The following is a 56738-nucleotide window of genomic DNA, read 5'->3' as shown; positions in this document are numbered from 1 at the left end:
CCTGGTCTCGGACGTCCAGGACGAGATGCTCGGCTACGGGCCGCTTGAGCCGCTGCTGGCCGACCCCACCATCTCCGACATCCTCGTCAACACCGCGCGCCACGTCTACGTGGAGCGGCGCGGCAAGCTCGAGCTGACCGACGTGACCTTCCTCGACGACGCCCACCTGCTGCGCGTGATCGACAAGATGGTGTCGCGCATGGGTCGCCGCATCGACGAATCGAGCCCGATGGTCGACGCGCGCCTGCCGGACGGCTCGCGCATCAACGCCATCATCCCGCCCTCGGCCATCGACGGCCCCCTGCTCTCGATTCGCCGGTTCTCTGTGAACCCGTTGCAGATCAAGGACCTGATCGGCCTGAGCACGCTGACCGACGAGATGGCCCAGCTGCTCGACGCCATGGTGCGCGCCAAGCTCAACATCCTGATCTCGGGCGGCACCGGCAGCGGCAAGACCACGCTGCTGAACATCCTCTCGGGCTTCATTCCGGCCGACGAGCGCGTCGTGACGATCGAGGACGCGGCGGAACTGCAGCTGCGCCAGCAGCATGTGCTGCGCCTGGAGACGCGTCCGGCCAATATCGAGGGCCGGGGCGAGATCACCCAGCGTGCGCTGGTCAAGAACGCGCTGCGGATGCGGCCGGACCGGATCATCCTGGGCGAAGTGCGCGGCGCCGAGGCGCTGGACATGCTCCACGCGATGAACACCGGCCACGAGGGCTCGCTGGCCACCATCCACGCCAACACGCCGCGCGATGCACTGACGCGGCTCGAGAACATGATCAGCATGGCCGGCCTGGCGCTGCCCACGCGCACCATGCGCCAGCAGGTCACCTCGGCGCTGTCGGTGGTGGTGCAGGTCTCGCGCCTCACCGACGGGCGCCGCAAGCTCGTCAGCGTGCAGGAGATCACCGGCATGGAGGGCGAGGTCGTCAACATGCAGGAGATCTTCACCTTCCGCCGCCAGGGCGTGGAGCGCGACGGCCGCATCCGCGGGCACTTCTGCGCCACGGGCGTGCGGCCAAAGTTCTGCGAGCGGCTCCAGGCCTTCGGCATCCATCTGCCGGAGTCGCTGTTCGACCCCGCCGTGCAGCACGAAGTCTAGGAGCGCGCCATGAATCCGATGATGATCGCCTTCGCGCTGTCGGTGTTCCTGGCCATCGTGCTGGGCGGGGTCGGCGCCTACCTGTGGTGGAACACCTATCACAGCCAGCACGCGCGGCGCTTCAGCCATCGCGTGGAGGCGGCGCTGCTCAACAGCGCCGGCCACGGGCAGGACGCCGGCATCCTCAAGCAGCGCGTGATGAGCCAGTCGCCGGCCCTGGCCCGGCTGCTGCGGCGCCTGCCGCGCATGCAGGCGCTGGATCACCTCATGCTGCAATCGGGCATGAATATGTCCGTGGGACGCTTCCTGGCCCTCACGCTGGCCGCGCCCAGCCTCGCCGGCATGGTGCTGACGACGCTGAACGCGCCGTGGTATGCCGTGCTGCTGATGGCCGGCGCGGCCAGCACGCTGCCGCTGCTGTTCGTGCTGCACAAGCGGGGCAAGCGGCTCGCGACGCTGGAAGCGCAGTTGCCCGAGGCCGCCGACCTGATCAGCCGCGCGCTGCGCGCCGGCCACTCGCTGCCCAGCGCGCTGGACATGGCCGGCAACGAGCTGCCGGCGCCCATCGGCACGGAACTGGGCCTGGTGTTCGGCGAGATCAACTACGGCATTCCACTGCACGACGCGCTGGCCGGCCTGACCGACCGGGTGCCGATCGAGGACCTGCGCTACCTGGTCATCGCGGTGCTGATCCAGCGCGAGTCCGGCGGCAACCTGGCCGAGATCCTCGACAACGTGGCCAGCCTGATCCGCAAGCGGCTGCAACTGCTGGACAAGGTGCGCGTGCTGTCGGCCGAAGGCCGGCTCGGCGGCTGGATCCTGACGCTGCTGCCGGTGGTGGTCGGCGGCATCGTGTTCCAGATCAATCCCGAGATGATGGCCACGCTGTGGACCGACCCGACCGGCATCCAGATGCTCTGGTACGCCGTCGCCATGACCTGCGTGGGCATCTTGTGGATGCGCCAGATCGTGCGGATCCACGTGTAGGGCAGGCATTCAGGCACCCCAATTACCGAGGCGGGAAGATTCCCGGACAACCATGCCAACCACAACGATCCTGCTGTTGGGCGTCACCTTCGCCATCGTCTTCGGCGCGGCCTGGGTCGCGATGATCGTGATGCGCCCGAACCCCGTGGCCCGCCGGCTCGGCCAGATCGAGCGCGAGGCGCCCGGCGGCGCGCCGATCCCCGACGGCCGCCGCGAATGGATGCGCCGGATGGAGCGGCTGGCCCGGCCGCTGGCGCAGCTCTCGCTGCCGAAGGAGGGCTGGGAGAACTCCGCGCTGCGCACGCGCTTCATCCATGCCGGATGGCGCTCGGCCGAGGCGATTCCGCTCTACTTCGGCATCAAGACCGTGCTCGCGTTCGGCCTGCCGATGGCGCTCTGGGTAGCGCTGGTCGGCGAGGTGGAAGCCGCGCGGCAGCAGGAATTCATGACGGGACTGTTCGCGATGGCGGTGGCGGGCTTCTACCTGCCCAACTTCGCGCTGCGCTGGAAGGTGGGCCGCCGCCAGCGCGACATCTTCGAGGCCTTCCCGGACAGCCTGGACCTGATCATGGTCTGCGTGGAAGCCGGCCTGAGCCTGGATGCCGCGATCCTGCGCGTGGTGGCGGAGATGCGCACCGCCCGCCCCGCCATGGCCGAGGAATACGAATTGCTGACGCTGGAGCTGCGCGCCGGCCTGCCGCGCGACAAGGCGCTGCGCAACCTGTCGGCACGTACCGGCGTGGAGGATGTGAGCATGCTGGTGGCGATGCTGATCCAGGCGGACCGCTTCGGCACCAGCGTGGCGGATTCGCTGCGCGTGCATTCGGACATGCTGCGCACCAAGCGCCACTCGCTGGCCGAGGAACGCGCGGCCAAGATCGGCACCAAGATCCTGTTCCCGCTGATCTTCTGCATCTTCCCGTCGCTGTTCGTGGTGCTGCTCGGGCCGGCCGCCATCCAGGTGGTCACCGCCCTGCGCAGCGTGACCAACAACTGACCCCGCCGGAGCCCGCCATGCGTCGACCCGCCCTTCGTCCCCCTCGCCCCCTTCCCCCCCGGCACCGCCAGCCGGGCGGCCCGCGCCACGCCGGCGCCGCCGCCGTGGAATTCGCGCTGATCTTTCCGCTGCTGCTGTTCATCGTGTTCGGCGTGATCGAGTTCGGCACCGCGCTTTATGACAAGTCCGTGGTCACCAACGCCAGCCGCGAGGCGGCCCGCGCCGGCGTGGTGCTGAAGTCCCCGGCGATGACCAACACCCAGATCAAGCAGGTGGCGCTCAACTACTGCACCAACAAGCTGGTCACCTATGGCGCCGCCGCCACCTGCACCTTCCCGCTGACCGTCTCGCCGTGCGCGTCGACCGGGACCGCGCTGACCGTGCAGGTGTCGTACACGTTCAACGGCCTGCTGCTCGGCCCGCTGATCCGGCCCTTCACCGGGCCGCTGACGATCAACGCGCTCACCACCATGCTATGCGAGTAGCCCAAATCTAGAGACAGGAGGTGTGCCATGCGCCAGGAAACCCTGCGGCAGGACCCGCCAGCCCGACTGACCCGTCGGCACCGCCAGCGCGGCGCCATCGGCATCATGATGCCGTTCATGCTGATCTCGGTGCTGTCAGTGGGCGCGCTGGCGGTGGATGTCGCCCATCTGGCCATCGTACGCAACGAGTTGCAGAACGCCGCCGATGCCGCCGCGCTGGCCGGGGCGGCCGGGCTGTTCCCGGCCAATCCCAAGCCCGCCTGGACCGCGGGCGTCACCAAGGGCACGAACGCCATCAGCCTGAACAAGGCCGCCGGCGTCACGCTGACCAGCGGCACGGTGCAGGCCGGCTACTGGAACCTGACCGGCACGCCGGCCGGGCTCCAGCCGCAGGACATCACGCCGACGTCCAATGACGTGCCCGCAGTGCAGGTGACCATCAGCCGGGGGGCGGGCAGCAACGGCGGGCCCGTGCCGACCCTGCTGGCGCAGGTCTTCGATGGCGCCGCGGCAAGCACCACCGCCACCGCGGTGGCGGTGATCGCAGCGCCGGGCATCATCGGCAACGGCGGGCTGTTCCCGGTGGCCCTGAGCCAGTGCCTGTACAACAACTTCTGGGACAGCGCCACCAACCAGCCCAAGCTCGATCCGGCGACCAAGAAGCCCTACCTGTTCCGCATCGGGTCCGCCTACCACTACGGGCCGTGCGAATCGGGCCAGTGGACTACGTTCAAGTCCACCGACAACAGCGCCACCGCCACGCGCGACCTGCTCCAGAGCGGCAACCCGTCGCCGGTGGCCATCGGCGACAAGATCTGGATGCAGGACGGTACCAAGACCTCGAACTACAACTATGTGGGGGTCAACCAGGACTACCTGCTGCCGGTCACCTCGTCGCTCAACCCGGGCTCGCTCGGCCCGATCACCGCATTCGCGGCGTTCCATATCACCGCCTCGGTGGGCGGCAGCGGCAAGTACATCGAGGGCTACTTCATCCCCAACTTCAAGGTCACGAACAGCGGCGGCGGCGTCGGGCCGTACTACGGCGGCTACGTCCCCCCGCGCCTGGCCCACTAGCCAGGAAAGGAGCCAGTGGCACGGCCGGGCCTCCGGGCACGGCCAGCCCCTCGCGCTGCCCCCCATGAGCAGCGCCGAGGCCCCCCTGGCTCCTCTTTTGCAGCCTGGTCTTGACCAGGCTGTCTTTTTTTTGAAGAATCGATCGCACACCAACATGGCGAGTCCGGGAGCCCCCATGAAGTTGCGCATCCTCAGCGACATCCACCTGGAGCACAACCAGACCGACGCGATCCCCGCGTGCGCGGCGGACCTCGTGATCCTGGCCGGCGACATCGCCAACGGCCGCGACGGCATCGACTGGGCCGCCCGCACCTTCGATGTGCCGGTGGTCTACGTGCCTGGCAACCATGAGTACTACGAGAACAACTTCGACACCGTGGACCGCCTGATGGCCGAAGCGGCGGAGGCGGCGCCCAACGTGGCGCTGCTCAACGGCGCCGTGGCCGAGTACGCCGATGGCGACGGCCGCCCGGTGCGCGTGATCGGCACCACCTGGTGGACCGACTACTGCCTCTACGGCACCGACCGCATCGACGACGCCATGCAGGCCTGCGCCCGCGTGGTGGTGGACCACCGGCTGATCGAAACCACCGACGAGGCCGGCCAGCATCGCCCCTACACCCCCGCCGACGCCCTGGCCCGCCACCGCGCCGCCACCGCCTGGCTGACGGACACCCTGGCCGAACCCTTCGACGGCAAGACCGTGGTCGTCACCCACCACGGCCCCGACCTCGGCAGCCTGGACCCCCGCTACGCCCACGACATCGTCTCCGCCGGCTTCCTCTCCCGCCGCCCCGACCTCGTGGCCCAAGCCGACCTCTGGATCCACGGCCACACCCACACCAGCTTCGACTACTGGATCGACCAGTCCCGCGTAGTCTGCAACCCGCGCGGGTATATATCGAGACGAACGGGCAACCCGGAGAACCCGGTGTTTGATTGGGGGCGGGTGGTGGAGATCTAGACCCCCGCCCCCTCCGCCCCCAAACAAAAACCCCCGCGAGCTTGCGCCCGCGGGGGTTTTTGTCAGACGTTGACGAAGCCCGAAGGCCTCGTCTGGTCCGGCGTGATTTACATCATGCCGTCCATGCCGCCCATGCCGCCCATGCCGCCCGGCATGGCCGGAGCCGACTCTTCCTTCGGCGATTCAGCCACGGCGCAGTCCGTGGTCAGCATCAGCGAAGCAACCGAAGCGGCGTTTTGCAGCGCGGTGCGGGTCACCTTGGTCGGGTCCAGCACGCCCATTTGCACCAGGTCGCCGTACTCGCCCGAGGCAGCGTTGTAACCGTAGTTACCGTTGCCTTCGATCACCTTGGCCACCACGACCGAAGCCTCTTCACCAGCGTTCAGCACGATCTGGCGCAGCGGTTCTTCCATGGCGCGCAGCACGATCTTGATACCGGCGTTCTGGTCGGCGTTCTCGCCTTGCAGACCCGAGATCGCAGCGCGGGCGCGCAGCAGGGCCACACCACCGCCGGGGACGATGCCTTCTTCCACGGCAGCGCGGGTGGCGTGCAGCGCGTCTTCCACGCGTGCCTTCTTTTCCTTCATTTCGACTTCGGTGGCAGCGCCAACCTTGATCACGGCAACACCGCCGGCCAGCTTGGCCACGCGCTCTTGCAGCTTTTCACGGTCGTAGTCCGAAGTGGCTTCTTCGATCTGGGCGCGGATCTGCTTCACACGGCCTTCGATGGCCGAGCCGTCGCCGGCGCCGTCGATGATGATCGTGTTTTCCTTGCCGATCTCGATGCGCTTGGCTTGGCCCAGGTCGTTCAGGGTCGCCTTTTCCAGCGTCAGGCCGATTTCCTCGGCGATCACGGTACCGCCGGTCAGGATGGCGATGTCTTCCAGCATGGCCTTGCGGCGGTCGCCGAAGCCCGGGGCCTTCACGGCAGCGGTCTTCAGGATGCCACGGATGTTGTTCACCACCAGCGTTGCCAGGGCTTCGCCCTCGACGTCTTCGGCGATGATCAGCAGCGGACGGCCAGCCTTGGCCACTTGCTCCAGCACCGGCAGCAGGTCACGGATGTTCGACACCTTCTTGTCGAACAGCAGGACGAACGGGCTGTCCAGGGCAACAACCTGCTTTTCCGGGTTGTTGATGAAGTACGGCGACAGGTAGCCGCGGTCGAACTGCATGCCTTCCACGACTTCCAGCTCGTCGGCCAGCGACTTGCCGTCTTCCACGGTGATCACGCCTTCCTTGCCAACCTTGTCCATGGCTTCGGCAATGCGCTCGCCGATCGAGGCGTCGCTGTTGGCCGAGATCGCGCCAACCTGGGCGATTTCCTTGCTGGTGGTGGTGGGCTTGGACAGCTTCTTCAGCTCTTCCACGGCAGCGCCGACAGCCTTGTCGATGCCGCGCTTCAGGTCCATCGGGTTCATGCCGGCGGCAACGAACTTCATGCCTTCGCGGACGATCGACTGGGCCAGCACGGTAGCGGTGGTGGTACCGTCACCGGCGTTGTCGCTGGTCTTGGAAGCCACTTCCTTGACCATCTGCGCGCCCATGTTCTGGAGCTTGTCCTTCAGTTCGATTTCCTTGGCCACGGACACGCCGTCCTTGGTCACGGTCGGGCCGCCGAAGCTGCGCTCCAGCACCACGTTGCGACCCTTCGGGCCCAGGGTCACCTTCACTGCGTTGGCGAGAATGTTCACGCCTTCGACCATCTTGGCACGGGCGGCGTCGCCGAACACTACGTCTTTTGCTGCCATGTTCTGTTTCTCCTGATCTGTACGAGTGACGCGTGGATTACTTGTTGACCACGGCCATGATGTCTTCTTCGCGCATGACCAGCAGTTCCTGGCCATCCACCTTCACGCCTTGGCCGGCATACTTGCCGAACAGCACGCGGTCACCCACCTTGACGTCGAGGGCAATGTTGTTGCCCTTGTCATCCTTCTTGCCGGGGCCGATGGCGAGGACTTCGCCTTGATCGGGCTTCTCGGCAGCATTGTCGGGAATCACGATGCCGGATGCGGTCTTGGTTTCATTGTCCAGACGCTTCACGATCACACGGTCGTGCAGAGGACGCAGGTTCATACGGACTCCTAGGTACAAAAAGTGAGTTTTGATTCACAAATGGCCGTCTGAAGGCGACGGCCAACGGTTTTCGGGTACCGCAAGGGCTCTGTTAGCACTCACCCCCGGGGAGTGCTAATTATAGGGACGAGGGTTGTCGTTTTCAAGACAGGGGCTGAATACGGGGTTTCCCTACACAAGGGTTTACCCTATGACTTATGATCCGCCGCAACCGTGGAGTCTATATCTTGGCGAATCCAATTCCGAAGTCGATACCGATGCCGAACGACCCGGACCTCGTGCCGGGCATGCCTTACCGCCACTACAAGGGCGGCGCCTACCGTGTGACCGGCCTGGGCCGCTTCGAGGCCGACCTGGCGCCCGTGGTGGTCTACGAGTCCATGCGCGACCGCTCGATCCTGTGGGTGCGCACGGCGGAAGTCTTCACCGAGCCGGTGCGGACCGACGCGGGCGAGATGCCCCGCTTCGCGCCGGACTGGCCGGCCGCGCTGGCCCGCCTGGACTTCCTGCCGCGCCAGACCGTGCTCCAGGCGCTGGCGCTCTATGAGGCGCCCTATCGCCGCTACCACGACCGCACCCATGTGCTCGAGATGTTCGAGGTGGCGCACGCCCGGGGCCTCGCGCTGAACCCGGCGCAGGCGCTGGCGGTGCTGTTTCATGACGCCGTGTACGTGCCCGGCTGCGAGCACAACGAGGCCGCCTCGGCGGCGTTGATCGAAACCATGGTGGATGAGGTGGACGACGACGTGCTGCGCCAGGCCATGCAGATCGTGCTGGACACCCGCGCGCACACGCCGACGGCGCCCGACGCGGCCACGGTGCTCGATCTGGACCTGTACCGGCTGGCGGCCCCCGCCGAGGCGTTCGACGCCTATACGCAAGCCGTGTTCGAGGAGAACCGCGCGCTGCTGGCCCGGCGCACCGGGCTGGCCGGCGCGGCGCTGCACGCGGCCTTCATGGCACGCCGCGTGGGCTTCCTCACTACGCTGGCGCAGCGCGAGCGGCTGTTCCTGACGCCCGCCTTTGCCGATGCCGAGCAAGCCGCGCGCAACAACATCGCCCGGATCGCGGCCGCCCGGCCCCCGGCTTAGTCGAGTCCGCTGCTGTCGAGGTAGCCCAGCGCCTCGCGCACCGCGCGGCGCGCCTTGAGCACATAGCCGACCCGGCGGTCGCGAATGACGAGGACGAGCACCTCGGCCTGCACCATCTCGCTGAAGTGATGGGCCGCGCGATGGAGGGTGAGCCCGGCAAGCTGGGCGAGCTGGTCGGCCGGCAGGCCGTCATCGCCGGCCTCGAGCAAGGCGCGGCAGATGGCCGCGCGCGCGGGCACGGCGAGCAGCGCAAACGTCAGCGCGCTTTCCTGAGTGGCCATGTCCAACCCCGTGTCGTGATGGTTGCGTTCGTTTGTACCGTGCTGACGCGGCAAACGCAAGTCTGCGGTCCGGGTGTTGCGCTGACCCCTCATCCGGCAGGCCGTGCCGGTCACCACGCGTATCGCACGCCCACACGCACCGCGTATTGGTAGTAATCCTGCTGGCCCCATGCGCCGGACACGCTGGTCCAGCCCGACCACGACTTGTTCAGCGCCAGGTTCATGCCCACCTTGGCTTCGAAGCGGTTGCGCGGGTACATCGAACCCAGTTGCACCTGGTTGAAGGCGATGTGGCTCTCGGTGTCCGAGTACCACCAGTTGAGCGTGACATAGGGTTGCAGCTTGCGACCGTCTTCGCGCACGAACGTGCGGTGCGTTCGCACGCCCAGCCGCGTCAGGATGCCGCTCGCACTGGCGCCACGCACGCGGGTGCCGTTCGGCTCGTCGATGTCGCTCTCGTTGTAGTCGACGTAGATCAACTGCGCCTGCGGTTCGACGACCCAGCCGCCGCGCAGCGGCATGGCATAGCCGACCTCGCCAGACACCGCCAGCCCGTTCGCGCTGTACTTCACCGTGGGCAACTGGTCGCCTTCCACGCGGTTGCTGAACCAGCCGTACTGGAACCATGCGTCGGCATAGGCGCCGTGCTTCTTCTCGTCGTCCTGGTACCAGGTGCCGTAGATCCCGAGGCTCCAGCCCTCGACCTTGCCTTTCGCGTGTGCACTGTTGGCTTGCGCCTCGGCATCGCTGCTGGCGTAGCCGTAGCTGCCCATCACGCCCGCATGCAGGCGGCTCGCCACGCCGCCCGCCTGCCACGTCGCCAACTCCGCGCCGCCTTGCAGCAGGAACGAATCGGTGCTGGTCTTGAACACGCCATCCTTGCTACGCCCGCCTTCCCACTTGCCCACCATGCGCAGCCAGCCCGCACCCGGCTTGCCTTGCCCCACGAGGCCCACCCCCTCCGCATACTGCGGCTCGCCGCGACGATCATGCAGGCTATGCACGAACATCTGGCCCGACAGGCGTTGATTGGCAAGATACGCGCCCACCTCTGGCCGATACAGCGGACGTACCGGCCTGGGCACATCGGGCACAGGGTCCGGCGCCGGGCTCGGAGCGGGGCCCGGCGCGGGGTCGGGCGGCGGCGGAGGCGGGTCCTGCTCGGAGCGCAGGTACCAGGCTTGCGGCGCGGTGCCGTCGATGCTGCCCCGGAACAACCGGTATTCATAAGGGCCGGCCACCGCGCGGCCGTCGATCGAGAACGCACCGGCCTGCGTCGTGCCGCCGTTGATCGTATCGACGAGCTGGATGCCGCTCGCGCTCGTGACCAGCCCCGGCCCCCCCGCATTCGTCACCCGTAGCCTGGACGTGCCGGAGGCGGTCCCGCCGTCGATCACCAGCTTGTCCGATGGCGAGCCATCGCCACCCAGATAGGTGTTGAGCCCGATGACGCCGTCGCCGCTGTACTGGCCGACGGTCAGCGTCTTGAACACCCCGCCCACCGGTGCGGAGAACAGGATCTGGCTTGGGTCGTTGTTGAGCGTCGTGAGCCGCGAGTCGCCGGTGAGGTTCCACGTGCTGTCCCGCAGGACGAGATTCGACGTACTGCCTGCCTCGGTCAGCGCCGCACCGGTCAGCGTGGAGCCGGCGTCAGCATTCAGGTTCAGCGTGCCGCCACCCGTGACGTTGAACAACGCCCCGCTGCCATGCAATGATGACGTTGTCATCGACACGTTCATCGTCCCCCCGTTCATGGCAATGCCAGCGCCCTGCTGGGAGACGAGGGTCGAACCCGCAGCGGTCAGCGTGCCCGCGCCGCCGGCCGCTTCGTATTGCACCGCGTTGGCGCCGGCGCCACTGGCCGTGACCGTGCTGTCGACCAACGACAGCACACTGTCGCCACGCACACGAACGCCATGCGACCCCGTACCGCTTGTGTTGACGGTGACCCCGGTCGCCGCGAGTGAGGCGCCGCCCACGGACGCGCCTGGAATGATCGCCGCATCCGGATCATTCACGGCACCCACCTGGTCAGGTTCGCCCGAGCCCACCGTGCTGAGGCCCACGGCGTCATTGCCCGTCGTTGTCACGGAACCACCGTTCATGACAAGTCGCGCGGCGTTCCTCGCCGTAGCGCCTTCGCTGCCCACGCCACGCGTGGTCACGGCGACGTTGCCCGCGGTCAGCGTGGTCTGCGTGATGGCAACCAGCCCGATGGCGCCATCACCCGACGTCTCCACCGAACCGCCCGTCATCGTTACGGATGCCGGCGTGCCCGTTCCCGCGCCCGCAGCACGTGCTCCATAGGCGGTGGCGCCAGACGTGCTGATCCGCACGCCATCGGCCACGACCACGCCACCTGCCCCGCCCGCACTGTCGCCGTAGGCCACCAGACCGTCACCGTCAGCGCCCGTCGTCGTCACCGTGCCGCCGCTTACCTGGACACGCCCTGCGGTCAACGCCACGACACCCGCACTGCCAGGGCCCCGCGCTGTCACGCTCGTATTGGTCAATGTGGTCACGCCGCCGGCAATCGCGTTGGCGGCCCGCGCCTGGTTTCCATCGGCTTCAATCGACAGGTCGCGGGCGTTGATCGTCGATTGCACGTCTTGCGCGACAAGCCCCCGCGAAAACCCGCCGGCCGCCAGGACGAAGCCGCCCACCAAGTCGAGCTTCGCGCCAGTATCAGCCACCACCGCGGTGCGCAGCCCGCCCGTGGCAATGACCTCGATGGTCCCTCCCGTGTTGTCGAACGTTCCGGCTGCGCCGCCGCGCACCCATAACCCGGTACCTGCCACGCGTATCAACCCTGCGTTGGTGCCTGCCAGCGTATTGGCGCTGAAGACGACCCCATTCAGGCCAGAAACCTGGCCCGTGGCGCCCTGCGTGAACGTCCCGCCCTGCACGAAGATGACCGTGTCCTGCCCCCCTTGCAACAGTCCGTTGTTGGTCACCGTGCCGGGCGCGCCCATGTGGATGGCACGGTCTCCGCTGGAGATCGTGGCGCCGGCGTGATTGATCACCGTCGCCCCGCTATTCGCGTACAAGCCGCCGAATGGTCCGGCCCCCGTCGTTGCCGAGGTGCTCACCGTGCCGTAATTCTCGAAGCGTGAGCCACCCGGAGTGAGAGCGTCAAGGGAGATCCCGTCATTGGTTCCCGTGATCGTGCCGCGATTGACGAGATTCCAGTTCCGCGTGTTATTCGCATTCAGGCCATCATCCGTGGCTACCGCGATAACGGTACCGGCGGGCGCCTCAAAGTTCGTCGCCGCAGGATCGAGCGTCTGCAAACGGACCGTGGAGGTCGAGGATGGAACGGTGACGACTTGCGCATGAAGCAGTGAATATGGCGCCACCAGCGTTGCCGCAGCGAGCTTCGCTTTGAAGGTTTTCATATGCGCCCTCTCTAGAAACATCCTTGTCAGAGTCTGCGTGGACTGCGCCATCACGCGGCATCGACGTGAAAGTACAACCATCCTAGGCGCTGAAAGAGGTACGTCAAATGATGATGTTTTACATCGCCACAACACATCCTCGGGGGATGTGCGAGTGACTGCGCGCGACAATTCAGGCCCGTCAGATTCGGGGCGGAACACTACTGTCAGAGGAGGATGGAGGCGCGGCGTCGCCGCTGGCACGTAACAGCGGTGTCGCTGTCGGTGATGGCCCCTCTCCCACTTGCAGGATGCATGGCAGGAGAGGGGCGGGAGGTGAGGAACGGTATCTGGCCGACGCGGCCAGCGTGCCTCAGACCACGAACGGCAACTGGCGCTGGCGCTTGCCAGTGAGGCGGAACAGCGCGTTGGCCACTGCCGGCGCGATGGCCGGCACGCCCGGTTCCCCGAGGCCGGTCGGGTTGTCCTGCGAGGGGACGAAGAACACGTCCACCTGCGGGGCGTCCGGCATGCGGGGCGGCGGGTAGTCGGGGAAGTTGCTGTTCTTCACCGCGCCGTTCTCGATCTCGATGGCAAACCCGGGCCGGGTCATCGACAGCCCGAACACGCAGCCGCCCTGGATCTGCGCCTCGGCCGAGAGCGGATTGACCACGCGGTTCGCGTGCACGCCGGCGGTCACACGGTGCACGCGCGGCTCACCCTTGACTACCGACACGTCCACCACATAGGCCACCACCGAGCCGAACGACTCATGCACGGCCACACCCCAGGCATGCCCCTTCGGCAGCTTCTTCTTGCCGTAGCCGGACTTGTCCACCGCCAGTTGCAGCGCGGCGCGGTGCCGGGCGTGCTTTTGCGGGTCCAGCCGGGCCAGGCGCCACGCCACCGGGTCCTGCCTGGCGGCGGTAGCCATCTCGTCGGCCAGCGTTTCCTTGACGAAGCCCGTGTGCGTGTTGCCCACCGAGCGCCACCAGAGCACCGGCACGTCCACCTTCGGATGATGCACGGCCAGTTGCAGCGGCACGTCGTAGTCGTTCTCGACGATGCCCTCGGTCATCGTCACGTCCACGCCGTTCTTGACCATCATCGACTCGAACGGCGTGCCGCTGACGATCGACTGGCCGACGATGGTGTGCTGCCAGCCCACCACGGCGCCCTTGGCGTCCACGCCGATGCGCGCGCGGTGCACGTGCAGCGGCCGGTAGTAGCCGCCCTTGATGTCGTCCTCGCGGCTCCACATCACCTTGAGCGGCTCGGTGTGGCCGTTGCCGACCCACGTGCGCAGCACGTTGGCGGCTTCCACCAGATAGTCCGAGGTCGGCACCGCGCGCCGGCCGAAACCGCCGCCGGCCATCATCGTGTTCAGCGTGACCTTCTCCGGCGCCAGCCCCAGCGTGCGGGCGATGGCGGCCTGGTCGACGGTCTGGAACTGCGAGCCCACCCACACCTTCACCGCCGTGGCCTTGTTGCCGGCAACCTCGGCCTGCATGGTGCAGTTGAGCGGCTCCATCGGCGCGTGGGCCAGGTACGGCAGGCGGTATTCGGCGTCGATGACCTTCGCCGCGCCCTTGAGCGAGGCGTCGATGCCGTCCAGCGGCCTGGCCACCGTGCCCGGCTGCGTGGCCAGCTTGCTGTACTGGTCGAACAGCGCGGCGGTGCTCACCGTCGAGCCGGTGTCTTCCCAGACGATCTCCAGCGCCTCGCGCGCGGTCTTGGCGGGCCAGTAGCCATCGGCCACCACGGCCACGCCGGTGCCGCCACGGTCCACGGGCACCAGCATCACATCGACCACGCCCTTGATCTTGCGCGCGCGGTCGGCGTTGAACGTCTTGACCTTGCCGCCAAAGCGCGGCGGGCGGGCCACCACGGCCACGACCATGTCCTTGAGCCGGGTGTCGATGCCGAACACGGCGTCGCCGTGCAGCTTGGCCGCCGAATCCAGGCGCGGCGTGGGCTTGCCGACGATGCGGAACTGCGCCGGGTCCTTGAGCGTGACCTGCGCCGGCACGGGCAGGCCCATGGCGGCGTTGGCCAGCTCGCCATACGTCGCGCGATGGCTGCCGGAGGTGACCACGCCCAGCGACGTGCTGCAGCTCGCCGGGTCCACCTTCCACTGCTGGGCCGCCGCCGAGATCAGCATCGCCCGGGCGCGCGCGCCCAGTTCACGATACTGCTGGAACGAGTGGTTCAGGGCCGTGGAGCCACCGGTGATCTGGATGCCGAAGGCCGGGTCCTTGTACGCGTCGCCGGCCGGGGCCAGCACCGCGCGCACGTTCTTCCAGTCCACATCCAGTTCCTCGGCCAGCGCCATCGGCAGGGCCGTGTGCACGCCCTGGCCGAACTCGAGCCGGTTCACGGCCACCGTCACGGTGTTGTCCGGGCCGATGATCAGGAACGCCTGCGGCGCGGACGGCGCCTTGGGGGCGCCTTCCTGGGCCTGCGCAACCGCGCTGAGCCCGCCGATGCCGATCGCCAGCCCGCCGCCAGCCAGCCCGCCCAGCTTCAGGAAGCTGCGCCGCGAGAGCGGGGCGATGCCTTCTGCCGGCGCGGACGCCTCGTTCACCGGCGCGCCGCTGCCGCCGGCCAGTGCTTCAATGCCACGAATTCGCATGATGATTCCCCGCTCAGGCGATGGCCCGGGCGGCATCCTTGATGGCCGCGCGAATCCGTTGATAGGTGCCACAGCGGCAGATGTTGCCAGCCATGGCCTGGTCGATGTCGGCGTCGGTGGGGCGCGGCTTGCTGCGCAGCAGGCCCACGGCGCTCATCACCTGCCCGTTCTGGCAGTAGCCGCACTGGGCCACGTCGTGGCGCAGCCAGGCGTCGAGCACGGCGCGGCCGATCTTGTCGTCCGGCATCGATTCGATGGTGCCGACCTTGCTGCCGGCCACGGCCGAGATCGGCATCACGCAGCTACGCGTGGCCTGGCCGTTGATGTGGACCGTGCAGGCGCCGCAGGCGGCCATGCCGCAGCCGAACTTGGTGCCGGTCATGCCGAGGTTGTCGCGCAGGGCCCAGAGCAGTGGCGTGGACGGATCGGCGTCCACGTCCACGGTCTTGCCGTTGAGGGTGAGGGTAGTCATTGCGGGGAACTCCTTGGGTGCGTTGCCCTTAGTCTTCTTGCATCGCACCGCCGGGCTCGTTGGCAAGCAACGTGGCACGGGATCCCTGGCCACCCGGCGGCGCCCACGGAGGATAGAACAAATTCGAGAAACGTGCGCCGCCCTACGCACACGGGTGGGCGTGCACCGGGATGGGGCGAAACGAAAGTTTCTGGGCCCTGCTAATTACGTAGCGCCCCTTCTATTTAGTCGCGGACAAATAGAGATGCAGCGCGTTGAGGTCGGTGTCGTTCATCTTGGCGAACGAGGAGAACGGCATGACCCGGCTGACGTCGGTGCCGTCCGGCCGCTTGCCGGTGCGCATCATGGCGACGAACTGGTCCGGCTGGGGGTAGCGCTTCATCACGCCGTTCGGGCGCAGGTCGGCGGCCGGCGGCCAGTCGGGCGGCGCGCCGGGGATATGGCCGCCGCGCAGGTCGCCGCCATGGCAGCCCATGCAGGCATTGGCCATGTACTGGCCATAGGCCGGCGTCACCGCGGCGGCAATCGCCGGCGCGGGCGGCAGGTCATGGTTGATCTTCTCGGCGGCGTCCCGGATCACGCCCGCGCCGTACAGCCCCTGCGCGAACCACGGGAAGCGCACTTCGGCCGGCTGCCCGTTGGCCGGCGGCAGGCTGCGCACGTAGGCCACCAGCGCGCCGAAGTCCTCGTTTGAAAGCCGGTTGTAATCCTCGCTCGGCATGATCAGCAGCGGCCGGCCCGTTGGCGCCACGCCGTGGCGGATGGCGCGGTCCCAGTCCTCCGGGCGGTATTTGGCGACGTCGGGGTTGGCCTGGGTGATGTCCGGCGCCCGCACGCGCAGGCCGTTGGGCTCGTCGAAGACCTGCTTGCCGGCGCCCTTGGCGCCGTGGCAGTCCATGCAGCCGCGCGATTCGTAGAGATATTTGCCATCGGCGATGGCGGCGGTGTCGGTGGGAATCGTCACCGGGGTCACGTTGACCTTCACGGTCCGCGCGAGCTTGCGTCCGCCCCACCAATAGGTACTGCCCACGGCCACCACCACCACGACAACGAAGGTAATCGACGCCGAACTGGCGATGCGGAAGAATCGCGCAATATCCATGGGTTCCCCTCTCCGTGGCGGAGGCACGGCCGCCGCGCGGCCCGCCCCGGCCTGATTGCAGCCGGATCGGGGCGCGGATTCTGTGCGCGATGATACAGACGCCGACCGCCCGCGGCATCGGGTCTTCCCCACCCCCTACCAAAAAATGCGCCCGAGCGCCAGCCCCAACAACGCCCCGCCATGCCCCGTATCTCGGGGCTCGTCCGCCCCGCAGAACGACTACATTGCGCCATACGCTGGGCAGGGGTGCGACCGTTGCACCGGCACCCGCCGTACCCCGGACCGCCTCCTGATGCACAGGGGCAGCCATCGACAACACAAGACATGACGCCAGAGACGGCCGCGAACCCCCTCCAACCCCCGCCCCCGGCGGCTGCCCCCTGGCGGCGGCGGCTGCAGGGCGCGCTGCTGGCACTGTGCACGCTCGCCGGGGTGGCGGCCATCTGGGCCGGCCACGAACTGCTGGTCTCGGCCGCGCTGGTGGCGATCTTCCCGGCCTGCATCGCCTTCATGAGCGCGCAGAATCGCAAGAGCCGCGCCAACCTGCGCAGCAGCGAGCAGCGCTTCCGGCAGGCGCTGGAGCATTCGGCCATCGGCATGGCGCTGGTCGGGCTGGACGGGCGCTGGCAACTGGTGAACCGGGCCATGTGCGAGCTGCTCGGGTACACGCCCGAGGAGTTCCGGGAGATTCCGTTCCAGCGGATGACCCACCCGGACGACCTGGACGCCGACCTGCGCCAGCTGGAACGCCTGACCGCCGGCGAGATCGACGCCTATCGCATGGAAAAGCGCTACCGCCACAAGGACGGCCGCTACCGCTGGGCGCTGCTGGCCGTGTCGATGGTGCGCAACCAGCAGACCGGCCAGCCGGACCATTACATCGCCCAGATCGAGGATATCCACAGCCGCAAGCTGGACCACGAGCGCATGGAACAACTGGCACGCCGCATGGAACTGGCCGTGGAAGCCGGCGGCGTGGGCATCTGGGAGTGGGATTTCACCAACGCCACCATCACGTGGGACGCCCGCATGCACGCGCTGCACGGCACCTCGGTGGAGCTGGGCGCGCCCACGCTGGCGCAGTGGATCGCCATGCTGCACCCCGAGGACGTGAGCCGGGTCAGCACCGAGATGCGCCAGGCGATTCGCGGCGTGCATCGCTTCGATACCGAATACCGCGTGGTCTGCCCCACCGGCGAGGTGCGCCACGTGCGCGCCATGGCCATGGTCTCGCACCACGACGATGAGGACGACGACGATGGCGGCGGCGGCGCCAGCGCAGGCACCCCCACGCGCCGCGGCATGACGCGCGCCCTGGTCGGCACGAACTGGGACATCACCGAGCAGCGCCGTCTGAACCGCGCGCTGTTCGAGGAAAAGGAGCGGCTGCACATCACCCTGCGCTCGATCGGCGACGCGGTGATCTGCACGGACCGCGTGATGCGCGTGACCTTCATGAACCCGATCGCCGAGCAGCTCACCGGCTGGAGCATGGACGCCGCGATGGGCCAGCCGCTCGAGCAGGTCTTCCGCATCGTCGATGAAATCACCGGGGTGACCATCCCCAGCCCGGTGGAGCAGTGCCTGCAAACCCTGCGCCCGGCCTACCTCCAGGAAGGCGCGGTGCTGCAAAGCCTGACCGGCGAGCGCCACGACGTGCAGGACTCCGCCGCGCCGGTGCTGACCAATGACGGCGGCGTGCTCGGCGCCGTGCTGGTGTTCCAGGACATCACGACCTCCCGGGCGCTGCAGCGCGAACTGGCCCACTCGGCCACCCACGACGCCCTGACCGGCCTGCCCAACCGCGCCTGGTTCGAAAAGCGCCTGCGCGAGTCCTGCGAGGCCGCCCGGCTGCACGGCCACCGCGCCGCGCTGTGCTTTATCGATCTGGACCGCTTCAAGATCGTCAACGACACCGCCGGCCACGGCGCCGGCGACGTGCTGCTGCGCGAACTGGGCTACGTGATCCGCCACCACGTGCGCCCGGACGACCTGCTCGCCCGGCTGGGCGGCGACGAATTCGCGCTGCTGCTCAAGGACTGCTCGGTGGACCAAGCCGAGCACGTGTGCCAGAAGGTCATCGACGCCGTGCGCGAGCGCCGCTTCCCGTGGGAAGGCCGCGTCTACGACGTGGGCGCGAGCATCGGCATCGCCGCCATCGACGCGGACACCCCGCCGGTAGGCGAGCTGATGAGCCGCGCCGACGTGGCCTGCTACGCCGCCAAGGCTGCCGGCCGCAACCGGGTCTCGGTCTACCGGCGCGATGAAAGCGACGCGCGGCGCCATCACCGCGAGCTGGAAGTGGCCGCCGGCATCCATTCGGCCCTCGACGCCAACCGCTTCCGCCTCTACGCCCAGGAGATCCGCTCGCTGCGCGAGGGCGAGCAGGGCCGGCACGTCGAGATCCTGGTCCGCATGGTCGATGAGCAAGGCGCGCTGATCATGCCCGGCGCGTTCATCCCGGCCGCCGAACGCTACGACCTGATGGGTCACATCGACCGCTGGGTGATCCGCAACGTGCTGCACCAGTACGGGCGGCGGCTGGCGGCGGTGCCGGGGCTGTCGGTGTCGATCAACCTGTCGGCCAACTCGCTGGGCGAGCCCTTCCTGCTGCCCTTCCTGCACGACGCCCTGCGCGACTCCGTGCTCCCCGCCAACCGCATCCGGCTGGAGATCACCGAGACCGCGCTGATCAACAACATGACCGCCGCCAGCCGGCTGGTGGCCGAGATGCGCAGCACCGGCTGCACCGTGGCGCTGGACGACTTCGGCGCCGGCCTTTCGTCGTTTTCCTATCTGAAGCAGTTCCCGGTGGACTACCTCAAGATCGACGGCAGCTTTATCCGCAACCTCACCGGCAGCGTGGTGGACCGCGAGATCGTCAGTTCGATCAACGACATCGGCCACCGGCTGGGCGTGCAGACCGTGGCCGAGTCCGTGGAGGACGAGGAAACGCTGGGCACGCTGCGCGCGATCGGCGTGGACTACGCCCAGGGCTATGTGATCGGCCGGCCGGTGCCGGTGGAGCAGTTGCTCGAGGCGTGGGAGCACGAGGCGGACGCGGCCTGACCTGTTAACGGCGACACCGCAAACCACGCCCAGGCGCACATCGACACCACCGTTTCTCCCTCTCCCCTCAGCGGGAGAGGGCCGGGGAGAGGGGTGGTCTAGCAAGCGACCACACACAGCGGGGCCCTCGGTGTGCTCCAGCGCGCAGGCTTCGGCCAGCGCCGGCCCTCTCCCCCAACCCCTCTCCCGCAAGCGGGCGAGGGGAGCAAAACATCACATGGCCGTTCGGATTCCCGAACGGCCTTCCCACCCATCCGTCCGGATTCCCGAACGCCGCGCCGCCAGCGCGCGTAAATTCCCTTTCTATTCATCGACTTACCCCCTCCCCCAGGCGCCGCCGCGCTGGCACGCCTCGTGCACACCTAGGCGCCGCTGTCAGGGCGCGACGCCTACGTGCCCGACCCCAAGGAGGATGTACTGACGATGACAATGAAGCGACTGCCCACACTGATCTTCATCGCGATGCTGCTCGGCGTTCTGGCCGGCACCGCTGCCCACCACCTGGCGCCCGACGCCGCCACCGCGAAATCGATCGCGGACCACTTCGCCATCCTCACCGACATCTTCATGCGGATGATCAAGATGATCATCGGCCCGCTGGTGTTCGCCACGCTGGTCGCCGGCATCGCCGGCATGGGCGACGGCAAGGCCGTCGGCCGCATCGGCCTGAAGGCGATGGCCTGGTTCCTGGGCGCCTCGATCACCTCGCTGCTGCTGGGTCTGGTGATGGCCAACCTGCTGGCGCCGGGCCACGGCATGAACCTGCCGCTGCCAGCCGCGGACGCCGCCTCGAACCTGAAGACCGGGGCGCTGAACCTGCGCGAGTTCATCGCGCACATGTTCCCCAAGAGCTTCGTGGAGGCCATGGCCACCAACGAGATCCTGCAGATCGTGGTGTTCTCGCTGTTCTTCGGCTTCGCGCTCGGCACGCTCAAGGACGGCATCGGCAAGCCGGTGCTGCAGGGCGTGGACGGCCTCGGCCACGTCATGCTGAAGGTCACCAACTACGTGATGGCGTTCGCGCCGGCTGGCGTGTTCGGCGCCGTGGCCGCCGTGATCACGGCGCAGGGCCTGGGCGTGTTGACCGTCTACGCCAAGCTGCTGGGCAGCCTGTACCTGTCGCTGGCCCTGCTCTGGGTGGCGCTGATCGCCGGCGGCTACTACTTCCTGGGAAGTGACATCTTCCGCCTGATCCGCCAGCTCCGTGCGCCGCTGATGATCGGCTTCGCCACGGCCAGCAGCGAATCGGCCTACCCGAAGGTGATCGAGCAGCTCACGCGCTTCGGCGTGAAGCCGCGCATCACCGGCTTCGTACTGCCGCTCGGCTACTCGTTCAACCTGGACGGCTCCATCATGTACACCTCGTTCGCCGCGCTGTTCGTGGCGCAGGTGTACGGCATCCAGCTCTCGCTCACGCAGCAGATCACCATGCTGCTGGTGCTGCTGGTGACCAGCAAGGGCATCGCGGGCGTGCCGCGCGCCTCGCTGGTGGTGGTGGCCGCCGTGCTGCCGATGTTCGGCCTGCCTGAGGCCGGCATCCTGCTCGTGTTGGGGATCGATCACATCCTGGACATGGGCCGTACCGTCACCAATGTGCTGGGCAATGCCATTGCCACGACCGTCGTCGCCAAAAGCGAAGGCGCGATCGGCGCGCCGGATCTCTCCGACGAGGACGACACCTCGGCGGACAGCAACACCGGCCTGACACCCGCTCAGGCGCTGGCCAGCAAGTAAGCCGGCCAGGCGTGCCAGGGCCCGGTTGCCGATCAGGCGGCCGGGCCTTTTTGCGTTTACCGGGACGTCTGACCTGTCCGATTTGGCCGGCACTTGCATGGGGTGTGGTAAAACGTGGGCCTCGCCGCGGATCCGGCCCGCACCGCGCCAGCAGCATGCGGCGTCGGCGTCACCCGACGGCTGTGCATCCGCCTCACAGAATTCCTCATGACCGGCCCCCTGTCCTCCGCCGAAACCGGCCTCGCTCCTGGCGGGGGCGGCGGCACCTCGCCCTGGCGCCGCGCCGCGCCGATCGTCGCCCTGCTGGCCCTGGCCGCGCTGGTGACGGCCGCGGGCTGGCTCGGCTATCGCTTTACCTATGACACCGCGCTGAACCGCCAGGCCGAACGTGGCCAGGTGCAGATGCGCCTGTACGCCCAGGCGCTGGAGAGCGAACTGGCCCGTTTCGACTACGTGCCGAGCCTGCTCTCGCTCGATGCCCGCATCGAGGGGCTGCTGCGCCAGCCGGGCAACCCCGAGCGCGTGGCCGCCGCCAACGCCTACCTCGCCGCGCTGAACGGCCGGGCAGGCACCCGCGTGGTCTATATCCTCGACGCGCGCGGCAAAGTCCTCGCGACCAGCAATTTCCAGCGTCCCGACAGCTATCTCGGCGAAGACCTGAGCTTCCGCCCCTACTTCCGCAGCGCCATCGAAGGCCAGCTCGGCCGCTTCTACGGCGTGGGCACCACGCGCAGCGAGTCTGGCTACTACCTCTCCGCCCCGCTGGGCGACCGTGACAAGCCGGTGGGCGTGGCGGTGGTCAAGATCGGCCTGGAGCCGCTCGAGAACCGCTGGCAGGGCAACGACAGCCAGATGCTGCTGAGCGACGAGAACGGCGTGGTGATCCTCGCTTCGGACCCGTCCTGGAAGCTGGCCGCCACGCGGCCGCTGGCGCCGGCCCAGCGCGAGAAGCTGGACCGCTCGCTCCAGTACAACCGCGCCCCGCTGCCCCCGCTGGCGCTGACCACGGTGCGCGAACTCGGCCCCGGCCCCAGCGAGGGCGGCGACGCCCTGGTACGGCTGCGCCAGGGCCCGCCGATGCTGGCCCAGCACCTGGCCCTGCCCGGCACCGACTGGAACCTGACCCTGCTGACCAATACCTCGCAGGCCCGCGTGGCCGCGCTCAACAGCGCGGCGCTGGCCGGCGTGCTGGCGGCGTTCGTGCTGCTGCTCGGGGCGGCCTGGAACGTGCGGCGGCGCATCGTCAGCGAGCGGCTGGCGGCGCGCACGGCGCTGGAGGCGGCCAACAGCGAACTCGAACGCAAGGTGGCCGAACGCACCGCCGACCTCTTCGCCGCGAACCAGCAACTGCATGCCGAAGTGGCCGAACGCACCCGCACCGAGACCTTCCTGCGCCAGGCGCAGGACGGGTTGATGCAGGCCGGCAAGCTCGCGGCGGTGGGCCAGATGTCGGCCGGCATCGCCCATGAACTGAACCAGCCGCTCGCGGCGCTGCGCACGCTCTCGGGCAACACCGGCAAGTTCCTCGAACGCGGCGACCACGCCACGGCGCAGGAAAACCTCGGCAAGATCATCGGGCTGGTGGACCGCATGGGGCGCATCACGGGCGCGCTGAAGTCCTTCGCGCGCAACCCGTCGGTGGGCCAGCGCGGCACGGCCCGCCTGGCCGAGGCAGTGGACAACGCGCTGTTCCTGCTGGAGACGCGCATCGCGGCGGTGGCGCCGGTCATCGAGCGCGACATCGACCCCCATCTGATGGTGGCCTGCGACCCGAACCGGCTCGAGCAGGTGCTCGTCAACCTCGTCGGCAATGCACTCGATGCAATGACCGCGATGGGCGGCCGCGCCGCGCCCCGGCTCTCGCTGCACGCCTACCAGAGCGGCGGGCTGGTGCACCTGACCGTGCGCGACAGCGGCCCGGGGCTGTCCGAGGCGGCCTTCGCGCGGCTGTTCGAGCCATTCTTCACGACCAAGCCGGCTGGCGAAGGGCTGGGGCTCGGCCTGACGCTGTCCGCCGGCATCCTGAACGAGAACGGCGGCACGCTGACCGCGATCAACCATCCCGAAGGCGGCGCCTGCTTTACGCTCGCCCTGCCCGAGGCTGGGCCGGAGGCGCGGCATGTCGGCTGAGGTGCAGCAGCCGGACGCCATGACGGCTGGCATGACGACGATGACGGTGATGATCGTCGAGGACGACCCGGACGTGCGGCTCGGCTGCGAGCAGGCGCTGCGGCTCGAAGGCATGGCCACGCGCGGCGTGCCCAGCGCCGAGGCCGCGCTGCGCGAGGTGCAGGCCGGCTACGCCGGCATCGTCGTCAGCGACATCCACCTGCCCGGCGCCGACGGCATGGCGCTGCTGCGCGAGCTGATGACGCGCGACGCCGCGCTGCCGGTCATCATGATCACCGGTCACGGCGACGTGTCGCTGGCCGTGCAGGCGATGAAACAAGGCGCGTACGACTTCCTCGAGAAGCCGTTCTCGCCCGAGCGGCTGGTGGCCACGTGCCGCCGCGCGCTCGACAAGCGCCGGCTGGCGCTGGAAGTGGCCGAGCTGCGCGCGCGGCTGGCCGGGCGCGAGACGCTGTCCGCCCGGCTGATCGGCGACTCCCCGGCCATCGGCCGGCTGCGCCAGATGATTGCCGACCTGGCCGACACCGCCGCCAACGTGCTGATCCACGGCGAGACCGGCACCGGCAAGGAGCTGGTGGCGCGCTGCCTGCACGAAGCCAGCGGCCGGCGGGCGCGCCATTTCGTGCCGATCAACTGCGGCGGCCTGCCCGAACAGCTGTTCGAATCGGAGATCTTCGGCCACGAGGCCGGCTCGTTCACGGGCGCCGCGCGGCGCCGCATCGGCAAGATCGAGCATGCCGACGGCGGCACGCTATTCCTCGACGAGATCGAGAGCATGCCGATGCCGATGCAGATCAAGCTGCTGCGCGTGCTGCAGGAGCGCGTGGTGGAGCGGCTGGGCTCCAACCTGCCGGTGCCGGTGAACGCACGCGTGGTGGCGGCGACCAAGGCGGACCTGCGCGCGCTGGCGGATGCCGGCCAGTTCCGCGCCGACCTGTACTACCGGCTGAACGTGGTGACGCTGGCCCTGCCGCCGCTGCGCGAGCGGCGCGAGGACGTGCCGCAGCTATTCGAGCATTTCGTCGCCCAGGCCGCGCTGCGCTTCGAGCGCGAGGCCGTGCCGGCCACGGCGGCCGAGCTGGCCCGGCTGGTGGCCTACCCCTGGCCCGGCAATGTGCGCGAGCTGCGCAACCTGGCCGAACGCCACGTGCTCGGCCTGGGCTGCGACCCCGCCCAGGGTGGCGCCGCGCCGCACGCGCTGCCGCTCCCCCAGGCCGTGGAGCAGTTCGAGCGCGCGCTGATCGCCGATGCGCTGCGCCGCCACGATGGCAACCTGAGCCGCGCCGGCGAGGCGCTGGGCGTGGCCAAGACCACGCTGTTCGACAAGGTGAGGAAGTACGGGCTGAACTGACCGTCACGCCGTCGACGGCAATGTATCGAATGTACGAGCGGGGGAACTGCCGCGCCTGGCACCTGTCCCTTGAGAGGTGCGCTGGGACTGGCACGCGGGCAAAAATGCCGGCGAGAATGCGAACCGGCAGCGTTGGTGCCGTCCACCGAAGCTGCCCGATGTACGTTAAACAACAAAAGTGTGACGCCAACCACGGGTTTCCCTGTGGCGGCACAGCGCGATGAAGCCATACTATTGGCATGGCGGAACCCTACCGACAGGCGGCACAGACTGCCAGGTTCCAACCGCGCGCGCGGGCACCTGAGCCCACGCACGCGTAAAAGCAACAAAGACCGGCCGGGGAGCGGGTCGCAAATGTCAGGGTCAGTAAATCCGGCAGCCCGGATCAAAACGGCGTGGCGCGTCCGAGGGTGCCACGCGGCGAGCAACTGGCGCCGTGCTGCCGATCGACACTACGGGTGATTGGATGAAACTGGATCCGGAACTGGCTGAAAAGCCCTACTACAGCACGCGGACCGCGGCAAAACTTCTCAACGTCTCGTTGGGCACCGTCCAGAAAATGGTCGAACGCGGCGAATTGGGCGCGTGGAAGACCAACGGCGGCCATCGGCGCATTCACAAGGAAACCGTCCATCGCCTGCTGGCGAGCCGCGCCACGCCTGACATGGCCGCCGAGCACGACCTCGACCTTGTGGTGTTTCACCCGAACCACCAGGAAGCGCAGCGCATCAGCGCCCAGCTGGGCAAGTGGTCGCTGCCGCTCAAGAGCCAGGTGCTCGAGGACGTGGTCGACACGGTCATCACCTCGGTCGACGCCCGGCCGCGGGTGGTGCTCTACTACGTGGAGGAGCTGAACGACGCCGAGTCGGCGACCATCGAGAAGCTCCAGAATTTCTTCGCGCGGCAACGCGTGATCTTCGCCGTGATCACCAACCGCCAGGCCTATGACGGCGTGGCCGATGCACTCCAGCAATGGGGCATCATGGTGTTCCTGAAGACGCCGTCGCTGGAAGAGATCAAGGGCTTCCTGCGCGCGCAGCTGATGATGGGGCGCGTGGGCGCCTGAGCGCAGGCTGGCTCCCCTCCTCCTTCCGGGAGAGGGGAGCAAGACCACGCGTCCGGTATTAAGTAAGAGCCCCGTACACTCCCGCTCCCCTTCCCCTCAGGCCGCCACGGCTTCCTGGCAGGACGCCATCATCCAGCCGTACAGGTCGCGCGGGTCCGGCGGCAGCGCCACGAGCGCGATCGGCCGTCCCACCCCATGCGCGCGCGCCGCAGCCTGGAGCCAGCGCAGCACGGCGTAGTCCTCCAGCGCGAATCCCACCGAATCGAAGATCGTCACATCGTCCGCCGACACCCGGCCCGGCCCGGCGCCTGACAGCACTTCCCACAACTCATGCACCGGCGCCTCGGGCCATTGCTGGATCTCGCCCTCGATGCGCGACTGCGGGGCGTATTCCACCACGATGCGCGCGGCGTGCAGAATGTCCGCGTGCAGCTCGGTCTTGCCCGGGCAGTCGCCGCCCACGGCGTTCAGGTGCATGCCGGGGCGGATCATGTCCGGCGTGAGGATGGTGGCGTGGGTCTTGTCGGCCGTCACCGTGGTCACGATGTCGGCCCCCGCCAGCGCGGCCGAGATCGACCCCACCGGCACGATCGACAGGCCCGCCACGCCTGCAAGGTTGTGCACCAGCCGCGCAGTGGCCGCCGGGTCGATGTCGTAGGCGCGGATCTCGCGCACGCCGAGCATCGCGTGGAAGGCCAGCGACTGGAATTCGGCCTGCGCGCCGTTGCCGACCAGCGCCATCGTGCGGGCACCGGGCCGGGCCATGGCGCGCGCCGCCAGCGCCGAGGTGGCGGCCGTGCGCAGCGCCGTGGCCAGCGTCAGGTCGGCCAGCAGCAGCGGGAAGCCCGTGCGCACATCGGCCAGCATGCCGCAGGCCATCACCGTCGGCAGCGCCTGCTGCGCGTTGCCGGGATGCCCGTTGACATACTTGAAGGCGAACTGGGCGCCGTCGCTGACCGGCATCAGCTCGATCACGCCCACCGGCGAATGGCTGGCCAGCCGCGCCGATTTCTCGAAGGCCGGCCAGCGCAGAAAGTCTTGGCGGACGTGCTCGGCGACCTCGCCGATGGCCCGGGCGACGCCGATGCGGCGCACCAGCGTGGCGGCGTCGGCGGCATCCAGGAAGGTTGTCATTTTGGCCGTCATGGCGGTCTCCTGGTCATGCGGCCACGGCGCGGCGCGCGGGCGTGCTGGTGCGATCCAGGCGCAGCGTCATGCAGTAAGCCCCGCCGCCGGAGAGCATGTACGGCGACAGGTCTACCTCGTGCAGCCGGTAGCCGCGCCGGCCCAGTTCGCCGCGCAGATGCGGCGTGGTGCGGGTCATCACCACGTGGTCGTCCAGATTGACGGCGTTGACGCTGAAGTGGCGCAGATCGTCCTCGGTGGCCTCGATGCGCAGCGCCGCCGGCACGCGCGCGTGCAGGGTGCGCAGCGCCGCCGCCGAGAACGCCGGCGGGTAATAGAGCACCTCGCCGCCGGCCAGCGGACAGAAGCAGACGTCGAGGTGATAGCTCTGCTCGGTGGCCAGTTCCAGCGCCACCACCTCCTGTCCAAACTGCGCGCCGACGGCATCGGCGGCCTCGCGCGAGGAGCGCGGACCGAAGCCGGCCCAGAAATGGCCGCGCTGCGCGTCCCAGATGCAGTCGCCCGCCCCTTCCTGATAGCAGCCCTCGGGCAGCGTGATCACGCTGTCGAGCAGACCGCGCGCGCGCAGCGCGTCGAAGATTGCCGCGAACGGCGCTTCTTCGCCCCGGCGCTGCGGGTAGCGGAAGCGCGCCAGCACGGCCTTGCCGTCGAGCACGACCGCCGCGTTGGCCGGGAACACCATGTCGGGCTGGCCCGGCGCCCCTTCGGCCACCTCGACGGCAAACCCGGCGGCGGTCAGCGCGGCGTGGAGCGCGTCGAACGACGCCCGGGCCTGGCGATGCATGCCGCGCGGGTCGCGCGCCCAGGCCGCCGGGTCCATCCACGGGTTGATGCTGTAGGACACGTCATAGAACGTGGGGGCGATGAGGAGGATGGTCGGGCGGTCGGTCACGGGGGCTCCTTTGTCTGTTGTGGCTGCCGTGCGTGCATTGTGGTGCCCGCCCGCGCCAACAAATAGCCAGCAAGATGGACAAAATGCGCGCACGATTCGACAATTCGCCAGCATAAGGCGACAAATCGCCAGAGGAGCCCCCGATGGACGCCACTGACCGACAACTGTTGAGCCTGTTGCGCGACAACGCCCGCACGCCCGTGACGGCGCTGGCCAAGGCGCTGCGCGTCTCGCGCGCGACGGTGCAGAACCGGATCGACAAACTGGAGAAGGAAGGGCTGATCGTCGGCTACACGGTGCGACTCAAGGCCGAGGCCGAGCCACACCGCATCCGCGCCTGGATGACGGTGGCCGTCGAGGGCAATCGCGCCCGGCAGGTGCTGCAGGCCCTGCGCGGGGAGCCCAATGTGCAGACCCTGCATACGACCAACGGCCGCTGGGACATCATCGCCGAACTGCGCGCGGACACGCTGGAGCAGTTCGACCGCACGCTGGACCGGATCCGGCTGATCGAGGGGATCTCGGCCACCGAAACCAGCATCCTGCTGACCAGCTACAAGCTCTGACCGACCCCGCGCACCGCGCGCACTGCCCCGCGCAGCCGCTCGCGGCGGGTTTCCTCGTGCATCACATGGCCGCTCGGGGCCAGCAGGTCGCGTAGCGAGACGATGCCGACGATGCGCATCGTCGCCACGCTCTCCACCACCGGCAGGCGCGCCACGCTCAGTTCGGCCATGCGGCCGGCGGCGGCGCGGCCAGTCAGCGCGGGCAGCAGCGCGGCGGGCGCGGCATCGCCCTGCCCCGCCACCAGATCCCCGCAACGCAGCCCCGCATCGTCCCCGGCATGGGCCGCGACGATGGCCGTGCGATGGAGCATGCCGACCAGCCGGCCCGCGCGCACCACCGGGTAGGCGCGATGGGCGGCGTGGTCACCGAAGTAGCGCGGCAGGGCGTCGGCCACGGGTAGTTCGGCGTCGATGGTCACTACGTCGCGCGTCATCAGTTCGTCCACGTGGGCGCGTTCGAGCGGGTCCACGCCGTACTCCCGATAGATATGGAGCCCGCGCCGGGCGATCTTCTCGGTCATGATCGACCGCTTCATGGTCAGCACCGAGAAACCGTAGGCCACCGCCGTGGTCAGCAGCAGCGGCAGCAGCGCCTCGCTGTCGTGCGTGAGGCCGAAGGCGAAGACGATGGCGGTCAGCGGTGCGCCCAGCACGCTGCCGAGCACGCCGGCCATGCAGACCAGCGCCCAGAGCGCCGGGGAGCCGCCCGGCAACACCGGCGCCAGCACCACGCCCAGCCCGGCGCCGAGCATCAGCAGCGGCGCCAGCACGCCGCCCGAGGTACCCGAGCCCAGCGCGGCAATCCAGATCACGGCCTTGACGGCCAGCAGCGCCACGGCCACCTCCAGCGCGAGGCGGTTGTTGAGCAGGTCGCCGATCACGTCGTAGCCCACGCCCAGCGCGCGCGGCTCGAAATAGCCGCCAATGCCCACCACCAGCCCGCCGATGGCCGGCCACCACATCCAGTGCAGGCGCAGCTTGCCGAACGCGTCTTCGGTGCGATAGAGCGCCAGCGTCAGCCCCGCGCCGAGCACGCCACACAGCAGCCCGGCCAGCACGCACGAACCCAGCGCCAGTGTGCTGGCCGGCGCGGTCTGGAGCGGGAACAGCGGGCCGGCCTCGAACACGAACGGCCGCAGGAAGCCCGCCACGGCGCAGGCCAGCGCCACCGGCAGCAGGCTGCGCGGGCGCAGCTCGAACAGCAGCAGTTCGATGGCCAGCAGCACGGCGGCCACCGGCGTGCCGAAGATCGCCGTCATGCCGGCGCAGGCGCCCGCCACCAGCAGCGTCTTGCGCTCGGCGGCGGTCAGGTGCAGGTACTGGGCCAGCAGCGAGGCGATGGAGCCGCCGGTCATGATGATCGGCCCCTCGGCCCCGAACGGCCCGCCGCTGCCAATCACGATGCCGGACGACAGCGGCTTGAGCACGGCCACCTTCGGCGACATGCGGCTCTTGCCGAACAGCACCGCCTCGATGGCCTCGGGGATGCCGTGGCCGCGGATCTTGTCGCTGCCGTAGCGTGCCATCAGGCCGACGATCAGCCCGCCGATGGCCGGCACGACGATTACCCAGGGGCCCAGCGCGTGGCTGGCCGGCGAGCGCTCCGCGAAGGAGATCGTCTGGAAGAAGAACAGGTTGGTGAAGAAGCGGATCAGATTGACCAGCACGAAGGCGGCGCCGGTGCTGATCGCGCCGATGGCCAGCGCGATGCCGGCCAGCATGGGCAGGCGGCCGTTGGCGGCGTAGTCGCGTTTCTCGAACGGGACGGGGTCGGAATGTGATGAGGGAGGCATAAGGGGGGGGGGGGGGCGGGGGCAGGGGGGCGCAGTCCGGAGGCCGGCGCAATATATCATGCGATGATATATTTGCGGACCCCCGCATTCTGAGCGCCCCTGCTCCCCGATATCGATGCCCGCCGCATTCGACACTTCCCAACCCGTTGCCAAGGCACGTGCCTGGCTGCGCACTTTCGTGCCGATGCCGATCGCCGCGAGCCTTGGCGAGCGCCTGAAAAGCTGCCTTGGCGCGCTGATCGGCCTGTTCCTGACCGAGTGGATCTGCCGCCGCTTCCTGCAGGGCTTCAACCCGTGGTTCATCGCGCCGATGGGCGCGTCGGCCGTGCTGCTGTTCGCCGTGCCGTCCAGCCCGCTGGCCCAGCCGTGGTCGATCATCGGCGGCAATCTGGTCGCCGCCACCGTGGGCGTGGCCTGCGCGCGCTGGATTCCGGACCCTGGGCTGGCGGCCGGCGTGGCCGTGGCGGGCGCCATCGCCCTGATGTTCCAGCTCCGCTGCGTGCACCCGCCCAGCGGTGCCGTCGCCGTCACAGCGGTGCTGGGCGGCCCGGCTGTGCAGGCGCTGGGCTTCGGCTTCGTGGTGATGCCGGTGGCCATCAATTCGATGCTGCTGCTGCTGGCCGCCCTCGCCTTCAACAACTTCGCCCGGCGGCGCTATCCGCATCGGCCGCCCGAGGCCGCCACGCAGCATCACACCCGCGACGTGCCGCCAAGCCAGCGCGTGGGCGTGACGCGCGCCGACCTGGACGCCGTGCTGGCCGCGCGCGGCGAGTTCCTGGACATCGAGGAAGACGATCTCGAGGCCATCATCGTGGAGGCCGAGCTGCGCGCCTATCGGCGCCGCTTTGGCGATGTGGCGTGCGGGGACATCATGTCGCGGGACGTGGTGGCCGTGCGCCCCGGCCAGGCCGCCGCGGACGCCGCCGCGCTGCTGGCGCGCCATCACATCAAGGCGCTGCCCGTGGTGGACGGCCGGCGCCGCCTGCTCGGCATCCTCACCCAGACCGACTTTTTCCGCGCCCAGCGCATGCACTCGCGCCGCGTGAACGGCACCGTGCGCGACCTGATGACCCGCGCCGTGGTCACCGCGCGCCCCGACCAGCCCATCGTAGACCTGGGCCGCGCCTTCTCCGACGGCGGGCTGCACCATGTGCCGGTGATCGACGACAACCGCTGCGTGGTCGGCATGGTCACCCAGACGGACCTCGTGGCGGCCCTGCTGCGCCGGGGCGTGACGGAGCCGTGATGGCGGCTTGAGGCGCCGGCCCTCTCCCCCGGCCCCTCTCCCAAAGGGAGAGGGGAGCCAACCACCGGCATCTCAAGCGCTATCTGGGGTCTCCCCTCGCCCGCTTGCGGGAGAGGGGCCGGGGGAGAGGGCCAGCCTCTCCACGAAGTCTCCGCCCCACATCCCGCCTCCCATTACACTCATCCAGGCCAGCGCCCCCGGCGGCGCTGTCATCGATTTCCGCTATGCTTACGGCGTTTCCGTCACACGGCCGCCCCTGGAGATCTGCCCGATGAGTTCCGGACAATTGATTGAAAAGCTCGCCGCCGTCTTCGCGCTGCTCGTGTTGATCGGCGGTTCGCTGCTGGTACTCGCCCCGTTCGCCACCGCGCTGCTGTGGGGCGCGATCCTCGCGTACGCCTCCTGGTACCCCTATACCGTACTCACGCGCTGGCTCGGCAACCGCCGCGGCATCGCCGCCCTGATCTGCGTGCTGATTTCCACGGTCATCGTGCTCGGCCCGTTCGTCTATGCCGGCGCCAGCCTCTCCGGCCATCTGGACGATCTCCAGGCGCTGGTCGAACGCTATACCCAGCACGGCATTCCCCAACTGCCCGAATGGCTCAGCAGCCTGCCCTTCGTCGGCAACCAGCTCGCCAACGCGTGGCAGGAGGTCATCACCGCCGACTCCGAGATGGTGGCCAACCTGCGCAAGCTGATCGCGCCGGTCGGCCATGTGCTGCTGGGCGCGGGCCTGTCGATTGGCGCCGGGCTGGGCCAGCTGGCGCTCTCCATCGTCCTGGCGTTCTTCTTCTATACCGGCGGCGAACTGGCCGTGCAGTGGCTGCGCGGCGGCATGCGCCGCGTGGCGGGCGAGCGCGCCGACCACCTGCTGGCGCTGGCCGGCAGCACGGTCAAGGGCGTGGTCTACGGCGTCCTCGGCACCGCCTTCATCCAGGCCGTGCTGGCCGCCATCGGCTTCTGGATTGCCGGCGTGCCCGGCGCCGCCATCCTCGGCTTCATCACCTTCTTCCTCTCCGTGGTGCCGATGGGCCCGCCGCTGATCTGGATTCCGGCCGCGCTGTGGCTCTACCACTCGGGCCACACCGGCTGGGCGATCTTCATGGTGATCTGGGGCGGCGCCGTGGTCGGCATGGCGGACAACGTGGTCAAGCCGTTGCTGATCAGCAAGGGCACCGGCCTGCCGCTGATCTGGATCATGATGGGCGTGCTGGGCGGAGCGCTGGCCTTCGGCTTCCTCGGCGTGTTCATCGGCCCGACCGTGCTGGCCGTGGCCTACGCGCTGCTGCGCGACTGGACCATCGGCACGCAGGAACGGCCGCCGATGACCGCCGTCACGGCCACGCCGCCCAAGACCCTCACTCCGGACGCATGACGCCGGCGCCGCACGCTCCTCCCGACACCCCGCAGGACCTGCCCCCGGATCTGCACCGGCTGGTGGCCTGCGAATACTGCGACGCGCTCTACGAACGCACCGCGCTGGCCCCCGGCGAGCGCGCCGCCTGCCTGCGCTGCGGCGGCCCGCTCTACCGCGAAAGCTCGCGCGCCTACCGCCGCCTGCTGCCGCTGGTGGTGACGGCGCTGATCCTGTTCCTGATCTCCAACGCCTTCCCCATCGTCGAGATGGACCTCAAGGGCGTGCGCACCCAGACCACGCTGATCGGCGCCGTGCAGGCGCTGTTCGCGGACCAGATGGCGCCGGTGGCGCTGCTGGTCTTCGCCACTACCATCCTGTTCCCGCTCTCCGAGATGCTGATGATGGGCTACCTGCTGGTGCCGATGTCGCGCCGGCAGATGCCGCCCGGGTTCGACCGCATCGTGCGCGGCATCCGCCAGACCCGGCCCTGGGGCATGATCGAGGTGTTCATGATCGGCGTGCTGGTCACGCTGGTGAAGCTGTCCACCATGGCGCAGGTGCTGCCCGGCGTGGCGCTGTGGTCGTTCGGCGCGCTGGTGATCGTGCTGGCGGCGATGCTGTCGTTCGATCCGCGCGACCTGTGGCACTACCTCGAGCCGCCCGGCGCGGACGAGGTGCCGCCCCGTGACCGGAGCCCAGCGCCATGAAGACGTTCAGGCTACCCGACAACGACGACGACGCACCGCTGCCCCAGGTGCCCACGGCCACCTCGCGCGGGCTGGTGTCCTGCCACGCCTGCGACCTGGTCAGCCCGCGTACGCTGGAAGGCCAGCCCTGCCCACGCTGCGGCGCCACGCTGCACCATCGCAAGCCGGCCAGCCTGGCGCGCACCTGGGCGTTCTTGCTGGCCGCCTATATTCTCTATATTCCCGCCAACCTGCTGCCGGTGATGGTCACGCAGTCGATCCTCGGCACCCAGCGCGACACGATCCTCTCGGGCGTGATCTACCTCTGGGTGTCCGGCTCGCACCTGCTGGCCGGCGTGGTGCTGATCGCCAGCATCGTCGTGCCGCTGCTGAAGATGATGATCCTGACGCTGCTGCTGGTCTCGGTGCACCTGCGCACGTCGTGGCGCATCCGCCAGCAGACCAGGCTGTACTGGCTGGTGGAAATCATCGGCCGCTGGTCGATGCTCGATATCTTCGTGGTGGCGCTGCTCGCCTCGCTGGTGCGCGCCGGCGCGCTCGCCACGATCATCCCGGGCGGCGGCGCGATGGCCTTCGGCGCCGTGGTCGTCCTGACCATGATGGCGTCGCTGAGCTTCGATCCGCGCCTGCTGTGGGACTCACTCGAATTGCCGGAATCCACCAACGATGCCCGACACTGACAACGCCGCTCCACCCCTTCCGCCCCCGCCGCCCCCCGGCGGCCTGCCCCAGCCCGCGCGGCGCAAGCCGGCGCGCTGGCTGCCCTCGCTGGTCTGGCTGATCCCGATCGTCGCCGCCGTGGTGGGCATCTCGCTGCTGATCAACACGCTGGCCTCGCGCGGGCCCGACATCACGGTGACCTTCCGCACCGCCGAGGGCCTGACGCCGGGCAAGACCGCCGTGCGCTACAAGGATGTCGATATCGGGCTGGTGAAGTCCGTGCGGCTGGCGCCGGACCGCTCGCACGTGGTGGCCATCATCGAGCTGACCAAGGATGCCGAGAACTTCGCCGTCAGCGACACGCGCTTCTGGGTGGTGCGACCGCGCTTCGCGGTCAGCGGGGTGTCCGGGCTGGAGACGCTGCTGTCCGGCGCCTATATCGGCGTGGATGCCGGCAAGTCGCAGTCCAGCACGCGCAGCTTCACCGGGCTGGAGGTGCCGCCGGTGGTCACCACCGATGCCTCGGGCCGGCAGTTCGTGCTGCGCGCGCAGGACCTGGGCTCGCTCGATATCGGCTCGCCGGTCTACTACCGCCGCGTGCAGGTGGGCCAGGTGGTGGCCTACCAGCTCGAGCCGAACGGGCGCGACATCACGCTGCGGGTGTTCGTGAACAAGCCGTACGACACGCTCGTCACCGCCGATACCCGCTTCTGGCACGCCAGCGGGGTGGACCTGAAGCTCGATGCGGGCGGGCTCAAGCTCTCCACGCAGTCGCTGGTGACGGTCCTGCTGGGCGGCGTGGCGTTCCAGTCGCCCGACAACTCCTCGGCCCGCACTGCCGCCGCCGAGAACACGCAATACCTGCTCGCCGGCGATCAGTCGGAGGCCATGAAGGAGCCTGATGAACTGGCGCCCGCGCTGGCCGTGCTCAACTTCGACCAGTCCGTGCGCGGGCTGACGCCGGGCGCGCCGGTGGACTTCCGTGGCGTGGTGGTGGGCACGGTGCGCTCCATCGGCATCGAGTACGTGCGCGACAAGAAGGCGTTCCGCATGCCGGTGGTGGTGGAGTTTTATCCGTCGCGCATGGGCTTCCGTGAACGCGACGTGGCCGACGAGGAGCGCAAGCGCGCCATCGTGCAGGGGCTGGTCAAGCGGGGCATGCGCGCGCAGCTACGTACCGGCAACCTGCTGACCGGCCAGCTCTACGTGGCGCTCGACTTCTTCCCGAAGGCGCCGCCGCCGACCGACATCGACCTCAATGCGGCGATGCCGGAACTGCCGACCACGCCGGGCACGTTCGACGCCCTGCAGGCCAAGCTGGGCGATATCGTCAACCGCATCGACAAGGTGCCGTTCGACCAGATCGGGCAGGACCTGCGCACGGCCATGGCCTCGATGAACGCGATGATGGCCTCCGCCGACAAGCTCGTGGCCCAGCTCAACGGCGACGTGGCCCCGCAGGTGCTGGCCGCGCTGCAGGACGCGCGCCGCACGCTGACGGCGGCCAACGGCACGCTGGCCTCTGACGCGCCGTTGCAGCAGGACACGCGCCGAATGCTGCAGGAACTGACGCGCACGGCTGTGTCCCTGCGCGCGCTGACCGACTACCTGGAACGCCACCCCGAGGCGCTGCTGCGCGGCAAGGCGGAGAAACCATGATGAAGCGATCTGCTGACAAGATGAGGATGGCGCCGGCCGTGCTGGCGGCGCTCGCCGCGCTGGCGGTGCTGGCAGGCTGCGCCTCGCCCGAGCCGCGCTACTACACGCTGGCGAACGGCGAAGCCACGGCGCCTGCGGCGGCCACGACTCCGATCTGGATCGAGGTGGCCCCGGTACGGGTGCCCGAGCGGCTGAACCGACCCCAACTGGTGGTGGCGGACGGCAGCGAAGGCGGGCTGAAGCTGCTCGACCTGTCGCGCTGGTCGTCGCCGCTGCCGGACGAACTGCGCGACGCGCTGTCCCAGCAGTTGCAGGCGCGGCTCGGCGCGGTGGATACCTACCAGCAGGGCTTGTCGGAAGTGACGCCGGTGTACCGCGTGACCACGGAAGTGGTGCGGCTCGATGGCGATCTGGGCCAGCGCGCTGCCGCCACCATCGCCTGGACCGTGCGCAAGCTGCCCGACGGCAAGGTGCTGAGCGGCCGCACGCAGACCGAGCTGCCCGCGCCGGGCCAGGTGGACGGCATGGTCACCGCCTACCGCCAGATCGTGGCGACCACCGCCGCCGACATCGCCGCCGGCGTGCAATCGCTGCGGCCCTGATCCTTATCTATTAGTCAGTCTTCCGGGCCGCCGGCTTCCAGCGCCTGCGCCCGGCGTGCGGCGCGGCGCCGGTCCGCCTCGCCCATCGCAGCCAGGCAGGCCTCGGCGTCGCCAGCCACCAGCCGCACGCTGCAGGCCAGCATCAGGTTCTTGGACAGGCCGAAGTCCTCCACCACGTAGCCGCGCGCATCGAGCGCCTCGCCATCGGCATCGGTGCCCACGCGCACGCGGTCCAGCAGCGTGCCGGCATCGGCCGAATAGGCCCACACCGGCTTCTGGAGCGCCACCGCGAAACCCACTTCGAACGCCGTGCCGCTGTCCGGCTCGCCCGGGCCGCGAAAGTCATCGAGATTGGCCATGACGAGGTCCGCGCGGCGGATCAGCGCGAGATTGGCCTCATAGATCCACTGCGCGGTGTCGGGGCCGGAGAGGCCGGCCGGCGCAGCCTTGTCGAGCGGATACAACCCTTCGTAGCCGTGCTGGGCGCACAGCGCCTTGAGGTGCGCGCCGTGGGCGAGCGCGTCCTTGCGGAAAACGTCGAATCCGGCGAGATAGATCGATTTCATGGGCGTGAGGTGTGGGCATCCGTCGTGGGATGCCAGCTTACCGGATGCCAGCCACCTCAGGGGGTCAGCGCCGGGTGCCGCAGTGCGTGCGCCGCCTCGGCCATGTGCTGCCGGTACGCCTTGTCGTCGCGCGCGAGGCCGAGTTCGCCGTTGAGGTAGGCCATGGCCAGCGCCTGGAGCGCCGCCGGATGCTCGCGCTCGGCGGCGGCTTCGTACCAGTCCACGGCGCGGGCGTCGTCGCGCGGCACGCCCTCCCCGTCGCGGTAGGCGTTGGCCAGCAGGAACATGGCCTGCGCCACGCCGCCCTCGGCTGCCACGGTGAGCCAGCGCACGGCTGCCGGGGCGTCCGGCGCGCGGCCATAACCGCCCCGGCACAGCAGGCCCAGGTAGTACGCGGCGCCTGCATCGCCGGCGCGGGCGGCGGCTTCGAGGTGGGTCCAGGCGCGCGGGAGGTCCGGCTGGCGCACCGACAGTTGCCCCAGCATCGACGCCTTGCCGAGCACGAAGTGGGCGCGCACGCTGCCGCTGTCGGCGGCCAGGCGCAGCCAGCGCTCGCCATCGGCGCGCGAGAGCGCATCGGGGCGGGCCAGCAGCGTCTCGCCCAGCGCGGCGCGGGCGGCGGTCTCGCCCGCATCTGCCGCCCGAGCCAGCCGCGACAGCGCGTCGGCATCGGCGGCCATGCTGGCCATGCGCTGCCACTGCGCCAGTTCGGCCTGGCGCGCCTCGGCATGGTGGCGCCACGCGGCGGCACCGGCCACGCCGGCTGCGGCCACCGTCACCGCCACCAGCGCGGCGGCGAACAGCGGATGGGCCCGGCGGCGCCGGAAGGCGGGCGGGAAGGTGGCGGTAGCGGTGGCGGTGGCAGTGGCGGCAGCGGCGGTCATCACAGGCTCAGGTCGATCTTGTACTGCGACAGGTTCTTGTTCGCGCCATCGTCGGCCTTGTCGAGCGTGATGTTGGTCAGGCCCGCATCGACCGCCTGCTGGAGCATGCCCACGCCCGAGCTGAACACGACCTTGCCAGCCGTCGTCACTGGCGTGAAGCGCCAGCTACGCGCGCTGCCGTGCGCTGCACGCGTCACATTCGCCGCGTTCTTGATATAGGCGATCAGCACGTCGCGGTTGGCGTCCGGCGAGGCGTACACGGTCTTCGTGCCATCCAGCCCCGGGAAGTTGCCGCCACCGCTGGCGCGGTAGTTATTGGTGGCGACGATGAACGACATCGCTGCCGTGACCGGCGCGCCCTGGTAGGTCAGGTTCTTGATGCGGCTGCCCACCGGCTGGGTGACGTCGATCTCGTACTGCATGTCCGCCGAAGTGAACATGTCGAAGTTGTAGCCCGGGAAGCTGCTGATCAACTGCTGGTCCGTGGCCAGCACCGGGTTGATCTGGTTGAAGCGCTTGGCGGCCGTCTCCAGCCACGCCTTGACCTCGTCGCCATTCACCTTCACCGCGTAGACCGTGTTCGGATACAGGTACAGGTCGGCCGCGTTGTTGATCGCCAGATTGCCGGCGGAGACGTCGGTGTAGTCGCTGCCGCCGCCGAAGCCGCTCTTGAACGGCGCGGAGACCGACAGCACCGGCAGGCTGGCCAGCGCGGGCTGGTTGGCGGTGAGGTAGTCCTTCACGTACTGGGCCTGGGCCATGTTGACGATCTGGATCGCGCCGGGGTCGCCCACATCGGCGAAATAGCTCGACATGCGGTAGTTCGTGGCGCCGATCGGCGTCTTCACGTACTGGATGGTGGCCTGGTGCTCGGTGTCGATGGCGGCTGCCACGGAGGCGTCTGCCGCCACATAGGTCTTGTCGGCGTTCTGGATCGAGCGCGCCTGGACCGTGGTGCCGGTGCGGTCCACCGACCACTTGCTGCCGTCATAGGCCAGCGCGAGGTTGATCACGCCCAGGTGCTTGCCCCAGTAGTTGGCCATCACGGTCGGCACGCCGTTGACCGTCCCCTTGACCTTGTCCACGCCGGGCAGGTTGAACTGCGGCACGGTGCTGGTGGCGTCCGGGAAGATCTGGTGCGAGTGGCCGATCAGCATGGCGTCCACGCCCGCCACCTTCGACAGGTGGTAGCTGCCGTTTTCCATATCCGGCGAGTAGGTCGAGTTGTCCAGCCCGCCGTGGGAGATCACCACGATCAGGTCGGCGCCCCTGGCGCGCATCTCGGGGATGTACTTCTGGGCGGTTTCCACCGCGCCTTCCGTATAGACCTTGCCGTCGAGCCAGCGCTTGTCCCAGCTCAGGATGGCCGGCGGCGCGAAGGCGATGATGCCGACCTTGAGCGGCGCGGTGACCGGCTTGCCGTCCGGGCCCGTGGCGGTGACCGTCTTGGTCAGGATCGCGTAGGGCTGGAACAGCGGCGCGCGGGTCTTCACGCTGTAGACGTTCGCCAGCACCTGCGGGAACTTCGGCCCGGCGCAGACCGTCTGCGTGCCCGGCTCGGGCAGGCCATCGACATTGAAACGGCTGCCCGTGACCTGGCTCAGGTACGGCAGGCCGTAGTTGAACTCATGGTTGCCGATGCCGCCGCCGTCGTAGCCGGCGGCGTTCATCACCTTGTACATCGCCAGCGTCTCGCTGCAGGCCACCGGCTTCACCAGCGCCTGGTAGTCGGACAGCGCGGTGCCCTGGATGGTGTCGCCGTTGTCCAGCAACAGGCTGTTCGGGAATTCCTGGCGGGCGGCCTTGATCAGCGTGGCCACGCGCTCGAAGCCGAGCGACGGGTCATCGGCCAGCTTGAAGTAGTCGTAGCTACGGACGTTGGTGTGCAGGTCGGTGGTTTCCAGCAGCGCCAGTGTGGCCTTGGTGCCGGCCGGCACCGTGGCCGCCGGCGTCCCGCCATTGCCGCCATTGTTGTTGGTGGGGCTGTCGTCGGAGCCGCATGCGGCCACGATGGCCACCGTGCCGGCCAGGAGCGCCGCGAGGGTGGCGGACTGCAGACGGGAGATGCGGTGTGACATGGTCTCGGATTCCCTTTTTGCGTGTTTTTTGTTGTGCTGCTGTGCGCTGGGGATTTTGGTGAGCCAAGGCGTCAACGCTGTGACAGTCGCGGGATGGGCCGTCTTGGGTCATTTTGTGTCGTTTACAACACATATTGCCCCACAGGACTATTCGATCCGGCTGAAGATGGCTATACGCCCGGCGGATTGACGCAGCGCTATATAGCAACTTATATTGCGCCTGTGACGTCCAGGCGACCTACCCCTCTCATATGACTCCCTTTCTCCGCCGCACCGTTTTCGCCGCCGCCCTGACCTTTGGCGCCGCGCCCTCCGCGTTTGCCGCCGACCTCGTGGTCTCGGCCGCCGCCAGCCTGACCAATGCGTTCAAGACGCTGGCCGAGCAGTATGAGAAGGTGCATCCCGACACCAAGGTCGTGCTGAACTTCGGCGCCTCGGACGTGCTGATGCAGCAGATCGTGCGCGGCGCGCCGGCGGACGTGTTCGCCTCCGCCGACCAGGACGCGATGAACAAGGCCGAGGCCGAGAAGGTGATCCAGCCGGCTTCGCGCAAGGATTTCGCCGCCAACCAGGTGGTGCTGATCGTGCCGACCGACAGCAAGCTCGGCATTGGCGCGCTGCGCGACCTGACCCGGGCGGATGTGAAGCGCGTGGCCTATGGCAACCCGTCGTCGGTGCCGGTGGGCCGCTATACCAAGGACGCGCTGGAGGCCGAAAACCTCTGGGAAGCCGTCTCCGCCAAGGGCGTGCCGGCGCAGAACGTGCGCCAGAGCCTGGACTACGTGGCGCGCGGCGAGGTCGACGCCGGCTTCGTGTTCGCCACCGACGCGGCCATCATGCCGGACAAGGTGAAGGTGGCCGTACGCGTGCCGAACCGCACGCCGGTGACCTACCCCATCGCCATCACCACGCAGACCAAGCAGCCGACGCAGGCCGCCAGCTTCGTGCAGTACGTGCTGTCGCCGGACGGCCAGGCCGTGCTGGCGAAGTACGGCTTCCAGAAGCCGTAATCCCCTTTTCAGGATCCCCACATCGTCATGGATGGCATCTGGACCCCGCTCCTGCTCTCGCTCAAGGTGGCGGGATGGGCGACGCTGCTCAACGCCGTGCTGGGCGTGGCGGCGGCGTATGGCATCGCGCGCTGGCGCTCGTCGGCGCGGGATGTCGTCGATGCGATCCTGACCCTGCCGCTGGTGCTGCCGCCCACCGTGCTCGGCTACTACCTGCTGGTGCTGGTGGGCCGGCGCGGCGTGTTCGGCGCCTGGCTCGAATCGATCGGCATCACGCTGGTCTTCACGTGGCAGGGCGCGGTGCTGGCCTCCACGGTGGTGGCGTTCCCGCTGGTGCTGAAGTCCGCGCGGGCTGCCTTCGAGGGCGTGGATCACCAGCTTGAGAACGCCGCCCGGGTGCTGGGCGTGTCCGAGACCGGGATCTTCTTCCGGGTGACGCTGCCGCTGGCGCTGCGCGGCATCGTGGCCGGCGTGCTGCTGGCCTTCGCGCGCGCGCTGGGCGAGTTCGGCGCCACGCTGATGATCGCCGGCAACCTGCCGGGCCGCACCCAGACGCTGTCCGTGGCCATCTACGAGGCGGTGCAGGCTGGCGACGACAACACCGCCAACCTGCTGGTGTTGGTGACGTCGGTCACCTGCGTGGTGCTGCTGGTGATTGCCGGCCGGCTGGTGCCGCCGGCCGCGCGCGGCCTTGGCGATAGTTACGAGCGGCGCCGCTTCCGGCGCGGCCCGGCCACGCGCTGACGGTGAGATCGCCATGAGCATGCACGTCACCATCCGCAAGCGCATTGTCACGGCTGACCGCCAGTTCGCGCTCGACATCGACTTCGATTCCGACAGCCGGCGCATCGCCATGTTCGGCCCGTCCGGCGCCGGCAAGAGCCTGACGCTGCGCGCGATTGCCGGGCTGCTGGCGCCCGACAGCGGCCGCATCGTCCTGAACGGCCGCGCGCTGTTCGACAGCGAGACCGGCGTGGATGTGCGCCCGCAGGAGCGCCGCGTGGCCTATCTGTTCCAGGACTACGCGCTGTTTCCGCACCTGACCGTGGCCCAGAACATCGCCTTCGGCCTCAGCAGGGGCTGGCGCAACCCGGCGCGCCGCGCGCTGCCGCCCGAGGCCGCGCGCTGGGTCGACGCGTTCGGGCTGCGCGAGATCATCAACCAGTATCCGATCCAGATTTCGGGGGGACAGAAGCAGCGCGTGGCGCTGGCGCGCGCGCTGGTGGCGCAGCCGGACATCGTGCTGCTGGACGAGCCGTTCTCGGCACTGGACCCCGCCCTGCGCACGCGGATGCGTGCCGAACTGCGCGCGCTGCAGGAAAGCCTGGACGTGCCGATGGTCGTCATCTCGCACGACCCGCAGGACGTGGAAGTGCTGAGCGACCATGTACTGGAGATCCGCGACGGCCGCATCCACGGCGGCGGGCGCGGGCGCCAGCATCCGCCGGTCTACGCCCCGCAGCAGCCGGCGCACGCCATCTAGTCAGGCCATCGTCCCGAGGATCACGCTCGACGCCTTGAAAATCGCCAGGGCGCGGCTGCCCTCCTTCAGGCCCAGATCGGCCAGCGAGCCATTGGTGATGATGGCTGCGACGGTGCCGCCGCCGTCGAGGTCCAGCACGATCTCGGCATTGACGGCGCCCGGCACCACGCGCGCCACCACGCCCGGCAGCTGGTTGCGCGCGGACAGCCGCATGCCCGGATCGGGTAGCCCGATCAGCACCGACGAAGCCTTGACCAGCGCGAACGCCTCGGCGCCGGGCGCCAGGCCCAGCGTCTCCACGCTCTCGTGGGTAATCGTCGCCACCACCTGCTGACCGCCCGAGAGCGTCAGCGTCACTTCGTCATTGACCGCACCGCCGCGCACGGCGGCCACGCGGCCGAACAGCTTGTTGCGGGCACTGGTCTGGATCATGAGTCGCCTCATCAGGTGGATATCATCGGGATCGGCGTCGGATAGCGCCCCGCCCAGCTTGTCGAGATAGGCGACGAAGCGGGCGTGCTCGGTCTCCATCGCCCGATAGGTGCGGATCAGCCGCTCCGCGCGGTCGGTCAGCCGCGTGCCGCCGCCGCCCTTGCCGCCGGCGGCGCGCGAGACAAGCGGCTCGCCGGCGCTGTTGTTCATGGCGTCGATGGCGTCCCACGCGGCCTTGTAGCTGATGCCCACCGCGCGCGCGGCGGCGGTGATCGAGCCCTGCTCGCCAATGGCGGCCAGTAGCGCGATGCGGTCGCGCCCGCCCCAGTCCTGTGCGCCGGCGCGAAACCAGATGGCGCCTTGGAGTTCTAGCATGTGGAGGTCTACGGTTGCCGAGGTGCGGCTATGGTACTGCGAAGCGGTGCCCCCGGCGACCTCCCCGCCCTCCCCGCCATCCTCCTCAGCTCTGGTGCGCCGGGATGTACCAGCGCATCACGCTGCCGGCGAAGTATTGCTTGTCGAGCTGGCGCAGCAGGCGCCATGCGGTGAAGGGGTCCACCGCCAGGTCCACCCAGGCCCACGGGTGATTGGGATCGCCATCGCGCACCAGTTCCACCGAGTTCACGGGCGCGTAGCCCTTGAGCTTGTCCCGCAGCATGTCCTCGGTCACATCCCGATGCAGCCCACGGATCAGTACCTGCATTACAGCCTCTCCTGGTTACCAAAGTCTTGCGCCGCCGCGCTACGCCATGATGTGCACGCCACCGTCCACGTAGACCGTGTTGCCGGACAGCCGGCGCGCGTAGGGCGTCGCCAGGTAGGCCGTGGCGAAGCCCACGTCCATGATGTCGACCAGTTCGCCGAGCGGCGCGCGGCCGGCGGCCTCCGCGAGCAGCAGGTCGAAGTCCTTGAGCCCCGAAGCCGCGCGCGTCTTCAGCGGCCCTGGCGAGATCGCATGCACGCGGATGCCCTGCGGCCCCAGCTCGTGCGCGAGGTAGCGGCAGCTGGCCTCGAGCGCGGCCTTCACCGGCCCCATCAGGTTGTAGTTCGGCACCACGCGGTTGGCGCCGTCGTAGCTCATCGCGAACAGCGTGCCGCCTTCGGTCATCAGCGGCACCGCGCGGCGCGCCATGCGGATGAACGAGTGGCACGAGACATCCATGGCTCGGGCGAAGCCCTCGGCGGAAGAATTGAGCAGCCCGCCCTGGAGGTCCGCCTTCGGTGCGAAGGCCACCGAATGCACCACGGCGTCCAGCCGGCCCCAGTCCTCGGCGATGCGCGCGAACAGCGCAGTCATCTGCGTCTCGTCCTCCACGTTCAGCGGCATGAAGATTGGGGCGGCGACCTGCGCCGCCAGCGGCGCCACGTGCGGATGCGCCTTGTCGTTGAGGTAAGTCATGGCGATCTCGGCGCCCAGCTCGCGGAACGCGCGCGCGCAGCCCCAGGCGATCGAGTCTTCATTGGCCACGCCCACCACCAGCACACGGGCGCCGGCCAGCGGCGGATTGGGTACCTGCACCATGGCGCGGCCCTCCTCAGGTGGCGGAATCGGTGGCCGCACCGGCCTCGGCGTCGCGCGTGGCCGGGCTGCTGTGGTCCGCGCCGAGCACGGCGGCCACCTGGCGATAGCGCGCCAGCCAGTCGTCATCGAGCGGCCCGCCCACGGTCAGCACACGATGCGCGAGCACCATCACGCGGCGGCGCTCCTTCATGTCCGGCACCAGCGCCGGCAGCGCCTGCAGCGCCGCAGCGGCATCGAGGCTCACCACATAGCTCTGGCGCCAGACCGCGTCCTTGAACTGCGCCAGCGTCACGCGCTTCTCCGGCGGGTTCTCGCGCGCGAGCTTGCGCAGCAGGTTGAACGGCCGCTCCTCGATGGCGGACTTCCCCTCCGTCACGTAGGCCAGGATGCGCGTGAAGGCGTCGAGCGCCGTGCCTTCGCCCACGTGCGCCAGCGCCTCGCGCTTGCGCAGTTCGGCCACCTCCGCGCGCAGCGCGTGGATGGCCGGCGACTCCGCGCGCCGCGCCGTGGTCTCCATGCCGAGCATCGCCGGCAGCCACGGCGTGGCGTAGAGCGATTCGAACCACTGCTCCTGCCAGGCATCGCGCACGTCGCGGTACTGGTTCAGCATCGTGACGATCTGGTCGGACATCGCCGTCTGCATCGCCATGAACGGGTTGTCGGCCGAGACCGGCTGGCGATGCTCGCGCACCATCGGCGCCAGCGCGCCGACCCAGGCCATCAGCGGATTGGTGTCGCTGGCGAGCTTGCGCTCCATGCGCGAGGGATGGGTCTCGCGGATCGCCTCGGCGGTGACTTCGGTGGCGGCGGCGCGGACGAACGGCGACGCATAGGTGTCGTACAGATGCTGGTTGATCTCGGCCACGCGGCGCACCACCTCGAACGGGCGCTCGTCGTCTCGACCATCGTCGAGCGCGAGAATATCGTCGATGGTGCGGCGCTCGAAGCGGACCAGGTAGCGGCCTTCGATCAGGTCGCGGTGCGAGGTCCCCGGCGCCACGTCCTCGATCTTCGCTTCATAGAGACCGGGCGGCAGCACGTCGATCAGGTCGAGTGCGCAGAACAGCTCGGTGTGCTCGCGGTTGGCCACGCTGGCCGAGACGAAGATGCCGAGGTGGCCAATCGACGGATGCAGGCAGTAGACGATGGTCTGCTGGTTGGCCACGATCTCGTCCACGTTGGCGTAGAGATCGGGGATCCAGTTCAGCGCCTGCTGGGGCGGCGTGATGTTGTCGCCCCAGGACGCGAATACGATCACGGGCGAGCGCACGTTGCGCAGGTCGATCACGGTCTCGCCATCGGCGCTGTGGATCTCACCGGCGGTCAAGTGGTTGCCGACGAACAGGTTCTGGACGATCCAGTCGATCTCCTCGCGGTTCATCAGGAAGTGGCCGCCCCACCAGCGCTCGAACTCGAGGAAGCGCGGGCCTTCCGTATCGGCCTTGGCGTAGACGTTGTAGAGCTTTTCCCAGAGCGCGTTGGCCGGGTTGAGCTTCTCGAAGTTCTGCACCAGCCACGCGCCGTCGAAGCGGCCGTTACCCATGTCGGCGGCCAGCGAGGAGAGCCACGAGCCGCCGAGCAGGCCGCCGCTGTAGCGCATCGGATTCTTGCCGCGCACGCCGGCCCAGTACGCCACGGGCGCGCCGGCCAGCAGGATCGGGCCGGTCACGTCGGGCGCGGCGGCGGCCAGGATCAGCAGCGCCCAGCCGGCCTGGCAGTTGCCGACCACGAACGGCTTGCCCGGCGCGTTCGGATGGCGCTCGGCCACCGCTAGCAGGAAGGTGGCTTCGAGCCGCGCCACGTCCTCGATGGTCTGCCCCGGGCAGGGATCGCGGAAGAAGGTGATGAAGTAGCACGGATGGCCGCCACGGATGGCGTTGCCGATTTCACTGTCGGCCTTGAAGCCGCCGATGCCGGGGCCATGGCCCGCGCGCGGGTCCATCACCACGAAGGGGCGCTTGTCGGGATCGGTCGGATTGGCCTCCGGCGGGACGATGCGCAGCAGCGCGTAATTGACGGGCTTGGGCATCGTGCGCCCGTCCATCAGCAATTCATGTTCGAACACCAGCACGGGCGGCATGCCACCGCGCTCGTGCTCGGCCGTCTCGTTACCGCGCCGGCGCAGGATGTCGAGGAAGAGGATGCTGCGCTGCCAGGCGTCGACGCCATACTCCCAGGCGGCCTGGGCCAGGGGATGGGCAGCGTAAGCGGAGATTGCCGAGAGATCTGGGAACGGCGGAGGCGATGCGGATTCATCTTGCGCGGGAGCGGGACCGCTCCCGGCGGGTTGGCGTGCATTCATTCCGATTCTCCCCTCTGGGAAGGTGTGGAGGTGGTCAGACGGGTCGCAGCGGCGTACTAGGCGCCTGTTGCGATGCAGCAAGTAAAAATCTACCAGCCTCGGCGGACGAAGACAACCGATGGCGCAGATTCGTGCAATTTCCGCGCCGGATATGACGCTGGCGTGTCATCGTCGCCCGACCTATACTCGCAGATGCCGTTTGCGCAATGCAGCATCCTTGGCCCCCGGGGGATGCCTGCCCGACTCCAGAATATTGGTTCCAGGGAACGCTGCCCATGCTCACACCTACGTTGGACCCGTCCGCGTTGCCGCCGACCGGCGACAAGTACGCCATGCTGCTCGCGCGCTGCGCGGGCCTGCCGCCGATTCCCACCGCCGTGGCCCATCCGTGCGACTACAGTTCGCTCGATGGCGCGCTCGAGGCGGCTCGGCTCGGCCTGATCGTGCCGCTGCTGGTCGGCCCCGAAGTCCGCATCCGCCATGTCGCGGCGGAACACGGGCTGTCGCTGGAAGGCACCCGCATCCTCGACGTCCCGCACAGCCACGCCGCCGCCGCGCGTGCCGTGGAAGCGGTGCGTGCCGGCGAGGCCGAACTGCTGATGAAGGGCAGCCTGCACAGCGACGAGCTGATGCACGCGGTGGCCAGTTCGGCGAGCGGCCTGCGCACGGGCCGGCGTCTCTCGCACGTGTTTGCGATGGACGTGCCCACCTATCACAAGCCGCTGTTCATCACCGACGCGGCGGTCAACATTTTCCCCACGCTGAACGAGAAGGCCGACATCGTCCGCAACGCCATCGACCTGGTGCGCGTGCTCGGCATCGAGACGCCCAAGGTGGCGATCCTCTCCGCCGTGGAAACCGTCACCGACAAGATTCCGTCGACCATCGACGCGGCAGCGCTCTGCATGATGAGCCGGCGCGGCCAGATCGAAGGCGGCATCCTCGACGGCCCGCTGGCCTTCGACAACGCGATCAGCAAGGCCGCAGCGGACACCAAGGGCATCCACTCCGAGGTGGCCGGCGACCCCGACATCCTGCTCGTGCCGGACCTCGAGGCCGGCAACATGCTCGCCAAGCAGCTCACCTTCCTGGCCGGCGCCGAGGCCGCCGGCATCGTGCTGGGCGCACGGGTGCCGATCATCCTGACGAGCCGTGCCGACAGCGTGCGCGCGCGCATCGGCAGTTGCGCCATCGCCGTGTTGCTTGCGCATGCGCGCCGCACCGCCGCCGCCGTGCCCGCCTGAGCGCGATGCCAGCGCCAAGACAGTCGCCAGGAGAATCATCTTGAGTACCGTCCATCCCGTGATCCTCGTTGTCAACGCCGGGTCATCGAGCGTGAAGGTTTCCATCTACGTGGTGCCCGAGTCGGCGCATCACAATGTCGATATCCAGCCCGAACTGGCCGCGCACGGGCAGATCGAGGGCATCGGCGTGGCGCCGCGCCTGACCGCGCGCATGGCCGACGGCCGCGTCGTGGCCGATGAGCAGTTTCCCGTGGAGCAGGTGGCCGACCACGATGCCGCCTTCCGCCTGATTCGGCTGACGCTGAGCGTGGGCCTGCGCGATACGCCACCGGTGGCGGTCGGCCATCGCGTGGTGCATGGCGGCGCAGACTTCGCCGATGCGGTGGCGATCGACGACAACGTGATCGAGCGGCTGGAGGCCCTCGTCCCGCTCGCCCCGCTCCACCAGCCGCATAACCTGACCGCGATCCGTGCGGTGCGCGCCGCCGTGCCGGAGCTGCTGCAGGTGGCCTGCTTCGACACCGCCTTCCACGCCGGCCACGACCCGCTCGCGCAGTTGATGGCGCTGCCGTACGAGTACTACGAGCGCGGCATCCGCCGCTATGGCTTCCACGGGCTGTCGTATGCGTATATCGCGCGCCGGCTGCGGCAGGTGGCGCCGGACCTCGCCGAAAGCCGTGTCATCGTGGCGCATCTTGGCAACGGCGCCAGCCTCTGCGCGATGCGCGAGGGCCGGAGTGTGGAATCGACAATGGGACTGACCGCGCTGGATGGCATGCCGATGGGCACGCGCTGCGGCAATATCGATCCGGGCGCGGTGCTGTGGCTCGCCGCGCAAGGCATGGAAGCCGATGCGATCCAGGCCATGCTGTACGGCCAGTCGGGGCTCAAGGGAATTTCCGGCATCAGCAGCGACATGCGCGTGCTGCTGGCCAGCAACGAGCCGCGCGCCGTACTGGCGGTGAACTTCTACGCCTATCGCGCCGCGCAGGAGATCGGCAAGCTGGCCGTCACGCTGGGCGGGCTCGATACGCTGGTGTTCACGGCAGGCATCGGTGCGAACTCCGCCGAGGTGCGTGCGCGCATCTGCGCCTACCTCGACGGGCTGTTCGGCATCCGCCTTGACGAGCAGGCCAATGCCGCCAACACCCAGCGCGTGAGCCGCGACGACAGCCGCGTGCCCGTGCTGGTGCTGCCGACCGACGAGGAAGGCATGATTGCGCTCTCCACCGCGCGCATCCTGCGCGAGCGCGGCGGACTGTAGTAGCGGCGGCGGCCGGGCTCAGGCTTCGAGATAGTGGCCGCGCAGGCGGTCGATATCGACGCCAAGACCATCGGCCAGATAAGCCTCCAGGCCGCCGTGCGCCTGCTCGATGGCGGCGATCGACGCCTCCAGGTATTCCGGCCGCACCTCGAGCAACGGCATGATGACGTCGGGCGGCACGCCCAGCGCCTCGGTTCGCGCGAGGATCGCCTCGTTGAAGCGGCGGTTCCAGTGGTTGGACTCGAGGTAGTTGGCGACGATGTCGTCCCGCGCCACGCCAAGCGCGGACAGCAGCAGCAGCGACGCAAAGCCGGTGCGGTCCTTGCCGGCCGTGCAGTGGTAGTACAGCGTGCCGCCTGTCTCCGCATTGCGCAGGAAGCCGCCGAACGCGTCGCGATAGCGCACCGGGAAATCGCGGTAGACATCGACCATGAAGGCGTGGACCTGCGCCGGCGTGCTGTCACGCAGACGTGGCATCAGCACGTCCATCGCCATGCTGCCCTCCAGCACCGGCACGGGAATCCAGCGGAAGCGCTCACCGAAGGCGGCCTCCTGCGGGGACTTCTCGCCGGCCGAGCGAAAGTCGATGACCATGTCGAGGCCCAGCGCATGCAGGCGATCCAGGTCCGCCACGCTGGCCAGCGCCGGATTGCCGCTGCGAAAGAGCTTGCCGTGACGCACGCGGCGCCCATGCGCGCCGACGAGGCCACCGAGGTCACGTGCGTTGCTGATCGTCTCCAGCGGTAGGCACGGACGGATGTGTGTTGGGTGAGTCACCATGTCGGTGTCCGGTTAAGGGTGATCGAAGGGTTTTCAACATCGTCCCCAATTATTTCAGATCGAGGACACGCGGCGCCATCGGGAATCGCCCAATGTCCGCCATCCGTTGCGCCGCCGTGACGCACCGTGTGTCGCCCCCGATGCCTGATCTTGCAGAGGCTTGATCCTGGACAAATCCCGCTGACGCGGTGCCTTGGCATGGGCAGGCACGCTTCTCATAATGCGTGGGTCGACCGCGGCGACCCTGCGTGACGACCGCGTCGACAGGCTCATCCACTTAGGAAGTCAAGATGCCTGACTCGCATATCTCTGCTGCACCTGCCGCCGCCATGTCGGCGCCCGTCACCCCCAAGGTGACCCTCCACTGGGGCTTGTACCTCGCCCTCGCCGTGCTCGCCGCGGTACTCCTGATACCTACGCCCGAAGGGCTTCCCATCGCGGGGCAGCGCATGCTCGCCATCCTCGCCTTCGCCGTGGTCGTGTGGATCACCGAGGCGGTGACCTACGAGACCAGCGCGATCATGATCACCTCGCTGATGGCGGGCCTGATCGGCTTCGCGCCGACGGTGGCCGATTCCACGGTCAACTACGGCACCTCGCGCGCGCTGGGCATGGCGCTGGCCGGCTTCTCGAACACGGCGCTCGCGCTGGTGGCGGCCGCGCTCTTCATCTCGGCCGCGATGACCGTGACGGGGCTCGACCGGCGCATCGCGCTGGTCACGCTCTCCGCCATCGGCACCAGCACGCGCCGCATCCTCATCGGCACCATCGCGGTCACGATCATCCTCAGCCTGGTCGTACCCAGCGCCACCGCGCGTAGCGCCTGCACGGTGCCGATCATGATGGGCGTGATTGCCGCGTTCGGCGTGGACAAGAAGTCCAATACCGCCGCCGGCATCATGATCATGGTGGCGATGGCCACCAGCGTGTGGAACGTCGGTATCCAGACCGCCGCCGCGCAGAACCTGCTGACCGCCGGCTTCATGGACAAGCTGCTCGGGGAGCGCGTGACCTGGCTGCAATGGCTGATCGCCGGCGCGCCGTGGGCGCTCGTCATGTCGGCGGTGCTCTATTTCCTCGTGCGCTGGCTGCTGCCGCCCGAAACCGATGCGATTGCCGGCGGCAAGGAAGCCGTGCAGCGCGAACTGGCCGCGCTCGGGTCGATGACCGGCCCGCAGAAGCGTCTCGCCGCCGTCGCCATCGGCCTGCTGGTGTTCTGGGCGACCGAGGGCAAGCTGCACAGCTTCGACACCGCGACGATCACCTTCGTCGGCCTGGTGATCCTGATGCTGCCGCGCTTTGGCGTGATGGACTGGAAGACCATGCAGGCGCGCACGCCGTGGGGCACGCTGATCGTGTTCGGCGTCGGCATCAGCCTTGGCACCGCGCTGCTGACCACGCAGGCCGGCCAGTGGCTCGGCAAGTTCGTGGTCACGCATTCCGGCCTTGCCGACCATGGCGTGCTGATGGTCTTCGCGGTGCTGTCCGCGTTCCTGATCCTGATCCATCTGGGGTTCGCCAGCGCCACCGCGCTGACCGCCGCGCTGCTGCCCATCCTGATCTCTGTGCTCCAGACGCTGCCGGGCGACATCAACAAGGTCGGCATGACCATGCTGCTCGGCTTCACGGTCAGCTTCGGCTTCATCCTGCCGATCAACGCGCCGCAGAACATGGTCTGCCTCGGCACGGACACTTTCAACGGCCGACAGTTCGCCCGCGTGGGCATTCCGCTGACGATCATCGGCTATGGCCTGATGCTGCTGTTCGCGGCCACGTACTGGCGCTGGCTCGGCTGGGTCTGACCGCCGTCCCCGCCAACAAGACGCCCCCATCACGAAACCCGTGCTCGAATTAAGGCGGGCGATCGGCAATTTCCGAATCGTCATCGGACCCATGGCAAAATATGCGCCATGCAACGCCTCTGGTCCGCCTTCGTCAAACTCGTCCTGCTCGCCGTACTCGGCGGTGCGTTGCTCATCGCCTTCGCGGTACTGGTGGCCGACCGCCAGCTTCCGTCGCTCGACTCCCTGACCGCCTTCCGCAAGACGCCGGACTATGTCGAGCTACGCCAGTTCCCGCCGGCGCTACGCGAGGCGGTGGTGGCCATCGAGGATGACCGCTTCTATCTCCATGACGGCGTGGACTACGTCGGCGTGATGCGGGCCGGCATCGCCAATCTCTCGGACGACCTCTCCCAGGGAGCGTCCACCATCACCATGCAGGTGGCGCGCAACTTCTTCCTGTCGCGCCAGAAGACCTACACGCGCAAGCTCTACGAAGTGCTGATGGCCTACCGGATCGAGCGCGCGCTGACCAAGGACGAGATCCTTGAGATCTATCTGAACAAGATCTACCTCGGCCAGGGCGCCTATGGCTTCGACGAGGCCGCCCAGACCTACTTCGCCAAGCCCGTCGCCCAGCTCACGCTGGCCGAATGCGCGATGCTGGCCGGCCTGCCCAAGGCGCCATCGGCCAACAATCCCGTGGTCAACCCGCGCCGGGCGCGCCAGCGCCAGACCTATATCCTGCTGCGGATGATGGAACTCGGCCGGATCTCGCGCGCCCAATACGACGCCGCGCTGCTCGAGCCGCTGCGCCTGCGCTGAATTTGGGCTGACCTCGGCACTTCCGCTGTCAGCCGGCGCCCGACTGCGCGCGCAGCGCCCTGCATGCTAGCCTCCCCGCAAGACGATCACGGAGAGCCTGCCATGGATGGGATCTGGGGAGAGGTCTACAGCACGCTGCGTTCGGAATTCGCCGATATCCCCGATGTCGCGGAACTGACCCGCATTCTCACGCGGCTCACGCTCGCGATCGTGCTGGGCGGGCTGATCGGGTTCGAGCGGGAAGCGGCCGGCAAGGCCGCCGGCTTGCGCACGCACATGCTCGTGGCGCTGGGATCGGCGCTGTTCGTGCTCGTGCCGCTGATGGCGGGCATGGAGGTCGCGGACATGAGCCGGGTGCTTCAGGGCGTGGCGTCCGGCATCGGCTTCCTGGGCGCGGGCGCCATCATCAAGCTCAACAGCGAGGAAAACATCCAGGGCCTGACTACGGCCGCCAGCATCTGGACCGTGGCCGCCATCGGCGTGGCTTGCGGCCTCGGCCGCGAAAGCACGGCCGTGGTCGGCACGCTGTTCGGGCTCGTGATCCTGCAGGTGCTCTATCGGCTCAAGAAGTAGGTCACACGGTGGCCCGCAACGTAATCTCCAGCTTCTCCCGATGCCGCGCCACCGCCGCCTGCACGATGGGGATGAGCCCTTCGCCCCCATCCGTCGCGTCCACGTGTGCCAGCAGTGCGCGCCGCATGCGCGGCTCCCAGAAGCGCTTCAGGTGGCTGGCGATGTCGGCCAGCGCCTCGTCGCGGTCCGGCATGGCTTCGAAGAAGCCGCCGATCTGGTTAGCCATCTTGATCAGGTTGTCGATGTGCATGACAGGTCTAAGCCATCCGTAGTCGATGTGGATGCGCGTAGGCGACCAGGCCGCCCGCGCGCACGAATCCCGCCAGCGTGACGCCGGCCGTCCCGGCCAGGCGCACCGCCAGCGCGGTGGGGCCGGACACCGCTGCCAGCACCCCCGCCCCGATGGCGGCCGTCTTCAGCACCATCTCATAGCTCGCGCGGCTGGTCACGATGACCGCGCCGCGCCCGATATCCTCGTCCGAACGGGCCAGGGCGCCCGCCAGCTTGTCCAGCGCGTTGTGCCGGCCCACGTCCTCGCGCACCAGCGATACCTCGCCATCGGCGCGCAGCCAGCCCGCCGCGTGCGTGGCGCCGGTGTCGCGCAGCAGGGCCTGACGGCGCTGCAACTGGGCGAAGGCGGCGTGCAGCACGGCCGGGTCGAAGGACGCCTCGCTCTGCACCGCGTGCGGCGCCCGCATGACCTCGTCGAGCGATTCGGTGCCGCACAGCCCGCAGCCCGTACGGCCGGCCAGCGCGCGGCGCCGCGCCTTCAGCGCCACGAAGGCCTCGCTGGCGATCTCGATCTCCACGGCCACGCCGTTCGGGCGCGTGACCACCTCGATGCCGTAGATGTCGCGCGGCGCCGCCACGATGCCCTCGCTCAGGCTGAAGCCCAGCGCGAAGTCCTCCAGATCGGCCGGCGTGGCCAGCATCACCGCGTGCGAGACGCCGTTGTACTCCAGCGCCACGGGCACTTCCTCGGCGATATGGTCGATCTCGGCTGTCGCCGCCATCGCTTCCCCGCCGCGCCAGCGCGTCACCGCCATCGACTGCTGGGTCGCTGGGAATTCCCCCGCCTCATCCGGCGCGGTCTCGTGTGGCGGCATGCAGCGCTTCATCGCCCTACTCCGCCGACGCCTGCACCGGCTCGCTGGCCGCGCGCAGGTGCGCCAGCTGCTCGCGGTTGAACGCCTCGTACTCGCGCTGCCAGGACGACGGCTGCGCCACCGGCATCACCTGCACCGCCGTCACCTTGTACTCGGGGCAGTTGGTGGCCCAGTCCGAGTTGTCCGTGGTGATCACGTTGGCGCCGGACTCGGGGAAGTGGAACGTGGTGTACACCACGCCCGGCTGCATCCGCTCGCTGACGATGGCGCGCAGCACCGTCTCGCCCGCGCGGCTCTGCACGCCCACCCAGTCGTCGTCCTTGATGCCACGCTCCTCGGCATCGTGCGGATGGATCTCCAGCCGGTCCTCGTCGTGCCAGTGCACGTTGTGGGTGCGCCGCGTCTGGGCGCCCACGTTGTATTGCGACAGGATGCGCCCCGTGGTCAGGATCAGCGGGTATTTGCGATTGACGCGCTCGTCGGTCGCCACGTACTTGGTGATGATGAACTTGCCCTTGCCGCGCACGAAGGCATCGACGTGCATGGTCGGCGTGCCGGTCGGCGCGTCGGCGTTGCACGGCCACTGGATGCTGCCCAGCGCGTCGAGCTTCTGGTAGCTCACGCCCGAGAAGGTCGGCGTGAGCCGCGCGATCTCGTCCATGATCTCGGAAGGATGGTTGTAGTGCATCGGGTAGCCAAGCGCGTTGGCCAGCAGGATGGTGGCCTCCCAGTCAGCATAACCGCCCTTCGGGGGCATGACCTTGCGCACGCGCGAGATGCGGCGCTCCGCGTTGGTGAACGTGCCGTCCTTCTCCAGGAACGACGAACCCGGCAGGAACACGTGGGCGTACTTGGCGGTCTCGTTCAGGAAGATGTCCTGCACGACGATGCATTCCATCGACGACAGCGCCTCGGACACGTGTTGCGTGTTCGGGTCCGACTGCACGATGTCCTCGCCCTGGCAGTACAGCCCCTTGAACGAACCGGTCAGCGCCGCCTCGAACATGTTCGGGATGCGCAGGCCCGGCTCCGGGTTGATCTCGACATTCCAGGCGGCCTCGAAGGCGCCGCGCACCGTCGAATCGGACACATGGCGATAGCCCGGCAGTTCGTGCGGGAAGGAGCCGATGTCGCACGAACCCTGGACGTTGTTCTGCCCGCGCAGCGGGTTCACGCCCACGCCTTCGCGGCCGATGTTGCCGGTGGCCATGGCGAGGTTGGCGATGCCCATCACCGTGGTCGAGCCCTGCGCGTGCTCGGTCACGCCGAGCCCGTAGTAGATCGCCGCATTGCCGCCCGTGGCGTAGAGGCGGGCAGCGCCGCGCAGCGTCCCGGCCGGGACGCCGGTCACGGCTTCCATGGCCTCGGGCGAGTTCTCGGGCAGCGCCACGAAGTCGCGCCACTGCTGGAACGCGCGATCCTCGCAACGCTCGGCGATGAAGGCCTCGGCCAGCAGCCCTTCGGTGACGATGACGTGCGCCATCGACGTCACCAGCGCCACGTTGGTGCCCGGGCGCAGTTGCAGGTGGAAGTCGGCGCGGATGTGCGGCGAATCGACCAGATCGATGCGGCGCGGATCGGCCACGATCAGCCTGGCGCCGGCGCGCAGGCGCTTCTTCATGCGCGAGGCGAACACCGGGTGGCCGTCGGTCGGATTGGCGCCGATGACCATGATCACATCAGCCTTGGCCACCGAGCGGAAGGTCTGCGTGCCGGCGGACTCGCCCAGCGTGGTCTTCAGGCCATAGCCGGTGGGCGAGTGGCAAACCCGGGCGCAGGTATCGACGTTGTTATTGCCGAAGGCCGCGCGCACGAGCTTCTGCACCAGATAGCCTTCCTCGTTGGTGCAGCGCGACGAGACGATACCGCCGATCGAATCCTTGCCGTGCTCGGCCTGGATACGCTTGAACTGCGAGGCCGCGTAGCCGATGGCTTCCTCCCACGACACTTCGCGCCACGGGTCGGTGATCTTCGCCCGGATCATCGGCTTGAGGATGCGGTCCTTGTGCGTGGCGTATCCCCAGGCGAAGCGGCCCTTCACGCAGGCGTGGCCCTCGTTGGCCTGGCCGTCCTTGTACGGCACCATGCGCACGACCTCGTTGCCCTTCATCTCGGCCTTGAACGAGCAGCCCACGCCGCAGTAGGCGCAGGTGGTTACGGTGCTGTGCGATGCCTGCCCCAGCTTGATGACCGACGTCTCGGTCAGCGTGGCCGTCGGGCAGGCCTGCACGCAGGCGCCGCAGGACACGCAGTCAGACTCCATG

48 protein-coding genes (2 of these 48 only partly in view) are annotated in these 56738 nt (G+C 68.7%); 27 read left to right on the top strand and 21 right to left on the bottom strand.

Annotated features, from left to right (window positions below; all coding sequences use genetic code 11):
* From AC1DFU_RS21295 to AC1DFU_RS21270, 6 genes are all read left to right on the top strand, one after another.
* Window positions 1-1105, top strand: partial view of a TadA family conjugal transfer-associated ATPase gene (locus AC1DFU_RS21295; protein WP_441591855.1) — the 3' portion only. 311 nt of this gene lie to the left of the window's left edge; 1105 of the gene's 1416 nt are visible here — the last part of the coding sequence; its start codon lies off the left edge, out of view; its stop codon occupies window positions 1103-1105.
* Between the two features lie 9 nt (window positions 1106-1114).
* Complete coding sequence (locus tag AC1DFU_RS21290; protein ID WP_441591853.1) at window positions 1115-2092, top strand: type II secretion system F family protein; 978 nt, start codon at window positions 1115-1117, stop codon at window positions 2090-2092.
* Between the two features lie 52 nt (window positions 2093-2144).
* The gene (locus AC1DFU_RS21285) at window positions 2145-3089 is read left to right on the top strand and encodes a type II secretion system F family protein (RefSeq protein ID WP_441591851.1); all 945 of its coding nucleotides are present in this window, start codon (window positions 2145-2147) and stop codon (window positions 3087-3089) included.
* 17 nt (window positions 3090-3106) lie between these two features.
* Complete coding sequence (locus AC1DFU_RS21280) at window positions 3107-3574, top strand: TadE family protein (RefSeq protein WP_092298258.1); 468 nt, start codon at window positions 3107-3109, stop codon at window positions 3572-3574.
* A 27-nt stretch (window positions 3575-3601) separates the two neighbouring features.
* Window positions 3602-4651, top strand: a complete 1050-nt coding sequence (locus AC1DFU_RS21275; RefSeq protein WP_255370924.1) for a TadG family pilus assembly protein — start codon at window positions 3602-3604, stop codon at window positions 4649-4651.
* A 175-nt stretch (window positions 4652-4826) separates the two neighbouring features.
* Window positions 4827-5615: a metallophosphoesterase gene (locus tag AC1DFU_RS21270; RefSeq protein ID WP_092298255.1), complete on the top strand. Its 789-nt coding sequence runs from the start codon at window positions 4827-4829 to the stop codon at window positions 5613-5615.
* A gap of 107 nt (window positions 5616-5722) precedes the next feature.
* Here the strand turns inward: AC1DFU_RS21270 and groL are convergent, their stop codons facing one another.
* Window positions 5723-7366: a chaperonin GroEL gene (gene groL / locus AC1DFU_RS21265; RefSeq protein WP_092298252.1), complete on the bottom strand. Its 1644-nt coding sequence runs from the start codon at window positions 7364-7366 to the stop codon at window positions 5723-5725.
* Window positions 7367-7403: 37 nt separating this feature from the next.
* Window positions 7404-7694: a co-chaperone GroES gene (gene groES, locus AC1DFU_RS21260; RefSeq protein WP_008644494.1), complete on the bottom strand. Its 291-nt coding sequence runs from the start codon at window positions 7692-7694 to the stop codon at window positions 7404-7406.
* 257 nt (window positions 7695-7951) lie between these two features.
* Between groES and AC1DFU_RS21255 the strand changes: the two genes are divergently transcribed.
* Complete coding sequence (locus AC1DFU_RS21255) at window positions 7952-8785, top strand: DUF1653 domain-containing protein (RefSeq protein WP_255370928.1); 834 nt, start codon at window positions 7952-7954, stop codon at window positions 8783-8785.
* On the opposite strand, the gene AC1DFU_RS21250 is transcribed toward AC1DFU_RS21255, so the two are convergent.
* The 5 genes from AC1DFU_RS21250 to AC1DFU_RS21230 form a co-directional block, all read right to left on the bottom strand.
* On the bottom strand, window positions 8782-9066 hold the full coding sequence (locus tag AC1DFU_RS21250) for a helix-turn-helix domain-containing protein (protein ID WP_441591848.1): 285 nt from the start codon (window positions 9064-9066) through the stop codon (window positions 8782-8784). The two genes, AC1DFU_RS21255 and AC1DFU_RS21250, sit on opposite strands and share 4 nt — an antisense overlap.
* Before the next feature lie 110 nt (window positions 9067-9176).
* A complete protein-coding gene (locus AC1DFU_RS21245; RefSeq protein ID WP_441591846.1) occupies window positions 9177-12113 on the bottom strand; it encodes an autotransporter family protein in 2937 nt (978 codons plus the stop codon).
* Between the two features lie 700 nt (window positions 12114-12813).
* On the bottom strand, window positions 12814-15072 hold the full coding sequence (locus AC1DFU_RS21240) for a xanthine dehydrogenase family protein molybdopterin-binding subunit (RefSeq protein WP_092298243.1): 2259 nt from the start codon (window positions 15070-15072) through the stop codon (window positions 12814-12816).
* A gap of 13 nt (window positions 15073-15085) precedes the next feature.
* Entirely contained in the window at window positions 15086-15544 is a 459-nt protein-coding gene (locus tag AC1DFU_RS21235) for a (2Fe-2S)-binding protein (protein ID WP_092298240.1), read from the bottom strand.
* Between the two features lie 220 nt (window positions 15545-15764).
* Window positions 15765-16646 carry a c-type cytochrome gene (locus AC1DFU_RS21230; RefSeq protein WP_441591844.1) on the bottom strand — a complete coding sequence of 294 codons (882 nt, stop codon included), beginning with the start codon at window positions 16644-16646 and terminating at the stop codon, window positions 15765-15767.
* Window positions 16647-16970: 324 nt separating this feature from the next.
* Here AC1DFU_RS21230 and AC1DFU_RS21225 point away from each other — a divergent pair, with 324 nt between their 5' ends.
* From AC1DFU_RS21225 to AC1DFU_RS21205, 5 genes are all read left to right on the top strand, one after another.
* Entirely contained in the window at window positions 16971-19715 is a 2745-nt protein-coding gene (locus tag AC1DFU_RS21225) for a diguanylate cyclase (protein ID WP_255370923.1), read from the top strand.
* Window positions 19716-20138: 423 nt separating this feature from the next.
* The gene (locus tag AC1DFU_RS21220; protein ID WP_441591841.1) at window positions 20139-21449 is read left to right on the top strand and encodes a dicarboxylate/amino acid:cation symporter; all 1311 of its coding nucleotides are present in this window, start codon (window positions 20139-20141) and stop codon (window positions 21447-21449) included.
* Between the two features lie 207 nt (window positions 21450-21656).
* Window positions 21657-23579, top strand: coding sequence for a sensor histidine kinase (locus tag AC1DFU_RS21215; RefSeq protein WP_441591839.1), 1923 nt, complete (start codon window positions 21657-21659; stop codon window positions 23577-23579).
* Window positions 23580-23610: 31 nt separating this feature from the next.
* Complete coding sequence (locus AC1DFU_RS21210) at window positions 23611-24930, top strand: sigma-54-dependent transcriptional regulator (protein ID WP_092298445.1); 1320 nt, start codon at window positions 23611-23613, stop codon at window positions 24928-24930.
* Between the two features lie 466 nt (window positions 24931-25396).
* Window positions 25397-25996 carry a helix-turn-helix domain-containing protein gene (locus AC1DFU_RS21205; protein ID WP_092298228.1) on the top strand — a complete coding sequence of 200 codons (600 nt, stop codon included), beginning with the start codon at window positions 25397-25399 and terminating at the stop codon, window positions 25994-25996.
* Between the two features lie 96 nt (window positions 25997-26092).
* Here AC1DFU_RS21205 and AC1DFU_RS21200 read toward each other — a convergent pair whose 3' ends face one another.
* Window positions 26093-27142: an ornithine cyclodeaminase gene (locus tag AC1DFU_RS21200; RefSeq protein WP_441591837.1), complete on the bottom strand. Its 1050-nt coding sequence runs from the start codon at window positions 27140-27142 to the stop codon at window positions 26093-26095.
* A 13-nt stretch (window positions 27143-27155) separates the two neighbouring features.
* Entirely contained in the window at window positions 27156-28034 is an 879-nt protein-coding gene (locus AC1DFU_RS21195; protein ID WP_092298225.1) for a dimethylarginine dimethylaminohydrolase family protein, read from the bottom strand.
* A 143-nt stretch (window positions 28035-28177) separates the two neighbouring features.
* Here AC1DFU_RS21195 and AC1DFU_RS21190 point away from each other — a divergent pair, with 143 nt between their 5' ends.
* On the top strand, window positions 28178-28600 hold the full coding sequence (locus tag AC1DFU_RS21190; protein WP_092298223.1) for an Lrp/AsnC family transcriptional regulator: 423 nt from the start codon (window positions 28178-28180) through the stop codon (window positions 28598-28600).
* On the opposite strand, the gene AC1DFU_RS21185 is transcribed toward AC1DFU_RS21190, so the two are convergent.
* On the bottom strand, window positions 28588-30393 hold the full coding sequence (locus AC1DFU_RS21185; RefSeq protein ID WP_092298220.1) for a chloride channel protein: 1806 nt from the start codon (window positions 30391-30393) through the stop codon (window positions 28588-28590). The two genes, AC1DFU_RS21190 and AC1DFU_RS21185, sit on opposite strands and share 13 nt — an antisense overlap.
* Before the next feature lie 115 nt (window positions 30394-30508).
* Between AC1DFU_RS21185 and AC1DFU_RS21180 the strand changes: the two genes are divergently transcribed.
* From AC1DFU_RS21180 to AC1DFU_RS21155, 6 genes are all read left to right on the top strand, one after another.
* On the top strand, window positions 30509-31639 hold the full coding sequence (locus AC1DFU_RS21180) for an HPP family protein (protein ID WP_092298217.1): 1131 nt from the start codon (window positions 30509-30511) through the stop codon (window positions 31637-31639).
* A gap of 271 nt (window positions 31640-31910) precedes the next feature.
* A complete protein-coding gene (locus AC1DFU_RS21175) occupies window positions 31911-33014 on the top strand; it encodes an AI-2E family transporter (RefSeq protein ID WP_441591833.1) in 1104 nt (367 codons plus the stop codon).
* Window positions 33011-33703: a paraquat-inducible protein A gene (locus AC1DFU_RS21170; RefSeq protein WP_092298211.1), complete on the top strand. Its 693-nt coding sequence runs from the start codon at window positions 33011-33013 to the stop codon at window positions 33701-33703. The genes AC1DFU_RS21175 and AC1DFU_RS21170 overlap by 4 nt, the downstream gene beginning before the upstream one ends.
* Entirely contained in the window at window positions 33700-34383 is a 684-nt protein-coding gene (locus AC1DFU_RS21165; RefSeq protein WP_092298208.1) for a paraquat-inducible protein A, read from the top strand. Before AC1DFU_RS21170 ends, AC1DFU_RS21165 begins: the two co-directional genes overlap by 4 nt.
* On the top strand, window positions 34370-36022 hold the full coding sequence (locus tag AC1DFU_RS21160) for a PqiB family protein (RefSeq protein WP_092298205.1): 1653 nt from the start codon (window positions 34370-34372) through the stop codon (window positions 36020-36022). Before AC1DFU_RS21165 ends, AC1DFU_RS21160 begins: the two co-directional genes overlap by 14 nt.
* A complete protein-coding gene (locus AC1DFU_RS21155) occupies window positions 36019-36624 on the top strand; it encodes a PqiC family protein (RefSeq protein ID WP_092298202.1) in 606 nt (201 codons plus the stop codon). Before AC1DFU_RS21160 ends, AC1DFU_RS21155 begins: the two co-directional genes overlap by 4 nt.
* 14 nt (window positions 36625-36638) lie before the next feature.
* Here AC1DFU_RS21155 and AC1DFU_RS21150 read toward each other — a convergent pair whose 3' ends face one another.
* From AC1DFU_RS21150 to AC1DFU_RS21140, 3 genes are read right to left on the bottom strand one after another with little or no spacing between them, the layout of a single operon-like run.
* A complete protein-coding gene (locus AC1DFU_RS21150) occupies window positions 36639-37190 on the bottom strand; it encodes a nucleoside 2-deoxyribosyltransferase (RefSeq protein ID WP_092298200.1) in 552 nt (183 codons plus the stop codon).
* Between the two features lie 56 nt (window positions 37191-37246).
* Window positions 37247-38074: a tetratricopeptide repeat protein gene (locus AC1DFU_RS21145; RefSeq protein WP_441591830.1), complete on the bottom strand. Its 828-nt coding sequence runs from the start codon at window positions 38072-38074 to the stop codon at window positions 37247-37249.
* The gene (locus tag AC1DFU_RS21140) at window positions 38074-40152 is read right to left on the bottom strand and encodes a bifunctional 2',3'-cyclic-nucleotide 2'-phosphodiesterase/3'-nucleotidase (protein WP_441591829.1); all 2079 of its coding nucleotides are present in this window, start codon (window positions 40150-40152) and stop codon (window positions 38074-38076) included. Before AC1DFU_RS21140 ends, AC1DFU_RS21145 begins: the two co-directional genes overlap by 1 nt.
* A gap of 251 nt (window positions 40153-40403) precedes the next feature.
* Here AC1DFU_RS21140 and modA point away from each other — a divergent pair, with 251 nt between their 5' ends.
* From modA to AC1DFU_RS21125, 3 genes are read left to right on the top strand one after another with little or no spacing between them, the layout of a single operon-like run.
* Entirely contained in the window at window positions 40404-41162 is a 759-nt protein-coding gene (gene modA / locus AC1DFU_RS21135; protein WP_441591827.1) for a molybdate ABC transporter substrate-binding protein, read from the top strand.
* 27 nt (window positions 41163-41189) lie between these two features.
* Window positions 41190-41906 (top strand): molybdate ABC transporter permease subunit, encoded by a 717-nt coding sequence (gene modB / locus AC1DFU_RS21130; protein ID WP_441591826.1) that lies wholly within the window; start codon window positions 41190-41192, stop codon window positions 41904-41906.
* 13 nt (window positions 41907-41919) lie between these two features.
* Window positions 41920-42645: an ATP-binding cassette domain-containing protein gene (locus tag AC1DFU_RS21125; RefSeq protein ID WP_441591824.1), complete on the top strand. Its 726-nt coding sequence runs from the start codon at window positions 41920-41922 to the stop codon at window positions 42643-42645.
* On the opposite strand, the gene AC1DFU_RS21120 is transcribed toward AC1DFU_RS21125, so the two are convergent.
* The 4 genes from AC1DFU_RS21120 to AC1DFU_RS21105 all read right to left on the bottom strand — a co-directional run bounded on the left by AC1DFU_RS21120 (window position 42646) and on the right by AC1DFU_RS21105 (window position 46901).
* A complete protein-coding gene (locus AC1DFU_RS21120; protein ID WP_441591822.1) occupies window positions 42646-43452 on the bottom strand; it encodes a TOBE domain-containing protein in 807 nt (268 codons plus the stop codon).
* An 85-nt stretch (window positions 43453-43537) separates the two neighbouring features.
* Window positions 43538-43780 (bottom strand): RNA-binding protein, encoded by a 243-nt coding sequence (locus tag AC1DFU_RS21115; RefSeq protein ID WP_092298180.1) that lies wholly within the window; start codon window positions 43778-43780, stop codon window positions 43538-43540.
* A gap of 39 nt (window positions 43781-43819) precedes the next feature.
* The gene (fabI, locus tag AC1DFU_RS21110; protein WP_092298177.1) at window positions 43820-44599 is read right to left on the bottom strand and encodes an enoyl-ACP reductase FabI; all 780 of its coding nucleotides are present in this window, start codon (window positions 44597-44599) and stop codon (window positions 43820-43822) included.
* Between the two features lie 13 nt (window positions 44600-44612).
* On the bottom strand, window positions 44613-46901 hold the full coding sequence (locus AC1DFU_RS21105) for a DUF3141 domain-containing protein (protein ID WP_441591820.1): 2289 nt from the start codon (window positions 46899-46901) through the stop codon (window positions 44613-44615).
* 275 nt (window positions 46902-47176) lie between these two features.
* On the opposite strand from AC1DFU_RS21105, the gene AC1DFU_RS21100 reads away from it, so the two are divergent.
* Together AC1DFU_RS21100 and AC1DFU_RS21095 are read left to right on the top strand one after the other, a co-directional pair.
* Entirely contained in the window at window positions 47177-48145 is a 969-nt protein-coding gene (locus AC1DFU_RS21100; protein WP_092298171.1) for a phosphate acetyltransferase, read from the top strand.
* Window positions 48146-48185: 40 nt separating this feature from the next.
* Complete coding sequence (locus AC1DFU_RS21095) at window positions 48186-49409, top strand: acetate/propionate family kinase (RefSeq protein WP_441591819.1); 1224 nt, start codon at window positions 48186-48188, stop codon at window positions 49407-49409.
* 18 nt (window positions 49410-49427) lie between these two features.
* On the opposite strand, the gene AC1DFU_RS21090 is transcribed toward AC1DFU_RS21095, so the two are convergent.
* Window positions 49428-50189 carry a tyrosine-protein phosphatase gene (locus tag AC1DFU_RS21090; protein WP_092298165.1) on the bottom strand — a complete coding sequence of 254 codons (762 nt, stop codon included), beginning with the start codon at window positions 50187-50189 and terminating at the stop codon, window positions 49428-49430.
* Window positions 50190-50479: 290 nt separating this feature from the next.
* Here AC1DFU_RS21090 and AC1DFU_RS21085 point away from each other — a divergent pair, with 290 nt between their 5' ends.
* The 3 genes from AC1DFU_RS21085 to AC1DFU_RS21075 all read left to right on the top strand — a co-directional run bounded on the left by AC1DFU_RS21085 (window position 50480) and on the right by AC1DFU_RS21075 (window position 53368).
* Window positions 50480-51991, top strand: a complete 1512-nt coding sequence (locus AC1DFU_RS21085; protein WP_441591817.1) for a DASS family sodium-coupled anion symporter — start codon at window positions 50480-50482, stop codon at window positions 51989-51991.
* Window positions 51992-52099: 108 nt separating this feature from the next.
* Entirely contained in the window at window positions 52100-52795 is a 696-nt protein-coding gene (locus AC1DFU_RS21080; RefSeq protein ID WP_441591815.1) for a transglycosylase domain-containing protein, read from the top strand.
* A 102-nt stretch (window positions 52796-52897) separates the two neighbouring features.
* The gene (locus AC1DFU_RS21075; protein ID WP_092298156.1) at window positions 52898-53368 is read left to right on the top strand and encodes an MgtC/SapB family protein; all 471 of its coding nucleotides are present in this window, start codon (window positions 52898-52900) and stop codon (window positions 53366-53368) included.
* A 1-nt stretch (window position 53369) separates the two neighbouring features.
* On the opposite strand, the gene AC1DFU_RS21070 is transcribed toward AC1DFU_RS21075, so the two are convergent.
* The 3 genes in view from AC1DFU_RS21070 to fdhF are tightly spaced (at most 7 nt apart) and all read right to left on the bottom strand, a layout consistent with a single transcriptional unit that may run on beyond the window.
* Window positions 53370-53618, bottom strand: coding sequence for a formate dehydrogenase subunit delta (locus tag AC1DFU_RS21070; protein WP_441591814.1), 249 nt, complete (start codon window positions 53616-53618; stop codon window positions 53370-53372).
* Window positions 53619-53625: 7 nt separating this feature from the next.
* Window positions 53626-54486: a formate dehydrogenase accessory sulfurtransferase FdhD gene (gene fdhD / locus AC1DFU_RS21065; protein ID WP_092298128.1), complete on the bottom strand. Its 861-nt coding sequence runs from the start codon at window positions 54484-54486 to the stop codon at window positions 53626-53628.
* Window positions 54487-54490: 4 nt separating this feature from the next.
* Window positions 54491-56738, bottom strand: the 3' portion of a protein-coding gene (fdhF, locus tag AC1DFU_RS21060; protein ID WP_441591812.1) for a formate dehydrogenase subunit alpha. Its footprint extends 629 nt past the window's final position; only the last 2248 of its 2877 coding nucleotides appear in the window; its start codon lies off the right edge, out of view; it ends in the stop codon at window positions 54491-54493.

The sequence above is a fragment of the Cupriavidus sp. 10L45 genome (genome assembly GCF_056395225.1).
Note: the sequence above shows the minus strand (reverse complement) of the source record. Positions and strands in the feature narration are given on the sequence as shown.

What these genes read in the sequence shown, in the direction of transcription:
- AC1DFU_RS21290 (WP_441591853.1), top strand. Translation starts at nt 1,115, where the DNA reads ATGAATCCGATGATGATCGCCTTCGCGCTGTCGGTGTTCCTGGCCATC.
- AC1DFU_RS21285 (WP_441591851.1), top strand. Translation starts at nt 2,145, where the DNA reads ATGCCAACCACAACGATCCTGCTGTTGGGCGTCACCTTCGCCATCGTC.
- AC1DFU_RS21280 (WP_092298258.1), top strand. Translation starts at nt 3,107, where the DNA reads ATGCGTCGACCCGCCCTTCGTCCCCCTCGCCCCCTTCCCCCCCGGCAC.
- AC1DFU_RS21275 (WP_255370924.1), top strand. Translation starts at nt 3,602, where the DNA reads ATGCGCCAGGAAACCCTGCGGCAGGACCCGCCAGCCCGACTGACCCGT.
- AC1DFU_RS21270 (WP_092298255.1), top strand. Translation starts at nt 4,827, where the DNA reads ATGAAGTTGCGCATCCTCAGCGACATCCACCTGGAGCACAACCAGACC.
- groL (WP_092298252.1), bottom strand. Translation starts at nt 7,366, where the DNA reads ATGGCAGCAAAAGACGTAGTGTTCGGCGACGCCGCCCGTGCCAAGATG.
- groES (WP_008644494.1), bottom strand. Translation starts at nt 7,694, where the DNA reads ATGAACCTGCGTCCTCTGCACGACCGTGTGATCGTGAAGCGTCTGGAC.
- AC1DFU_RS21255 (WP_255370928.1), top strand. Translation starts at nt 7,952, where the DNA reads ATGCCGAACGACCCGGACCTCGTGCCGGGCATGCCTTACCGCCACTAC.
- AC1DFU_RS21250 (WP_441591848.1), bottom strand. Translation starts at nt 9,066, where the DNA reads ATGGCCACTCAGGAAAGCGCGCTGACGTTTGCGCTGCTCGCCGTGCCC.
- AC1DFU_RS21240 (WP_092298243.1), bottom strand. Translation starts at nt 15,072, where the DNA reads ATGCGAATTCGTGGCATTGAAGCACTGGCCGGCGGCAGCGGCGCGCCG.
- AC1DFU_RS21235 (WP_092298240.1), bottom strand. Translation starts at nt 15,544, where the DNA reads ATGACTACCCTCACCCTCAACGGCAAGACCGTGGACGTGGACGCCGAT.
- AC1DFU_RS21230 (WP_441591844.1), bottom strand. Translation starts at nt 16,646, where the DNA reads ATGGATATTGCGCGATTCTTCCGCATCGCCAGTTCGGCGTCGATTACC.
- AC1DFU_RS21225 (WP_255370923.1), top strand. Translation starts at nt 16,971, where the DNA reads ATGACGCCAGAGACGGCCGCGAACCCCCTCCAACCCCCGCCCCCGGCG.
- AC1DFU_RS21220 (WP_441591841.1), top strand. Translation starts at nt 20,139, where the DNA reads ATGACAATGAAGCGACTGCCCACACTGATCTTCATCGCGATGCTGCTC.
- AC1DFU_RS21215 (WP_441591839.1), top strand. Translation starts at nt 21,657, where the DNA reads ATGACCGGCCCCCTGTCCTCCGCCGAAACCGGCCTCGCTCCTGGCGGG.
- AC1DFU_RS21210 (WP_092298445.1), top strand. Translation starts at nt 23,611, where the DNA reads ATGACGACGATGACGGTGATGATCGTCGAGGACGACCCGGACGTGCGG.
- AC1DFU_RS21205 (WP_092298228.1), top strand. Translation starts at nt 25,397, where the DNA reads ATGAAACTGGATCCGGAACTGGCTGAAAAGCCCTACTACAGCACGCGG.
- AC1DFU_RS21200 (WP_441591837.1), bottom strand. Translation starts at nt 27,142, where the DNA reads ATGACGGCCAAAATGACAACCTTCCTGGATGCCGCCGACGCCGCCACG.
- AC1DFU_RS21190 (WP_092298223.1), top strand. Translation starts at nt 28,178, where the DNA reads ATGGACGCCACTGACCGACAACTGTTGAGCCTGTTGCGCGACAACGCC.
- AC1DFU_RS21185 (WP_092298220.1), bottom strand. Translation starts at nt 30,393, where the DNA reads ATGCCTCCCTCATCACATTCCGACCCCGTCCCGTTCGAGAAACGCGAC.
- AC1DFU_RS21180 (WP_092298217.1), top strand. Translation starts at nt 30,509, where the DNA reads ATGCCCGCCGCATTCGACACTTCCCAACCCGTTGCCAAGGCACGTGCC.
- AC1DFU_RS21175 (WP_441591833.1), top strand. Translation starts at nt 31,911, where the DNA reads ATGAGTTCCGGACAATTGATTGAAAAGCTCGCCGCCGTCTTCGCGCTG.
- AC1DFU_RS21170 (WP_092298211.1), top strand. Translation starts at nt 33,011, where the DNA reads ATGACGCCGGCGCCGCACGCTCCTCCCGACACCCCGCAGGACCTGCCC.
- AC1DFU_RS21165 (WP_092298208.1), top strand. Translation starts at nt 33,700, where the DNA reads ATGAAGACGTTCAGGCTACCCGACAACGACGACGACGCACCGCTGCCC.
- AC1DFU_RS21160 (WP_092298205.1), top strand. Translation starts at nt 34,370, where the DNA reads ATGCCCGACACTGACAACGCCGCTCCACCCCTTCCGCCCCCGCCGCCC.
- AC1DFU_RS21155 (WP_092298202.1), top strand. Translation starts at nt 36,019, where the DNA reads ATGATGAAGCGATCTGCTGACAAGATGAGGATGGCGCCGGCCGTGCTG.
- AC1DFU_RS21150 (WP_092298200.1), bottom strand. Translation starts at nt 37,190, where the DNA reads ATGAAATCGATCTATCTCGCCGGATTCGACGTTTTCCGCAAGGACGCG.
- AC1DFU_RS21145 (WP_441591830.1), bottom strand. Translation starts at nt 38,074, where the DNA reads ATGACCGCCGCTGCCGCCACTGCCACCGCCACCGCTACCGCCACCTTC.
- AC1DFU_RS21140 (WP_441591829.1), bottom strand. Translation starts at nt 40,152, where the DNA reads ATGTCACACCGCATCTCCCGTCTGCAGTCCGCCACCCTCGCGGCGCTC.
- modA (WP_441591827.1), top strand. Translation starts at nt 40,404, where the DNA reads ATGACTCCCTTTCTCCGCCGCACCGTTTTCGCCGCCGCCCTGACCTTT.
- modB (WP_441591826.1), top strand. Translation starts at nt 41,190, where the DNA reads ATGGATGGCATCTGGACCCCGCTCCTGCTCTCGCTCAAGGTGGCGGGA.
- AC1DFU_RS21125 (WP_441591824.1), top strand. Translation starts at nt 41,920, where the DNA reads ATGAGCATGCACGTCACCATCCGCAAGCGCATTGTCACGGCTGACCGC.
- AC1DFU_RS21120 (WP_441591822.1), bottom strand. Translation starts at nt 43,452, where the DNA reads ATGCTAGAACTCCAAGGCGCCATCTGGTTTCGCGCCGGCGCACAGGAC.
- AC1DFU_RS21115 (WP_092298180.1), bottom strand. Translation starts at nt 43,780, where the DNA reads ATGCAGGTACTGATCCGTGGGCTGCATCGGGATGTGACCGAGGACATG.
- fabI (WP_092298177.1), bottom strand. Translation starts at nt 44,599, where the DNA reads ATGGTGCAGGTACCCAATCCGCCGCTGGCCGGCGCCCGTGTGCTGGTG.
- AC1DFU_RS21105 (WP_441591820.1), bottom strand. Translation starts at nt 46,901, where the DNA reads ATGAATGCACGCCAACCCGCCGGGAGCGGTCCCGCTCCCGCGCAAGAT.
- AC1DFU_RS21100 (WP_092298171.1), top strand. Translation starts at nt 47,177, where the DNA reads ATGCTCACACCTACGTTGGACCCGTCCGCGTTGCCGCCGACCGGCGAC.
- AC1DFU_RS21090 (WP_092298165.1), bottom strand. Translation starts at nt 50,189, where the DNA reads ATGGTGACTCACCCAACACACATCCGTCCGTGCCTACCGCTGGAGACG.
- AC1DFU_RS21085 (WP_441591817.1), top strand. Translation starts at nt 50,480, where the DNA reads ATGCCTGACTCGCATATCTCTGCTGCACCTGCCGCCGCCATGTCGGCG.
- AC1DFU_RS21080 (WP_441591815.1), top strand. Translation starts at nt 52,100, where the DNA reads ATGCAACGCCTCTGGTCCGCCTTCGTCAAACTCGTCCTGCTCGCCGTA.
- AC1DFU_RS21075 (WP_092298156.1), top strand. Translation starts at nt 52,898, where the DNA reads ATGGATGGGATCTGGGGAGAGGTCTACAGCACGCTGCGTTCGGAATTC.
- AC1DFU_RS21070 (WP_441591814.1), bottom strand. Translation starts at nt 53,618, where the DNA reads ATGCACATCGACAACCTGATCAAGATGGCTAACCAGATCGGCGGCTTC.
- fdhD (WP_092298128.1), bottom strand. Translation starts at nt 54,486, where the DNA reads ATGAAGCGCTGCATGCCGCCACACGAGACCGCGCCGGATGAGGCGGGG.